General features: G+C 69.2%; 46 protein-coding genes and 1 pseudogene (2 of these 47 cut by a window edge). 30 read left to right on the plus strand and 17 right to left on the minus strand.

The features are described from left to right. Nucleotides 1-325 carry the 3' end of a TMEM165/GDT1 family protein gene (locus ACGF7Y_RS09595; protein WP_393231451.1) on the plus strand. It extends 452 nt beyond the left edge of the window, so the window shows 325 of its 777 coding nt (coding positions 453-777); the start codon falls outside the window, past its left edge; its stop codon occupies nucleotides 323-325. 313 nt (nucleotides 326-638) lie between these two features. Here ACGF7Y_RS09595 and ACGF7Y_RS09600 read toward each other — a convergent pair. Then, nucleotides 639-1,067 (minus strand): annotated as a pseudogene (locus ACGF7Y_RS09600) (TetR/AcrR family transcriptional regulator); the annotation flags it as partial. Here ACGF7Y_RS09600 and ACGF7Y_RS09605 point away from each other — a divergent pair. Continuing rightward, entirely contained in the window at nucleotides 1,042-1,809 is a 768-nt protein-coding gene (locus tag ACGF7Y_RS09605; protein WP_040864299.1) for an SDR family NAD(P)-dependent oxidoreductase, read from the plus strand. The pseudogene ACGF7Y_RS09600 and the gene ACGF7Y_RS09605 sit on opposite strands and share 26 nt — an antisense overlap. Nucleotides 1,810-1,870: 61 nt before the next feature. Here the strand turns inward: ACGF7Y_RS09605 and ACGF7Y_RS09610 are convergent, their stop codons facing one another. The 3 genes from ACGF7Y_RS09610 to ACGF7Y_RS09620 form a co-directional block, all read right to left on the minus strand. After that, nucleotides 1,871-2,689 carry a class I SAM-dependent methyltransferase gene (locus ACGF7Y_RS09610; protein WP_393231454.1) on the minus strand — a complete coding sequence of 273 codons (819 nt, stop codon included), beginning with the start codon at nucleotides 2,687-2,689 and terminating at the stop codon, nucleotides 1,871-1,873. A gap of 175 nt (nucleotides 2,690-2,864) precedes the next feature. After that, nucleotides 2,865-4,823, minus strand: a complete 1,959-nt coding sequence (htpG, locus tag ACGF7Y_RS09615) for a molecular chaperone HtpG (protein ID WP_393231457.1) — start codon at nucleotides 4,821-4,823, stop codon at nucleotides 2,865-2,867. Between the two features lie 27 nt (nucleotides 4,824-4,850). Next, nucleotides 4,851-6,500 (minus strand): TM0106 family RecB-like putative nuclease, encoded by a 1,650-nt coding sequence (locus tag ACGF7Y_RS09620; RefSeq protein WP_393233090.1) that lies wholly within the window; start codon nucleotides 6,498-6,500, stop codon nucleotides 4,851-4,853. Nucleotides 6,501-6,758: 258 nt separating this feature from the next. Between ACGF7Y_RS09620 and ACGF7Y_RS09625 the strand changes: the two genes are divergently transcribed. The 9 genes from ACGF7Y_RS09625 to rraA all read left to right on the plus strand — a co-directional run bounded on the left by ACGF7Y_RS09625 (nucleotide 6,759) and on the right by rraA (nucleotide 12,760). Beyond that, the gene (locus ACGF7Y_RS09625; RefSeq protein ID WP_040864172.1) at nucleotides 6,759-7,403 is read left to right on the plus strand and encodes a DUF6474 family protein; all 645 of its coding nucleotides are present in this window, start codon (nucleotides 6,759-6,761) and stop codon (nucleotides 7,401-7,403) included. A 14-nt stretch (nucleotides 7,404-7,417) separates the two neighbouring features. Then, nucleotides 7,418-7,954, plus strand: a complete 537-nt coding sequence (locus tag ACGF7Y_RS09630) for a hypothetical protein (protein WP_393231460.1) — start codon at nucleotides 7,418-7,420, stop codon at nucleotides 7,952-7,954. Between the two features lie 37 nt (nucleotides 7,955-7,991). Continuing rightward, entirely contained in the window at nucleotides 7,992-8,651 is a 660-nt protein-coding gene (locus ACGF7Y_RS09635) for a YcnI family protein (RefSeq protein WP_393231463.1), read from the plus strand. Continuing rightward, nucleotides 8,648-9,187, plus strand: a complete 540-nt coding sequence (locus tag ACGF7Y_RS09640; RefSeq protein WP_357040794.1) for a copper resistance CopC family protein — start codon at nucleotides 8,648-8,650, stop codon at nucleotides 9,185-9,187. Before ACGF7Y_RS09635 ends, ACGF7Y_RS09640 begins: the two co-directional genes overlap by 4 nt. A gap of 50 nt (nucleotides 9,188-9,237) precedes the next feature. Continuing rightward, nucleotides 9,238-10,146, plus strand: coding sequence for a CopD family protein (locus tag ACGF7Y_RS09645; protein ID WP_393233093.1), 909 nt, complete (start codon nucleotides 9,238-9,240; stop codon nucleotides 10,144-10,146). Between the two features lie 101 nt (nucleotides 10,147-10,247). Beyond that, nucleotides 10,248-10,703: an SRPBCC family protein gene (locus ACGF7Y_RS09650; protein ID WP_393231466.1), complete on the plus strand. Its 456-nt coding sequence runs from the start codon at nucleotides 10,248-10,250 to the stop codon at nucleotides 10,701-10,703. Between the two features lie 183 nt (nucleotides 10,704-10,886). Beyond that, nucleotides 10,887-11,261, plus strand: a complete 375-nt coding sequence (locus ACGF7Y_RS09655) for a DUF5313 family protein (RefSeq protein WP_040864169.1) — start codon at nucleotides 10,887-10,889, stop codon at nucleotides 11,259-11,261. A 50-nt stretch (nucleotides 11,262-11,311) separates the two neighbouring features. Then, the gene (locus ACGF7Y_RS09660; RefSeq protein ID WP_393231469.1) at nucleotides 11,312-11,677 is read left to right on the plus strand and encodes a DUF5313 family protein; all 366 of its coding nucleotides are present in this window, start codon (nucleotides 11,312-11,314) and stop codon (nucleotides 11,675-11,677) included. A 543-nt stretch (nucleotides 11,678-12,220) separates the two neighbouring features. Continuing rightward, nucleotides 12,221-12,760, plus strand: a complete 540-nt coding sequence (gene rraA, locus ACGF7Y_RS09665; protein WP_393233096.1) for a ribonuclease E activity regulator RraA — start codon at nucleotides 12,221-12,223, stop codon at nucleotides 12,758-12,760. Nucleotides 12,761-12,810: 50 nt separating this feature from the next. On the opposite strand, the gene ACGF7Y_RS09670 is transcribed toward rraA, so the two are convergent. Beyond that, nucleotides 12,811-13,029, minus strand: a complete 219-nt coding sequence (locus tag ACGF7Y_RS09670; RefSeq protein ID WP_393231471.1) for an RNA-binding S4 domain-containing protein — start codon at nucleotides 13,027-13,029, stop codon at nucleotides 12,811-12,813. A 302-nt stretch (nucleotides 13,030-13,331) separates the two neighbouring features. Between ACGF7Y_RS09670 and lysX the strand changes: the two genes are divergently transcribed. Both lysX and ACGF7Y_RS09680 read left to right on the plus strand, forming a co-directional pair. Next, complete coding sequence (gene lysX / locus ACGF7Y_RS09675; RefSeq protein WP_393231472.1) at nucleotides 13,332-16,655, plus strand: bifunctional lysylphosphatidylglycerol synthetase/lysine--tRNA ligase LysX; 3,324 nt, start codon at nucleotides 13,332-13,334, stop codon at nucleotides 16,653-16,655. Between the two features lie 100 nt (nucleotides 16,656-16,755). Next, nucleotides 16,756-16,968, plus strand: coding sequence for a hypothetical protein (locus ACGF7Y_RS09680; protein ID WP_062967019.1), 213 nt, complete (start codon nucleotides 16,756-16,758; stop codon nucleotides 16,966-16,968). A 72-nt stretch (nucleotides 16,969-17,040) separates the two neighbouring features. Here ACGF7Y_RS09680 and ACGF7Y_RS09685 read toward each other — a convergent pair whose 3' ends face one another. Then, nucleotides 17,041-17,619, minus strand: coding sequence for a Uma2 family endonuclease (locus ACGF7Y_RS09685; RefSeq protein ID WP_393231475.1), 579 nt, complete (start codon nucleotides 17,617-17,619; stop codon nucleotides 17,041-17,043). A gap of 87 nt (nucleotides 17,620-17,706) precedes the next feature. On the opposite strand from ACGF7Y_RS09685, the gene ACGF7Y_RS09690 reads away from it, so the two are divergent. The 3 genes from ACGF7Y_RS09690 to ACGF7Y_RS09700 all read left to right on the plus strand — a co-directional run bounded on the left by ACGF7Y_RS09690 (nucleotide 17,707) and on the right by ACGF7Y_RS09700 (nucleotide 19,380). Beyond that, complete coding sequence (locus tag ACGF7Y_RS09690) at nucleotides 17,707-18,321, plus strand: histidine phosphatase family protein (RefSeq protein WP_393231478.1); 615 nt, start codon at nucleotides 17,707-17,709, stop codon at nucleotides 18,319-18,321. A 113-nt stretch (nucleotides 18,322-18,434) separates the two neighbouring features. Next, entirely contained in the window at nucleotides 18,435-18,800 is a 366-nt protein-coding gene (locus ACGF7Y_RS09695) for a hypothetical protein (protein WP_393231481.1), read from the plus strand. A 247-nt stretch (nucleotides 18,801-19,047) separates the two neighbouring features. Beyond that, nucleotides 19,048-19,380 carry a hypothetical protein gene (locus ACGF7Y_RS09700; RefSeq protein ID WP_393231484.1) on the plus strand — a complete coding sequence of 111 codons (333 nt, stop codon included), beginning with the start codon at nucleotides 19,048-19,050 and terminating at the stop codon, nucleotides 19,378-19,380. 65 nt (nucleotides 19,381-19,445) lie between these two features. Here ACGF7Y_RS09700 and ACGF7Y_RS09705 read toward each other — a convergent pair whose 3' ends face one another. From ACGF7Y_RS09705 to aroQ, 4 genes are all read right to left on the minus strand, one after another. Then, a complete protein-coding gene (locus ACGF7Y_RS09705; RefSeq protein ID WP_393233098.1) occupies nucleotides 19,446-20,345 on the minus strand; it encodes a cutinase family protein in 900 nt (299 codons plus the stop codon). Nucleotides 20,346-20,686: 341 nt separating this feature from the next. Further along, nucleotides 20,687-22,156 carry a glutamate synthase subunit beta gene (locus ACGF7Y_RS09710; RefSeq protein ID WP_357040828.1) on the minus strand — a complete coding sequence of 490 codons (1,470 nt, stop codon included), beginning with the start codon at nucleotides 22,154-22,156 and terminating at the stop codon, nucleotides 20,687-20,689. Further along, a complete protein-coding gene (gene gltB / locus ACGF7Y_RS09715) occupies nucleotides 22,149-26,801 on the minus strand; it encodes a glutamate synthase large subunit (protein ID WP_393231487.1) in 4,653 nt (1,550 codons plus the stop codon). Before gltB ends, ACGF7Y_RS09710 begins: the two co-directional genes overlap by 8 nt. A 741-nt stretch (nucleotides 26,802-27,542) precedes the next feature. Beyond that, the gene (aroQ, locus tag ACGF7Y_RS09720; protein WP_393231489.1) at nucleotides 27,543-28,157 is read right to left on the minus strand and encodes a gamma subclass chorismate mutase AroQ; all 615 of its coding nucleotides are present in this window, start codon (nucleotides 28,155-28,157) and stop codon (nucleotides 27,543-27,545) included. A gap of 184 nt (nucleotides 28,158-28,341) precedes the next feature. On the opposite strand from aroQ, the gene ACGF7Y_RS09725 reads away from it, so the two are divergent. Both ACGF7Y_RS09725 and ACGF7Y_RS09730 read left to right on the plus strand, forming a co-directional pair. Beyond that, entirely contained in the window at nucleotides 28,342-30,018 is a 1,677-nt protein-coding gene (locus ACGF7Y_RS09725; RefSeq protein ID WP_393231491.1) for a DUF4407 domain-containing protein, read from the plus strand. Nucleotides 30,019-30,222: 204 nt separating this feature from the next. Then, nucleotides 30,223-31,773, plus strand: coding sequence for an adenylate/guanylate cyclase domain-containing protein (locus tag ACGF7Y_RS09730; protein ID WP_393231494.1), 1,551 nt, complete (start codon nucleotides 30,223-30,225; stop codon nucleotides 31,771-31,773). Between the two features lie 209 nt (nucleotides 31,774-31,982). Here the strand turns inward: ACGF7Y_RS09730 and ACGF7Y_RS09735 are convergent, their stop codons facing one another. After that, nucleotides 31,983-33,521 (minus strand): MFS transporter, encoded by a 1,539-nt coding sequence (locus ACGF7Y_RS09735; RefSeq protein ID WP_393231497.1) that lies wholly within the window; start codon nucleotides 33,519-33,521, stop codon nucleotides 31,983-31,985. Between the two features lie 85 nt (nucleotides 33,522-33,606). Here ACGF7Y_RS09735 and ACGF7Y_RS09740 point away from each other — a divergent pair, with 85 nt between their 5' ends. The 6 genes from ACGF7Y_RS09740 to add all read left to right on the plus strand — a co-directional run bounded on the left by ACGF7Y_RS09740 (nucleotide 33,607) and on the right by add (nucleotide 39,509). After that, nucleotides 33,607-34,146 (plus strand): TetR/AcrR family transcriptional regulator, encoded by a 540-nt coding sequence (locus ACGF7Y_RS09740; protein ID WP_391461017.1) that lies wholly within the window; start codon nucleotides 33,607-33,609, stop codon nucleotides 34,144-34,146. A gap of 16 nt (nucleotides 34,147-34,162) precedes the next feature. Next, entirely contained in the window at nucleotides 34,163-35,035 is an 873-nt protein-coding gene (locus ACGF7Y_RS09745) for a hypothetical protein (RefSeq protein WP_393231499.1), read from the plus strand. Next, a complete protein-coding gene (locus tag ACGF7Y_RS09750; RefSeq protein ID WP_393231502.1) occupies nucleotides 35,032-36,129 on the plus strand; it encodes a DUF4129 domain-containing protein in 1,098 nt (365 codons plus the stop codon). Before ACGF7Y_RS09745 ends, ACGF7Y_RS09750 begins: the two co-directional genes overlap by 4 nt. A gap of 67 nt (nucleotides 36,130-36,196) precedes the next feature. Then, on the plus strand, nucleotides 36,197-37,174 hold the full coding sequence (locus tag ACGF7Y_RS09755) for a MoxR family ATPase (protein WP_062966988.1): 978 nt from the start codon (nucleotides 36,197-36,199) through the stop codon (nucleotides 37,172-37,174). A gap of 3 nt (nucleotides 37,175-37,177) precedes the next feature. Further along, nucleotides 37,178-38,473: a DUF58 domain-containing protein gene (locus ACGF7Y_RS09760; protein ID WP_393231505.1), complete on the plus strand. Its 1,296-nt coding sequence runs from the start codon at nucleotides 37,178-37,180 to the stop codon at nucleotides 38,471-38,473. A gap of 16 nt (nucleotides 38,474-38,489) precedes the next feature. Beyond that, nucleotides 38,490-39,509: an adenosine deaminase gene (gene add / locus ACGF7Y_RS09765; RefSeq protein ID WP_393231508.1), complete on the plus strand. Its 1,020-nt coding sequence runs from the start codon at nucleotides 38,490-38,492 to the stop codon at nucleotides 39,507-39,509. Here add and ACGF7Y_RS09770 read toward each other — a convergent pair. After that, entirely contained in the window at nucleotides 39,488-40,288 is an 801-nt protein-coding gene (locus tag ACGF7Y_RS09770; protein ID WP_393231510.1) for an RDD family protein, read from the minus strand. The two genes, add and ACGF7Y_RS09770, sit on opposite strands and share 22 nt — an antisense overlap. 43 nt (nucleotides 40,289-40,331) lie before the next feature. Here ACGF7Y_RS09770 and ACGF7Y_RS09775 point away from each other — a divergent pair, with 43 nt between their 5' ends. Beyond that, entirely contained in the window at nucleotides 40,332-41,348 is a 1,017-nt protein-coding gene (locus tag ACGF7Y_RS09775; protein WP_393231513.1) for a stage II sporulation protein M, read from the plus strand. Between the two features lie 862 nt (nucleotides 41,349-42,210). On the opposite strand, the gene ACGF7Y_RS09780 is transcribed toward ACGF7Y_RS09775, so the two are convergent. After that, nucleotides 42,211-43,623 carry a hypothetical protein gene (locus ACGF7Y_RS09780; RefSeq protein WP_393231516.1) on the minus strand — a complete coding sequence of 471 codons (1,413 nt, stop codon included), beginning with the start codon at nucleotides 43,621-43,623 and terminating at the stop codon, nucleotides 42,211-42,213. 103 nt (nucleotides 43,624-43,726) lie between these two features. On the opposite strand from ACGF7Y_RS09780, the gene ACGF7Y_RS09785 reads away from it, so the two are divergent. After that, a complete protein-coding gene (locus ACGF7Y_RS09785) occupies nucleotides 43,727-44,365 on the plus strand; it encodes a methyltransferase domain-containing protein (protein ID WP_393231519.1) in 639 nt (212 codons plus the stop codon). 1 nt (nucleotide 44,366) lies between these two features. Here the strand turns inward: ACGF7Y_RS09785 and ACGF7Y_RS09790 are convergent, their stop codons facing one another. The 4 genes from ACGF7Y_RS09790 to ACGF7Y_RS09805 are packed head-to-tail and all read right to left on the minus strand — an operon-like array spanning nucleotide 44,367 to nucleotide 48,620. Next, complete coding sequence (locus tag ACGF7Y_RS09790) at nucleotides 44,367-45,134, minus strand: SDR family NAD(P)-dependent oxidoreductase (RefSeq protein WP_393231521.1); 768 nt, start codon at nucleotides 45,132-45,134, stop codon at nucleotides 44,367-44,369. An 8-nt stretch (nucleotides 45,135-45,142) separates the two neighbouring features. Next, nucleotides 45,143-46,138 (minus strand): hypothetical protein, encoded by a 996-nt coding sequence (locus ACGF7Y_RS09795; protein ID WP_393231524.1) that lies wholly within the window; start codon nucleotides 46,136-46,138, stop codon nucleotides 45,143-45,145. Further along, nucleotides 46,135-47,574, minus strand: coding sequence for a pyridoxal phosphate-dependent aminotransferase (locus ACGF7Y_RS09800; protein ID WP_393231526.1), 1,440 nt, complete (start codon nucleotides 47,572-47,574; stop codon nucleotides 46,135-46,137). Before ACGF7Y_RS09800 ends, ACGF7Y_RS09795 begins: the two co-directional genes overlap by 4 nt. Next, nucleotides 47,571-48,620 (minus strand): helix-turn-helix domain-containing protein, encoded by a 1,050-nt coding sequence (locus ACGF7Y_RS09805; protein WP_393231528.1) that lies wholly within the window; start codon nucleotides 48,618-48,620, stop codon nucleotides 47,571-47,573. Before ACGF7Y_RS09805 ends, ACGF7Y_RS09800 begins: the two co-directional genes overlap by 4 nt. A 612-nt stretch (nucleotides 48,621-49,232) precedes the next feature. Here ACGF7Y_RS09805 and ACGF7Y_RS09810 point away from each other — a divergent pair. The 4 genes from ACGF7Y_RS09810 to ACGF7Y_RS09825 form a co-directional block, all read left to right on the plus strand. Beyond that, complete coding sequence (locus tag ACGF7Y_RS09810; protein ID WP_393231530.1) at nucleotides 49,233-49,565, plus strand: hypothetical protein; 333 nt, start codon at nucleotides 49,233-49,235, stop codon at nucleotides 49,563-49,565. A gap of 180 nt (nucleotides 49,566-49,745) precedes the next feature. After that, a complete protein-coding gene (locus tag ACGF7Y_RS09815) occupies nucleotides 49,746-50,354 on the plus strand; it encodes a hypothetical protein (protein WP_357040892.1) in 609 nt (202 codons plus the stop codon). Between the two features lie 178 nt (nucleotides 50,355-50,532). Continuing rightward, on the plus strand, nucleotides 50,533-52,260 hold the full coding sequence (locus tag ACGF7Y_RS09820) for a hypothetical protein (protein ID WP_393231533.1): 1,728 nt from the start codon (nucleotides 50,533-50,535) through the stop codon (nucleotides 52,258-52,260). Further along, nucleotides 52,260-57,671, plus strand: the 5' portion of a protein-coding gene (locus tag ACGF7Y_RS09825; RefSeq protein ID WP_393231535.1) for an alpha/beta fold hydrolase. 19,971 nt of this gene lie beyond the right edge of the window; the window shows 5,412 of its 25,383 coding nt (coding positions 1-5,412); it begins with the start codon at nucleotides 52,260-52,262; its stop codon lies beyond the right edge, outside the window. The genes ACGF7Y_RS09820 and ACGF7Y_RS09825 overlap by 1 nt, the downstream gene beginning before the upstream one ends.

The following is a 57,671-nucleotide window of genomic DNA, read 5'->3' on the forward strand; positions in this document are numbered from 1 at the left end:
CGCGCTCGCCATCGCGGTGGGTATTTTGGTCGGCAAGCATCTGCCGGAACACGCCATCGGCATCGGCTCGGGCCTGCTTTTCCTCTACTTCGGCTCGGCGACCCTGCTCGGCGCGACCGCACCGGCCCTCGGCGGCGCCGCCGTCGCCGGACTCGCGGCGCTGACTCCCGCGCTGGCCGGTGCGGCGCTGCTGCTCACGCGGATTGCTCGCCGCACGAGTCCAGCGCGGCTCCATATAGTCCGCCACCCCGGCGCAGCAGATCCAGCAGCGGTTCTCGCAGCGCGGGCAGACCGCCCACGTCCCCTGCCGCGATCCGAGCGGTGACCATCGAACCGATGGCCGCGGCCACGGCCCGACAAGCGAAGCGCTGCGGCTCGGTCCGAGCGTCCAGCACGTCGGCGATCAACTCGACGAACCGCTCCAGCAGCCGGGCCCGGCGCGCGATCGCCGCCGAGCCCACCGCGAAGACCTCGACCAGGAACAGCCGCGCGCTGGCCGGGTCGTCCACCAGATACTGGAGATAGGCGCGAAGGATCCGGTCCATGCGAGTGATGGCGTCCGCCTCGTCTTCCGTCCCGGTGGCCTCGGCGATCCGGTCGAGCAACAGCTGCACCGCACGCTCGTAGGCCGCCTCGAAGCAGTCCTCTTTGGACCGGAACTGCTCGTAGAAGGTCTCCCGCGACACGCCCGCCCGTTTCAGGATCGCCGCGACGGAGGTTCCGATATACCCGTTCTCGGCCATGGCCTCCGCCGTCGCGACGAGGATCCGCTCGCGCTGCGAGGCGATCACCTGCTCCCGCGTAAGGCCGTGCCTGCCTCGGGGCAGACGTGCGCTGAGGGCCGATTCGGTCATGCGGTGACTCCGGTGTTCGGTCGAGCTGAACTGGGCTGCTTCATTCTGCGCGGTCGGGTCCGCAGGCCGGTCGAAGAGGGTGCGCGGCGGGAACGAGTCGCGGGAGCCGTGCAGGGCCGCGCGCCGCGCACCGGTTAGGGTGCAATTGACGAAAGGCCAACTGGCTGTCACGAACGAGAGGACCATCGTGGAGATTTCGGGTTCCGCCGCCATTGTCACCGGAGGCGCATCGGGCCTCGGCGCCGCCACCGCCAAGCGCTTCGCCGAACTGGGCGCCACCGTCTTCGGGCTCGATGTACCGCAGTCGATCGAGCGCGCGGGCGACAACGTGCCCGCCGGGGTCACCCTCATTCCCGCCGATGTCACCAGCAACGACGAGGTCGCCGCAGCCGTCGCGCAGGTCGTCGAGTCCGGCGCGCCGCTGCGCATCGTGGTCAACTGCGCCGGCGTCGGCTGGGCGGGCCGCATCCTGTCCAAGAACGGCCCGCACGACTTGGAGCTGTTCCGCACGGTCATCACGGTGAACCTGCTCGGCACCTTCAACGTCATGCGACTGGCCGCCGACGCGATCGCCAAGACCGACGCCGTGGACGAGTACGGCCAGCGCGGCGTCGTCATCAACACCGCCTCCGTCGCGGCGTTCGAGGGCCAGATCGGTCAGATCGCCTACTCGGCCTCCAAGGGCGGCGTGCACGGCATGACCGTTCCGGCCGCGCGTGACCTGGCCCAGTTCGGCATCCGGGTCAACACCATCGCCCCCGGCATCATCGACACCCCGATGCTGGCCGGCGTCACCGAGGAATACCGCAAGGGTCTCGAGGCGGGGGTGCCCTTCCCGTCCCGCCTGGGCCGTCCGGACGAGTACGCGCAGCTGTCGCAGTACATCGTCGAGCACGACTACCTGAACGGCGAGACCATCCGCATGGACGGCGCGCTGCGCATGGCGCCGCGCTGATTACGCTGCGCTACTCCGGCAGCGCGCGGCCCTCCCTGGAAGGGCCGCGCGCTGCCGTCTTTCACGCCTGCGGCTTGTGCCCGATGCCGAGATAGGCCGTGGTGGACAACGGATAGTTCGGCCGGTACTTCTCGGCGAGAAACGCTTTCATGACGGCGGCGCGCCGACCCCAGACCTCCGCGCTCACACTGTGGCGCATGAGCTCCAACGGGGCGCTGCTGCGCACCATGGCCTCCCACATCTCCTCGGGGCTGCCGAAGGTGAGGGCGATCGAATGCCGCTGGATGGACACCGCCTCGAAACCCGCGCCGCGCATCTCGGATTCGAAGACCTCGGGATTCTCCAGGCTCAAGAAGTTCGGTTGCGGCTCCTGGATGTTCGGGTCGGCGGCGCTCAGGGCGCCGAACATCATCCGCATCAGCGGTGAATCGGCGATCGGCGCCCAGCTCGACACCACCGCGGTGCCGCCCGGTCGCAGCACCCGGAACAGTTCGGCGAAGCCACGAGCGCGGTCAGGGAAGAACATCAGGCCGAACATGGAGAACCCGGCGTCGAACCGGTCGGACTCGTACGGCAGATTCTGTCCGTCGCCCACCCGCGCGCGGACATTCGTCCACCCGGCGGCAGCGGCGTCCTTCGCCAAGCGCGCGATCATCGGCTCGGAGAAATCGATCGCCTCGACCTCGGCCACATGGCCTGCGGCAAGCAAACTGAGGGTGCCCGGCCCCGCAGCGACATCCACAATGCGCGACTCCGGCGACAGCGAGGCGAACTCGAGCGCCCGCGCCGAGAACGGTCGCATGATGCTTGGCGCGAACTCGGCGTACCCGTCGGCGACGAGATCCCATGGCTCGGCGACGGCAAGCGGGTTTGCGGACATGTTGTGACGATCCTTTCAGGCATCCACATCTAACCGCGCCACCCGGGGGCATACTCCCCAGTCCTGCGAATATGCCATCTCGACGGTCACCGTAACCGAGAAATGGCCGAAACGTCGCCGGCCGCACCGGCCGCGACCGGAGAACCTCGACGTGGTCCTCCGGTCGCGGGCGGGTTCACAGCGTCCGGGTCAGCCGATCGGTGAGGATGTGGGCGAAGTGCGCCGGATCCTTCAACTCACCGCCCTCGGCGAGCACCGCCGTGCCGAACAGCAGTTCGGCGGTTTCCGACAGCTCGGTCGCCGTGCCGGCCTCGGCCTCCTCCTTTTTGGCGGCGTACGCGTCGCGCAGGCCGGTGACCAGCGGGTGGGTCGGGTTGAGCTCCAGAATCCGCTTGCTCTCCGGCAGCGCCTGACCCGAGGCGCGGTACATCCGCTCCAGCATCGGCGTGAAGTCGAACACGTCACCGACCAGGCAGGCCGGGGAGGTGGTGAGCCGGTTGGTCAGGCGCACCTCCTTGACGTTCTGTTCGAGCGTCTTGCCCAGCCACGTCAGCACCTCGGCGAAGTCCTTGTCCTGCTGCTCACGCAGCGCCTCGGAGGCCTTCTTCTCCTCCTCGGTCTCCAGGTCGACCTCGCCCTTGGCGATGGACTGGAACGCCTTGCCGTCGAACTCCGGCACCGAGCCGACCCACATCTCGTCGACCGGGTCGGTCAGGATCAGCACCTCGCGGCCCTTGGCCTTGAACGCCTCCAGATGCGGGGAGCTCTCGACCTGGTGGCGGGTCTCGCCGGTCATGTAGTAGATCGTGTCCTGCCCCTCGGGCATCCGCTCCACGTACTGGGCCAGCGTGGTCAGCTCGGTCTCGGAGTTCGTCGAGGCGAACGAGGAGACCTGCAGGATGGTCTCGCGGTTGTCGAAGTCCGAGAGCAGGCCCTCCTTCAGGACGCGGCCGAATTCCTTCCAGAACGTCTGGTAGCTGGTCTGGTCCTCGGCGCCCTGCAAATCCTTGACCGTGGACAGCACCTTCTTCACCAAGCGCTTGCGGATCATCTGGATCTGCCGGTCCTGCTGCAGGATCTCGCGTGAGACGTTGAGCGACAGGTCCTGCGCGTCAACCACACCCTTGACGAAGCGCAGGTACTCCGGCATCAGCTCTTCGCAGTTGTCCATGATGAACACCCGCTTGACGTAGAGCTGCACACCGCGCTTGTGCTCGCGGGTGAACAGGTCGAACGGCGCGTGCGAGGGGATGAACAGCAGCGCCTGGTACTCGAAGGTGCCCTCGGCCTTCAACGGGATGATCTCCAGCGGATCGTCCCAGCCGTGGCTGACGTGCTTGTAGAACTCCTTGTACTCCTCCTCGGAGACCTCGCTCTTGGGACGCGTCCACAGCGCCTTCATCGAGTTGAGCGTCTGGTCCTCGAGGATGGTCGTCTCCTTGGCGTCCTCACCCTCGCCCTCGGTGACGGTCCGCTCCACCTGCATCCGGATCGGCCACGCGATGAAGTCGGAGTACTTCTTGACGATCTCGCGCAGCTTCCACTCCAGGGTGTAGTCGAAGAGGTGATCCTCCTCGTCCACCGGCTTGAGATGAAGCGCGACCGACGTGCCCTGCGGGGCCTCCTCCAGCTCCTCGATGGTGTAGGTGGAGCTGCCCGCACTCGACTCCCACCGGGTGCCGGTGGTCTCCCCCGCGCGGCGGGTGGTCAGCGTGACCTTGTCGGCCACCATGAATGTCGAGTAGAAACCGATGCCGAACTGGCCGATCAATTCCTCGGCCGCGGCCTCGGACTTCGCCTCGTTCAGCTTCTTGCGCAGCTCGGCGGTACCGGACTTGGCGAGGGTGCCGATCAGGTCGACGACCTCGGCGCGCGACATGCCGATGCCGTTGTCCCGTACGGTCAGGATCCGGTTGTCCCTGTCGACACCCAGCTCGATGTGCAGGTCCGAGGTGTCGACGTGCAGATCCTTGTCCCGGAAGGACTCCAGGCGCAGCTTGTCCAGCGCGTCGGAGGAATTCGAGATCAGCTCCCGCAGGAAGGTGTCCTTGTTGGAGTAGACGGAATGGATCATCAGCTCGAGCAGCTGATGTGTCTCTGCCTGGAACTCGAGTTGTTCGACGTGCTCTGTCACGTCGGCGATGGTACCGCCGCGCTCGGACTACGTGGCCGAAGGTGGCACCGAGGCGTAATCCGGGACGACACCGTGCGATCGCGGATCGGTAACCGGCCGGAAGTCGGCGAGACCGGGAACCTCTTCGTCGGCACGGGTGGTCATCCATTCGCGCAGCACCTGGGTGGCGCGCACGTCGTCCTCGTTGTACTCCAGCAAACGGGTGCGCTGGGTCTGGTCGGGCGCGGCGCCGTCGTAACCGACCGCGAGCCGATACCAGCTCATCGACGCCTCGCCGCTCGCCTCCGGATCACGCCACGAGAACCCGGCGACCGGCGCGATCTTCTTCAGTCCCTTGCCGTTCGGGCAGATGAACTGGTCCGACACGGCTTGGAACATGTCCACCCATTGCGGCCCGTCCACGAACGCGCGCACCTGCTCCACCGTCGGCACGCCCGGGCGTCCCGCGAACCGGCGCGCCGATTCGTACAGCCACTTGTCCTCCGCCGTGCGCGAATAGCAATACGCGGCAAACGTTCTGCCGGTCGCGGCCGCCTCCGCGCGCACCGTCATCAGCCAGGTCCAGAACTCGCCGAAGGAGCGGCCCTCGTCCTCGGTGGGCAACGGATCCCAGGTGACGAACGGGCGGTACACGCCGTCGAGCAGCGTGCCCCACAGGTACGCGCCGTATTCCTGGAAACTCTCCAAGTCGACGTCGACCTCCACGTCCGCCCGTCGCACTCGCACCTGCTCGACCCGCCGCACCAGCGGCGAGCCCGCGATCCACGCCCGCGCCGTCACCACGGCCTCGTCGAACGGGCCGTGCTGCCAGTCCTCGGGTTCCTCGCCCACCCAGGCGGCGAGTTCGTCGATGGTCTCGATGTCGTGCCTGCGCAGTACCTCGGCTCGGGAGCCGGGCGCCACCAGGCTGACGTCGCGATGCTCGATCAGCCAGCCCTCGCAGCTCGGCCCATCGACCCCACGCGTCCACCAGGGGCACTGCCTGCACTCGGGCACTTTGGAGGGGATGGTGGGCAGCTCGCCGCGCACCACCGCGATCCGGTCGGCGTAGCGGCGGTCGTAGTCGGCCAGCAGCGGAGCCAGATCGTGCACCAGGATGCGATCGAAGTCGAAGCCGATCACGCCGCCGACCAGCGCGGGGCTGGCCAGGCCGTGCCGTTGCAGCATCCGGTGCAGATGGGCGAGCCGCTGCTGGTCGCGCGGCTGCTGACGGAGTTTGCGGTGCGGATCCGGTTGCGGATTCCAGCGATAGGGGTCCGAGGTGACGGGGTGGAAGTCGGCCCGCTCGGGTTGACGCGGATCGGTCACCTTGTGGTTCACCACGATGATCGGGATGTACCCGCCGCGATCGGCGTCGCGCAGCAGGATCTCCGCACCTCCGCGCCTGCCGGTGTCCGGCTCCTGCGGTAGCAGGCCGCCCCAGATGTGCTGTGCGCCGATCTCGCACGCGCGCATCGTCGCTTCGGCGCGCTCGGCGGCGCGCAGTCCGGGATCGATCACCACCCAGGCGTCCGGGTCGGCGCCGACCAGCGCGTCGCGCACCCGGGCGCGGTGCGCGACCGCGGCATCCCGGCGCTGGCGTACACCCGCGTCCTCGGAAATGCCCACCAGTGCGTCGGGGTGCGTAGCGTCCAGACGCAGGCGATGGCGGCAGCCGATCAGCGCCCTGGCATCGATGAAGGCGGTCGGCGCGCCGGTGGCCCGATCGACGGCCGTTCCGTCGCGCTTGAGACCGTCTTGGTCACCGATGTCCGAATCCACGCTAAGCAGTATGGTCCCTACCCCCGACAGTGTTGAATTCCAGCGCCTGGGCCGCACTACCCTCGCAGCGGACGCGGCGGACCCGATAGGGTGGCGGCAAAGCGTGTGACATGGGCGGACGGGCTTCCCCGGCGTCGTACTGCCATGGCGAACCAGCATGACGGAGGGCCTTCGATGGGGTTGTTCACGAAGCGCAAGCGGCGGCCGAGCCGCAGGGCCGAGGCGAAAGCCCTCAAGCACAAGGCCGCGATCGAGGCCAGGCTCGCCGCGAAGAACGACCGCAAAGCGCGCCGCGCCGAGGCCCGCACCCAGCGCAAGGTCGCCAAGGCGCAGATCGCGGCGTTCCAGGCGGAGGAGAAAGCCGCGCTGAAGGCGGCCGCCAAGGCCGAGCGCGATCCGTTCAGCGCAGGCCAGGTGAAGAAGTACCTCGGCGTGGCGCGTGTGCTCATCCCGGTGCTCGCTCCGCTCGCCTACCGTGGCGCGACCTTCCTGCGCGGGCAGCTCGACACCCGCCGCGCCCAGCAACTCGGCGTTGGCGTCGACCAGCTCGGCGACTTCACCGGACACGGCGCCAAGCTGCAGGCGCGTATCACGAATGCCGAAGCGGCACTGCTGAAGATCGGCGCGCAGAACGGCAAGGACAAAGGCGAGACGCAGAAGTTCGTCGCCGCCACCAAGGATCGCCTCGGCAGCCTGACAGCCGCCGTGCACACCGCCGACCAGATGCCCGCCAACCGCCGCCGTTCGGTGCACACGTCGATCTCGCACGAGCTGTCCGGGATCGAGTCCGACATCTTGGCCCGGCTCGGCGTGCGCTGACCCTCCCTGTCTCGATGCCCCCGCACCCGATCACCGGCCACCTGCGTGGTGGCCTGGTCGGCGTGCTGGTCGGCGTGCTGGCCGTGGCGGCGCACGGGGCGGCGGGTGGCGGTGCGCCGGGCTCCACCGAGCTGACGTTGCTGTTGCTGATCGCCGCCGTGGCCGGCTCGGCCGCGGGAGCCGTGCGGGCGTGCACGCGCCCGTCCGTCATGGCCGCGCTGCTGGGCGCCGGCCAGCTGCTGAGCCACGCCGCGCTGTCGGTTCTGCTCGGTCACGACCACCCCGGGACCGGCTCGCCCACAACGGCTTTCCCGCTGCCGGCCGGATGGATGCTGCTCGCGCACACCGCCGCGACGGTCGGCTGCGCGGCATTGATCGTGCTCACCGAGCGGCTCTACACCGCAGCCTCCGCCGCCCTGCGCGCGATATTCGCTCCGCCGCGCCCCGCGCGGATCGCCGGTTCACCGCCCTGGTCGGATCCCGGTCTCCTGCCCCATCGCTGTGCTCCGCTCGGTGCGCTCGGTCCGCGCGCGCCGCCGGTGTCGGTCTGATCCCCGACACCTTTCCCTTCGCACAAGAGGCTTCAGCATGCACAGCTCGATCTCGCGCGCCGTCGCGACGACGGTCACCACAACGGCACTCGCCCTGTTCGCAGGCGGTACCGCCGCGGCCCACGTCACGGTGGACGCTCCCGGCGCGACCCAAGGCGGATACACCGTCGCCACCTTCCGAGTGCCCACCGAATCCGACACCGCGAGCACCACGGCGCTCACCATCACTCTGCCCAACCTGAAATCGGCTCGGACCGAATCGATTCCCGGATGGTCGGCAAAGGTCGAACGCAACGACAAGAAGGAGGTCACCGCGATCACCTGGACCGCCGACCCTGGCGCACCGGGCATTCCGCCCGGTCAGTTCCAGCGTTTCGCGGTCTCCGTCGGCCCGCTGCCCGCCCTGGATTCGGTCGGTTTCCCCGCCAAGCAGACCTACTCCGACGGCAAGGTGGTCAGCTGGGATCAGCCGGTCGGCAAGGACGGCGACGAACCCGAACATCCGGCTCCCTCGGTGAGCTTGACCGCGGGCAAATCCCACGCGCCGGACGGGCACAAGGTGAGCAGCGAAGCCGAGGCGGACGACGACGACCACGACGACGAGACGGCCCGCTGGCTGGGCGGGATCGGTCTCGCGCTCGGTCTACTCGGTGTCGCGCTCGGCCTCGGCAACGTGATCCGCGGGCGGCGCGCATGACCCGCCGTCTCCTCGCCGCCGTGGTGGCGGGACTGTTCCTGCTCGGATTCGGTATCGCCGCAACGGGAGTCGCCGCCGCACACTCCGCGGCGACGGGAAGCGTCCCGGAGGACAACGCGACCGTCGACGCAGGACCGGAGCGCGCGAGCGTCACGTTCAACGAGGAACTGCAGCCCAGCTTCCCGTCGCTCACCGTCGTCGGGCCGGACGGCAATCTGTGGTCGAAGGGTGATCCGGTGGTCGACGGCAAGACGGTCAGCGTGGCCCTGGGCGAGCTGGGGCCGGTCGGCGAGTACACCATCGCCTACCGGGTGACCTCGGCCGACGGGCACCCGGTCAGCGGCAAGCGGCACTTCACGCTCGGCAAGCCGGGCAACGGCACGCCGGGACCGAAACCCCATGCGAAGGCCAAGGACGGCTCGGACGGCTCGGACGGCATCCCGCTGTGGGTGTTCATCGTCGGCGCGGTCGTACTGTTCGGCGGCGGGCTCGCGTTCGCGTTGTTCGGCGGCAGGAACCGCGACTCCAAGCGGTGAACGGCGTGAAGATCGGCGGCCGGGGTGGCGCTCGGCGCGCTCCCGGCCGAATGCCATGGCCCGTGCTGCTGCTGACCGTCCCCGCCGGACTGCTGGGCGTCGCGCTGGCCTGGGTTCTGATCCGGCCGGTCCCGTTGCCAGGGGAAGCCGTGGTCCGGGTGGTGGCCGACGGCGTCGGGGCGACCGCGCTCGGCTTGGCCGCGCTGCCCAGGGTCGCGCCGCGCATGCTCACACCCTGGCGGCTGCTGGCGGTGCTCGCCGGTGTCTGGGCGGTAGCCGAGTTCGCCGTGCTGGTCTTCGAGGCCGCCGACGTGGTCGGCGTTCCGGTGCGCGAACTCGGCGCCGAGGAGTTCGGCACCTATCTGGTCGACGTCAGCGGTGGGCAGGTCGGGATCGCGATCCTGATCGGCGTCGCCACGGTGGCCGGTGGCTCGGCGCTGGCCTTCCGGCGGCCCGGGTCCGCCTCCGCCGACCTCGTCCTGGTGTTCGCGGCGGTCGCGCTGGCATTGCGGCCGATCACCGGGCACATGTCGCAGCAGGCGTTCGGCTCCGTGCTCGCGGCGGTGCACGCCCTGGCGGCGGGCGCCTGGTTCGGGTTGCTGATCGCGCTGGCGCTGGTCGTGCGCACCCGCGGTGAGTGGGCGGTCGTGCTGCCGAAGTACTCGGCGGTGGCGCTGCCCCTGGTCGCGGTCGTGGCGGTGACGGGGCTGCTCAACGGACTGATCCGGGTCGGAGGGGTGACCCCGTTCTTCAGCACCGGTTACGGCCGGATCCTGCTCGCCAAGACCGTGGTGCTGCTCGGTTTGCTCGCCCTCGGCTGGTGGTGGCGGCGCAGTTGGGTGCCGAAGGCGGCGGATCACCGGATGGACGCGAAGGACTCGCTGCGCCGCGCGGTAGCCGAGGTGGTCGTGATGGCGCTGGCCTTCGGGCTCGCCGCGACCCTGGCGGTGACAGCCTGAGCCGTACCGCCGGGGCCCGGTTATGCGTACCTCCGCCTTCGCTCCGGCCATGCGCGGGCTGAGGACGGACTACGTCCGACCGCACCCGTTATGGTCTGCGCATGACCGAAGTGAAGATCGTCGAGGATTGCTCGGCCTCGGCGGAGTCCGCGTTCGCCTACGTGAACGACTATCGGAACCTGTCGCGATTCCTGTACGGCATCCAGTCCTTCACCCCGGTCGGTGAGCAGACCGAAGGTGTCGGGGCCGTGTTCGACGGGCACATGAAGCTGGGGCCCGCCTCGCTGAAGTCGCGGATCCGAGTGGTTCGCTGGGAGAAGGACTTCGCGATCGGCGTCGAGTCCATCAAGGGTTTCGACGTCGAGTCCACGTTCCTGTTCCACGACAAGGGTGAGGGCTTGTGCACCGTCGACGCGATCGTGGACTACCGGGTGCCCGGCGGCCTGGCGGGCCGCGCCCTCGGTAAGACCATCGAGCCGTTCGTCAAGATCGCCGTGCAGCACACCGCGCACAACTTGGTGACCCAGATCGCCGCATTCCACGCGGGCTCGGTCTGATCCGTTGTTCGATTTGCCGCGCCTGCGGCGCAACACCGTGTTTGTCCGGAGGGCCGCCCCCAGACCCGATGGTCGCGGTCGGTCGAGGCCAATGGCGCCGGCCGAGCGCCTCGGGATGCCATGTCGCTCGCGGCGCGGTGGGATCGGTTGCGCCGGTGGTGGCGGGGTCGGGATGCTGGAGTCGTGAGCGCAACACCTTCGTTCGGACAGCGGATCGGCTACGTCTTCGGCCGCACGCTGCCGGAATCGATGTCCGAATGGGTGCGGGAGGATCTGGTCGGGCCCGGCGCTACGCGGCGTTATCTGCTGCGGTTCCTGGTGCCCGTGCTCCCGGTGCTCATGCTGTTCCTGTTGCTGCCCGGCCCGCTGTGGATGGGTCTGGCGATGATGGCGCTGCTGTACATCCCGCTGATCTACTTCACGGTGGCGCTGCTGTACGTCTACCGGCGCCACCGGTTGATCAAGCATGGTCTCGACCCCGCGCTCGCCGACGCCGACGCCCGACGCCGCGATGAGCGCGACCGCCTCGATTACGAGCGCAGGCACGGACGCGCCTGAGGCCCGCCGACATCTAGCGGTGACTTATACCACAGGCATAGCCTAGAAGCATGAAAACCCCCACATTTGGGCAGCGAATCGCCTACGACCTGGGCCGAGAGCTCCCCGAGGAGCTGCACGAGTGGGTCACCCACGACCTCGTCGGCCACGGGGCCATGGAGCGCTATCTCGTCCGTTTCATCGGGCCGATCATCCCGTTCTTCGCGTTGGTGCTGCTGTTCCCCGGACCGCTGCCCCTGAAGATCGGCTTGATCGTGATGATGATCGTCCCGCTGATCGTCTTCACGGTCGCGCTCAGCTACGTCTGGCGCCGCTACCGCTTGATCCAGCACGGCCTGAGCCCCGACCTGGTCGACCACGGCAAGTGCACCGATCACGACCGCGAACTGTACGAACTGCGCTACGGCCACCGATAGCTCCGCCCCCTCCCTCCGCGCGCCGAGAAACCACGCGCGAGGGCGAAGCACGTGCACCTGGCCGCCTACCCGCGTCCCTGACCGCTTGATCGTCGACAGTCGCCTCCGCCGCCCCCGGGCCAGTCACCACGACTTATGCACTGGCTGTGGCAGCAACCCCGCGAGCCCCAGACCTGAACCCCGACTTCGAGCGCTCACCGAATCCCTCCGGGACCACGGCGCTCGTGCTGAAGAAGCAAACGCCCGAGACAGCTCTGAGCCCCAGCTAGTGCGATTTCCGGCCCCACGCCACCCAACCGGCTCAACTCCCGGTTCCGAGCGAAGCGAGACCGAGGCATGCCCCGTTCGCGGCCCGGCTCGCGTCCGAGTGGCCGCCGCGTAGGCGACGAAGGAGCAAGTGGTGGTCGCTTGGACGCGAGCCAAGAGGGGGCCGCGAACACCCAGCGCCGCAGGCGCTGGAAAAACCAACACGGCCCGGCTCGCGTCCGAGTGGCCGCCGCGTAGGCGACGAAGGAGCAAGTGGTGGTCGCTCGGACGCGAGCCATGAAGGGGCCGCGAACACCCAGCGCCGCAGGCGCTGGAAAAATAGACACCGTGACCGAATCGCAGAATGTAATCGCCACCGCCGACCTGGCCGACGAGATCGGCCCGGAGATCCGCAGCTGCGACACGCAGTTCATCCAGTTCGGCGGACGTGCGGCGTTCTCCGGACGCATCACCACCATCCGCTGCTTCCAGGACAATCTGCTGGTGAAGCAGACGCTCGGCGAGCCGGGCGAGGGCAAGGTGCTGGTGGTCGACGGCGGCGCGAGCGTGCACACGGCGCTGGTCGGTGACATCATCGCCGGGCGCGGCGTCGAGAACGGCTGGGCAGGCGTCATCGTCAACGGCGCGGTCCGCGACTCCGCCATCCTGCGCACCCTGGACATCGGCATCAAGGCGCTGGGCACCAACCCGCGTAAGAGCACGCAGACCGGTAGCGGCGAGCGCGATGTGCCGGTCGAGTTCGGTGGGGTCACCTTCGTGCCCGGCGAGGTGCTCTACAGCGACCACGACGGCATCGTCGTGCGCGCCGAGGACTGAGCGGCTCGGCGGCGCGCACGGATCGCTCCGGCCGCCGCACGATCCCGCGATCAGGCCGAAACGATCGCCTTGTGACCGGCGATCGCGACCACATCGCCGGGGTGCAGTTGCCGCCCGCGCCGCAGTTCCACCTCGTCGTTCACCCGCACCAATCCGGCGGCGATCACCGTCTTCGCCTCCGAACCGGATTCGATCAGGTTGGCCAGCTTCAGAAACTGGCCGAGCCGAATAACGTCGTCATCGATCGGCACTTCGACTGGTTCCGACATGAAGTAAATACTTACTCCCCCATCCGAACTCGCCGGACACCGCCCCATCCCCTCCGCGATCTCCGGGCAACTCGAGCGGGACCTTCCGCACCGCGCGGAAATCCCACCGTCGAACCGTATGCGTCGAATTCCCGCCGATTTGATCGGCTACTCCGCCCAGGTCAGCGCGGAATCGGGAAAGTCGGCGTTCGGCTCCGCCCGGCGAGGAACACGCCGCGAAGAAGTCCGCCCGCGCAAACACCGCACAAACACGCGCGCCGCAGGCTTGGCAAATCCGACACACTCACGTACACACTGGTTCCGTGACCTCCACGCAAGCCCAGCAACACCTCGACACCGCACCACGCGCGGATAAACCGACTCCGCCGGTTCCCCACCGGGGTCACGGACGACTTTCGGAAGTGCCGCATATCGCGGGGTTGACGCTCGGTGTATTCGCGGCGCTGTGCTTCCTTTGGAGCCTCTCGCCGGGACTGCGTTTCCTGACCCAGGTGCCGCGCCGCTATATCGATACCTATTACTTCGACGCGCCGGACACGAACCTGATGTGGGCGCTGGTGGTCGGTCTGACGGCGGGCGCGATATCCAGCCGCAAACGGATCGCCTGGTGGTTGCTGACCGGTTACCTCGCGATCTACACGATCGTCAACGGCGTCACCTTCGCCGACCGGGGCAGTATCCACGCGCTGGTGGCGATGGTGCTGCATCTCGCCGTGATCGGTGTGCTCATCGCGGCATGGCCGGAGTTCTACACCAAGGTGCGCCGCGGCGCGGGGTGGAAGGCGCTCGGTGTGCTGGCGGGTGGCCTCGCGATCGGCGCGCTGCTCGGCTGGGGCCTGGTGGAATTGTTCCCGGGCAGTCTCCCGCGGGGTGTGCAGCGCCCGGGCTGGGCGATCTACCGCGTGACCGCGGCGGTGCTGGCGGACAACGAGCACTTCGACGGGCATCCGCCGCCGTTCGTGAATTTCCTGCTCGGCCTGTTCGGCGCCGTCGCGCTGCTGGCCGCGGTGGTGATCCTGCTGCGCTCGCAGCGGGCGGCGAACGCGATGACCGGCACCGACGAGTCGGCCATCCGCGGGTTGCTGGAGCGTTCGGACGTGGAGGATTCCCTCGGCTACTTCGCCACCCGCCGGGACAAGGCGGTGGTGTTCGCGCCCAGCGGCAAGGCGGCGGTGACCTACCGGGTGGAACTGGGTGTCTGCCTCGCCAGTGGGGATCCGATCGGGATCCGCGAGGCATGGCCGCAGGCGATCGATGCCTGGCTGCGCCAGGCCGATCAATTCGGGTGGGCTCCGGCGGTGATGGGCGCGAGCGAACTCGGTGCGACGGCGTACCGGCGGGCGGGACTTTCCGCGTTGCGCCTCGGCGACGAAGCCATCCTGGACACCAGGAACTTCTCACTGGCCGGGCCCGAGATGAAGCCGGTGCGGCAGGCCGCGAACCGGCTGCGCAAGCACGGCGTGGCGGTCCGTATCCGCAGGCACCGCGATATCCCCACCGAGGAATTCGCCCGGATCATCGCCCGCGCCGATGCCTGGCGCGACACCGAGACCGAGCGTGGGTTCTCCATGGCGCTGGGTCGGCTGGGCGATTCGCTGGACGGCGACTGCTTGCTGGTGGAGGCGGTCAACCCGCAGGAGCGGGTGCTCGGCATGCTGTCGCTGGTTCCGTGGGGCCGCACCGGTGTCTCGCTGGAGCTGATGCGCCGCGACCCCGGTGGCCCCAACGGTGTGATGGAGCTGATGATCTCGCAGCTCGCGCTGAATTCCGAGCAGCACGGCATCACCAAGGTGTCGCTGAACTTCGCGGTCTTCCGCTCGGTGTTCGAGGAGGGCGGCCGGATCGGGGCCGGTCCCGTACTGCGCTTGTGGCGCGGCGTGCTGCTGTTCTTCTCCCGCTGGTGGCAGCTCGAGGCGCTGTATCGCTCGAATGTGAAGTATCAGCCGTACTGGGTGCCCCGGTTCTTCCTGTTCGAGGAGCGCAGGCAGCTTCCGCGCGTCGCGATGGCCAGCGCGCTGGCGGAGGGCTTCCTGCCGCGGTTCGGCAAGGAGCCCGACACCGCGACGCACACCGGCGAGCACACGGCGGTTCCCGCCACGGTGACGGGCCTGCACGCGGACGGCAGCCCGCCGGACATCGCCGAGGTCGACGGTGCGGAGCAGCTTCCGCGCAGGCCCGAACAGGTCCGCGTGCGCATGGACAAGCTGGCGCGCCTGGCCGAATCCGGCATCGATCCCTACCCGGTGGCCTACCCGCCGACGCATACCGTCGCCGATGCGCGCCGCTCCCCGCGCGGCACCACGGTCCGGGTGTGCGGCAGGCTGCTGCGCATCCGCGACTACGGTGGCGTGATCTTCGCGGTGGTCCGGGACTGGACCGACGACATCCAGCTGGTCATCGATCGCGACCGGGTCGGCGCCGCACGCAGCGCCGAGTTCGGCGAGTTCTTCGATCTCGGCGATCTGATCGAGGTGAGCGGACAGATCGGTGCGAGCAGGCGCGGTGAGCTCTCGCTGCTCGCGGCGGACTGGCACATGCTCGGCAAGTGCCTGCACCCGTTGCCGGACAAGTGGAAAGGGCTGGCCGATCCCGAGGCCAGGGTGCGGCAGCGCTATGTGGACATGGCGATCAACACCGAGATCCGCGAGGTGCTGGCCAAGCGGAGCGCGGTGGTGCGCTCGCTGCGGGACTCCCTGAATTCCCTGGGTTACCTGGAAGTGGAGACGCCGATCCTGCAACAGGTGCACGGCGGCGCGAACGCCACGCCGTTCGTCACGCACATCAATGCCTACGACCTCGATCTGTACCTGCGGATCGCACCCGAGCTGTATCTGAAGCGGCTGTGCGTCGGCGGTATGGAGAAGGTGTTCGAGATCGGGCGGACCTTCCGCAACGAGGGCGTCGATTTCAGCCACAACCCCGAGTTCACCATTCTCGAGGCCTACGAGGCGCACAGCGACTACGAGCGCATGATGCACACCTGCCGAAGGCTGATCCAGAACGCCGCGATCGCGGCCAACGGCGCCATGGTGGCGTTGCGGCCCAACGGGAACGGGACCTTCGAGGAGGTGGACATCTCCGGCGAGTGGCGGGTGCGGACGGTGCACGGCGCGGTGTCGGAGGCGATCGAAGCCGAGATCACCCCCGAGACCGGGGTCGAGGAGTTGCGCGAACTGTGTGAGAAGGCGGGGGTGCCCTATCAGCACGGCTGGGACGCGGGCCAGGTGGTGCTGGAGATGTACGAGCACCTGGTCGAATCCCGTACCGAGGAGCCGACGTTCTACATCAACTTCCCGACTTCGGTGTCCCCGTTGACCAGGCAGCACCGCAGCATCGCCGGCGTCACCGAACGCTGGGACCTCGTCGCCTGGGGCGTCGAACTCGGCACCGCCTACAGCGAACTCACCGACCCGGTGGAGCAGCGCCGCAGGCTCACCGAGCAGTCGCTGCTCGCGGCCAACGGTGATCCCGAGGCGATGGAGCTGGATGAGGACTTCTTGCAGGCGCTCGAGCACGCCATGCCGCCGACCGGCGGGCTCGGCATGGGCGTGGACCGGATCGTCATGCTGATCACCGGACGCAGCATTCGCGAGACACTGCCGTTCCCCCTGGTGAAACCTCGCTGACCGGGGCTTCGTCGTGGAAGGGTCTCCTCGAGTGAATCGGGCCGCTACCCTTGGAGATTCGGCCCCGGGAGGAGGCCGCTACACCGTAAGGGGTTCGAATATGTACCTTGACCTGCTGACGAACGCGAGTTTGCTGGACCACACCGTATGGGCCAGCCCCGACACGTGGAACTCCGCGCTCGAGCTGGCCGCCAAAAAGAAGAAGAGCAGGGGCGGGGGCGGCCTGATCATCGGCGCGATCTGCTGCCTGCTGGTGGTCGCGCTGATCATCGGCGGCATCTACCTGCTGACCAAGCGCAAGAAGAACACCTAGCGGCAGACATCGACGGCCCGGCTCGCGCGAAGCGAACCGGGCCGTCGTTTCCCGCGCTGTCTACCGACCGGCTCAGAGTCGATCGATCTCGGTCAGATCGATGTCCATATCGAACGGCACGGTCAGCTTCAGGCGATCGTGGTGAATCCCTGTGAGCGCGTAGGTCTTCGTGGCCGGATCCAGTTCGTAGACGTAGACGACCGGGCGGCCGTCCGCGTTCTCGACTCGCCAGAAGTGAGCGATTCCCGCGCGGGCGTACAGCTGCGGTTTGCGCTCCCGATCGCGCGTGCGCGATTCGGCGGAGACGACCTCCACGGCGAGAACGACGTCATCGGCCCCATACGAGGTCAGTTCCGGACCGCCGTCGCGCTCGGCCTGGATGACGATCAGGCCCGGCTCCGGGCGCTGGTCCCGGCCGAGTGTCACGGTCATTTCCCGCCGCACCCGCAGGTGGTCCGGAGCCAGACGGCGCAGTCCGGAGTCGAACAGTGTGATCACCAGCATGTGGAACTTCGCCTGCGGGCTCACGAAGACAAGACTCCCGTCGACCAACTCGGTGTGCGGGGGAAGGTCTGGCAGGCGGTCGAGATCCTCGGCGACAAATCCGCCCGGCGGCGGGCGCAGCCACTGCGGAAACGGCTCGACATTCATGCTTCGAGTATGTCACCCCGAATGTGCCTGTCATCGAGACCACGGGCCGGATGAAGTGAGTCGTGGGCATGCGGCAGAGTGGGGCGGGTGCAGTTGATTCTCGTTCGCCACGCTCAGCCCGTCCGGATGTCGAGTTCGAGTGGGCCCGCCGATCCGGAGTTGGCCCCGGTCGGGGTGGAGCAAGCCGAGCGGGTGCCCGCGGCGCTCGGTCATCACCGGATCTCCCGTGTGGTGAGCAGCCCGCAGCGCCGGGCCAGGGAAACGGCGGCGCCGACCGCCGCGAAGCTGGGTCTCGGCGTCGACGTCATCGATGGACTCGCCGAATACGATCGCGATCTGCCCGCCTACATCCCCATCGAGGACGCCAAGGTCGAATTCCGCGACGCCTATGACCGGATCAAGGCCGGGCATCTTCCGGTGCAGGTCGACGGTGCGGCATTCAAGGCCAGGGTGCACGCCGCCGTCTCCGATGTCGTCGCGGCCACCGATCCGGCGGACACCGTGGTCGTGTTCGCGCACGGCGGTGTGATCAACGTGCTGCTGCAAGAGGTCCTCGGGCTGGAAAGGCCGCTGACCTTCCCCATCGATTACTGCTCGATCACCAGGATCCTGTTCTCCCGGACGGGACGCCGCACGGCCGCAACCGTCAACGAGAACGGGCACGTCTGGGATCTGTTGCCGCGCAATATCGGCCCGCGCTGACCATTCACAGCCGAGTGCCAGGCCGGTCGCATCGCTTTGCCAGTGACAAGATCTGAAATAGGACACGTGAGCCGCTCCGAACAGCGGCCCACGATCCGAAAGGAAGGAACTTCGTGTCGCTCTCCAAAACCGCTACGCCGCTGCGGCGTCTGGCCCGGGTCGCCGTGGCCGGCGCGCTGATCGCCGTCCCGCTCGCGGCCCTCGCGTCGACCGCGTCCGCCGAAACTCCGGCAGCCCCGGGCGTGGTACAGGTGGTGGACGCACCGCAGCAGGTAGCCGACCACGACGACTGGTCGCGCCAGTCCGCACATGACGAACGGCGTAACGACCCGGGCCATGGGCAGAACGACGGTCCGGGGCGCGGACCGGACAACGGGCCCGGCCACGGACCGGACAATGGACCTGGCCGCGGCCCGAACGACGGCCCACGGCAGGACAGCCCGCAGCAGCAGTTCATGCCGCCCACCGGGTCGAGCTAGCCCGACCGCCACATCGAGAAGGGCCCATCTCCGGGTTCGGAGTTGGGCCCTGTTGTGCGAGTGGACGGTGCTGCACACGGCGCTCGCCAGCGCGGCCGAGTTCGGGATCTAGTGCCCCGCAATATCACCCCGGCGCATTCACAGCCGATTGCCAGGCCTGTCGCACCGGTGTCCCAGTGACGGAATCTTCGATAGGACCGGTGAGCCGCTCCCGACAGTGGTTCACGGCTCGAGAGAAAGGAATTCCGTGTCGCTCTCCAAAACCGCTACGCCGCTGCGGCGTCTGGCCCGGGTCGCCGTGGCCGGTGCGCTGATCGCCGTCCCGCTCGCGGCCCTCGCGTCGACCGCGTCCGCCGAAACCCCCGCCGACCAGGGCCAGGTACAGCTGGTGGACGCGCCGCAGCAGGGCGCCGACGTCGATGGCGGGCCCCGTCGTTTCGAACGTCACGAACGGCATGACGGGCCGGGTCGTGGGCCGGACGACCGCCCCGGCTGTGGGCCGGACGGCGGCCCCGGGCCGGATGGCCCACGGCACTTCTACAAGTTCGAGCATGTCCTGCCGCCGACCGGCTCGAGCTAGTCGTTCCGCCCAACGAAAAGGCCCACCTCCGAGTTCGGAGGTGGGCCTTGGGTTTCAGCGGGGGCTCAGGCCATGCCCGCGATCCAGTTGTGCATCCAGGAGATGGCCGTCTGACCGCCGCCAACGGGGTAGCTGCCGTACAGGGTGTGGGACTGCGACTTGTAGAAGCGTTCCAGGTCCTTGGCCCGCTGCTGGGTGGCCGAGTCGGTCAGCTGCGCCTGCAGGACCGGGACACCGCCCGAGGACATCAGGTCGCCGAGGATGTTGCCCGCCTCGATCTGGTAGCGCCACATGTTGGCGGGGTTGGCGTCCGACGCCTGGGCGAGGAAACCGGCGAACCGCGTGACGAAGTCGTCGGTCGCGGTCGCGCAGTAGAGGTCGTCGAGCGCGCAGATGGTGCGGGTGCGATCGCTGACCCAGCCGAAGCCGCCGACCCGGGGGCCGCCCGCGCCCGCGCCAGGAGCGACGGGGCCGACCTGGACGTCGGTGGGCGACCGGCGCGGATCGGAGATCAGGCCGACACCGGCGACGCGATCGGCGGGCACGACGCTGAGGCCGGTGCCGATCTCGGCGGCAAGATCACCGGCGGCGTCCGCACCCTGGCTGTAGCCGACCAGCGCGATCTTGGTCGCGCCGCACCGCTGCGCCATGTTCGCGATCAGACCGCGCGCGTTGTCGACCGCCTCCTTCTTGGAGTTGCCGTAGATCTCACCTTCCCAAGGGAAGGCGGTCGCGGCGTAGGTCACGTAGTCGACTTCCGCGGAACCGGGCAGCCCCCGAGTGACGCCGGCGAGCATGCCGGGCTGCGGGGTCTTGTCCCGCCCGGTCTCCCAGGTACCCGGGATCGCCACCACGTACAGGCTCGGGCAACCGGGAGCGGCGCTCGCCGACCCACTGCCGAAAACCAAGCCGGACATCACGGTCGCGGACGCGCCCAGAGCCGCGACGACCTTCTTCCACTGCATACCGCTCCAAACCTCGCCCTCGTCGAACTTCCCGCCGAGTTGCCGCGTCAATGCTGACCTCACCGGATGTCGTTTCAGTGCACGCCGGGTGAACAACGATCACCCGACCGGTATGACGTGCACCCATATACCGCATCCCAAGATCAGCAGCACGCCGGAGATCACAATAAAGCCACGAACGCCGCAATGCCATTCGAACCTCGTAGTGTGTCGGATTTCCGATGCCTGCTCGGGCAGGAGCACAGGTGAGGCGTGGGCCGAAAGCGCATCGATCGCGAAAAGGCGCCTGTGGACGAGTTGTCCACAGGCGCCTTTGTTTCCGCTCCGGTAAGAGAGGGGTTCTAGCGCTGCGCCACCATGGTGGGGGTGATCGGCGCCGGGAGGGCGGTCTCGCCTTCCAGGTACCGGTCCACACCCGCGGCCGCGGCGCGGCCTTCGGCGATGGCCCAGACGATCAGCGACTGACCGCGGCCCATGTCACCGGCGACGAAGACGCCGGGAACATTGGTGGCCCAGTTCTTGTCGCGTTGCACGTTGCCGCGCTGGTCGTAGCCCACGCCGAGATCGGTGAGCAGGCCCGGCTTCTCGGGACCGACGAAGCCCATGGCCAGTAGCACCAGATCGGCCTCGAGGGTGAAGTCGGTGCCCTCCACCTTCTCGAAGCGACCGTTGACCATCTTGACCTCGTGGGCATCCAAGCCGGTCACCTTGCCGTCCGCGCCGACGAAGCGCTCGGTGTTCACCGAGAACACCCGCTCGCCGCCCTCCTCGTGCGCCGAGGAAACCCGGTACATCAGCGGATAGGTCGGCCACGGGGTCGACGCGGCCCGCTCCTCCGGCGGGCGCGGCATGATCTCGAACTGGTGCACGCTGGCCGCGCCCTGCCGGTGCGAGGTGCCGAGGCAGTCGGCGCCGGTGTCGCCACCGCCGATGATGACGACCTTCTTGCCCTTCGCGTGGATGGGCGGCAGGCCCTCGTCATCGGTGACGTCGTCGCCGTGCTGCACCCGGTTGGCCCACGGCAGGAACTCCATGGCCTGGTGGATGCCGTCCAGGTCGCGGCCCGGGATCGGCAGGTCGCGGGCCAGGGTGGCGCCACCGGCCAGCACGATCGCGTCGAACTTCTCACGCAGCTGCTCGGCCGTGATGTCGACGCCCACGTTCACGCCGGTCTTGAAGATGGTGCCCTCGGCCTCCATCTGCGCCATGCGGCGGTCGATGAAGCGCTTCTCCATCTTGAATTCCGGGATCCCGTAGCGCAGCAGACCACCGATGCGGTCGGCCCGCTCGAACACCGTCACGGTGTGTCCGGCGCGCGTCAGCTGCTGCGCGGCGGCCAGACCGGCCGGACCGGAACCGACGACGGCGACCTTCTTGCCGGTGAGGCGGGTCGGGTAGACCGGGGTCACCCAGCCCTCGTCGAAGGCGTTCTCGATGATCTCGACCTCGACCTGCTTGATCGTGACCGGATCCTGGTTGATGCCGAGCACGCAGGACGCCTCGCACGGCGCGGGGCACAACCGCCCGGTGAACTCCGGGAAGTTGTTGGTCGCGTGCAGCCGGTCGATGCCTTCCCGCCAACGGTCCTTGTAGACCAGGTCGTTCCACTCGGGGATCAGGTTTCCCAGCGGGCAACCGTTGTGGCAGAACGGGATACCGCAGTCCATGCACCGGCTGGCCTGGGTGCGCAGGGTCTCGTGGGAGAACTTCTCCTCGTAGACCTCTTTCCAGTCCATCAGGCGCAGCGGCACCGGCCGCCGCTTGGGCAGTTCGCGTGCGGTGTGCTTCAGAAAACCCTGGGGGTCAGCCACGTGCGGCCTCCATAATCGCCTCGTCCACGTCCTTGCCGCTCTTCTCAGCTTCGGAGATGGCGAGCAAAACCTTCTTGTATTCGCGCGGCATGACCTTCACGAAGTGGTTCACCTGCTGCGACCAATCGCTGAGAACGCGCTCGGCCACCGCGGAACCGGTCTGGTCACGGTGCTGGGTGATGATGTCGTGCAGCCAGGTGAAGTCGTCACCGGACAACTGCTCGACGGCGTCGGCCTGCTCGGGATTGAGCTTGGACGCGAAGGTGCCGTTCGGGTCGAACACGAACGCCACGCCGCCGGACATACCGGCGCCGAAGTTGCGTCCGGTCTCGCCCAGGATGACCACCCGGCCACCGGTCATGTACTCGCAGCCGTGGTCGCCCACGCCCTCGACCACCGCGGTGGCGCCGGAGTTGCGCACGGCGAACCGTTCGCCGACCACGCCGCGGAGGAACACCTGACCGCTGGTGGCGCCGAACAGGATCACGTTGCCCGCGATGATGTTCTGCTCCGAGACGAACTCGCCGGGCGCGTTCAGCGACGGGCGCACCACCAGGCGACCGCCGGAAAGGCCCTTGCCGACATAGTCGTTCGCGTCACCCTGCACGCGCAGCGTGATGCCCGCGGGCACGAAGGCGCCGAAGCTGTTGCCCGCCGACCCGGTGAACGTGATGTCGATGGTGTCGTCGGGCAGGCCCGCGCCGCCGTAGAGCTTGGTCACCTCGTGACCGAGCATGGTGCCGACGGTGCGGTTGACGTTCGTGATCTTGGTCTCGAACTTCACCGCCTGACCCCGCTCCAGCGCGTCGCGGCTCTGCACGATCAGCTGCTGGTCCAGCGCCTTGTCCAGGCCGTGGTCCTGGGACTTGGTGCAGCGGCGGTCCTGGTACATGAACGCCGTCTCGACGTCGTCGAGGATCGGCGACAGGTCCAGCTTGCTGGCCTTCCAGTGCTGCTTGGCCCGCGAGGTGTCGAGCAGGTCGACCCGGCCGATGGCTTCGTCCAGCGTGCGGAAGCCCAGCTGCGCCAGCAGCTCCCTGACCTCTTCGGCGATGAACAGGAAGAAGTTCTCGACGAACTCCGGCTTGCCGGTGAACCGCTCGCGCAGCACCGGGTTCTGCGTCGCGACGCCGACCGGGCAGGTGTCCAGGTGGCAGACGCGCATCATGATGCAGCCCGAGACCACCAGCGGCGCGGTGGCGAAGCCGTACTCCTCGGCGCCGAGCAGCGCGGCGATCATCACGTCGCGGCCGGTCTTCATCTGGCCGTCGACCTGTACGACGATGCGGTCGCGCAAGCCGTTGAGCAGCAGCGTCTGCTGGGTCTCCGCGAGGCCGAGCTCCCAGGGACCGCCCGCGTGCTTGAGCGAGGTCAGCGGGGACGCGCCGGTGCCGCCGTCGTGGCCGGAGATCAGCACGACGTCGGCGTGCGCCTTGGAGACGCCCGCCGCGACGGTGCCGACGCCCGGTTCGGCGACCAGCTTCACGTGGATGCGCGCCTGCGGGTTGGCGTTCTTCAAGTCGTGGATCAGCTGCGCCAGATCCTCGATCGAGTAGATGTCGTGGTGCGGCGGCGGCGAGATCAGGCCGACGCCCGGCGTCGAGTGCCGCACCTCGGCGACCCACGGGTACACCTTGTGCGCCGGGAGCTGGCCGCCCTCGCCCGGCTTCGCGCCCTGCGCCATCTTGATCTGGATGTCGGTGCAGTTGGTCAGGTAGTGCGCGGTCACGCCGAAGCGGCCGGAGGCCACCTGCTTGATCGCGCTGCGCCGCCAGTCGCCGTTCTCCTCCGGCTCGAAGCGCGACGGCGACTCGCCGCCCTCACCCGAGTTCGACCGGCCGCCGAGGCGGTTCATCGCGATCGCCAGGGTCTCGTGCGCCTCGGCCGAGATGGAGCCGTAGCTCATCGCGCCGGTGGAGAACCGCTTCACGATCTCCGAGGCGGGCTCGACCTCGTCGATCGAGATCGGGCTGCGCGCCTTGTGCTTGAACTTGAACAGACCGCGCAGCGACGCCAGCCGCTCGGACTGGTCGTCGACCAGCTTGGTGTACTCCTTGAAGATCGGGTACTGGCCGGACCGGGTGGCGTGCTGCAGCTTGAACACCGTGTCCGGGTTGAACAGGTGGTATTCGCCCTCACGCCGCCACTGGTACTCACCGCCGACCTCGAGCTCGCGGTGGGCGCGCTCGTTGCGGTTCTCCAGGAACGCGATCCGGTGCCGCTGCGCGACGTCCTCGGCGATCTCGTCGAGGCCGATGCCGTCCAGGTGCGAGCGCAGGCCGGTGAAGTACTCGTCCACCAGGTCCTGCGACAGGCCGATCACCTGGAAGAGCTGGGCGCCGTTGTAGGAGGCCAGCGTGGAGATGCCCATCTTGGACATCACCTTGAGCACACCCTTGCCCGCGGCCTTGTTGTAGTTCGCGACCGCCTTGCGGTAGTCGGCGGCCAGGTCGCCGGTGCTGCCCGGCAGCTCGAGGGCGCCGCGCTCGAGCATGTCCTCGATGGTCTCGAAGGCCATGTAGGGGTTGATCGCGGCCGCGCCGAAGCCGACCAGGGTGGCCATGTGGTGCACCTCGCGGGCGTCACCGGCCTCCACGACGAGGCCGACCTTGGTGCGGGTGCGCTCGCGCACCAGGTGGTGGTGCACCGAGGAGGTCAGCAGCAGCGACGGAATCGGCGCCAGCTTCTCGTTGGACTCGCGGTCGGACAGCACGATGATCCGGGCACCGCCATCGATGGCGGCCGACACCTGGGTGTTGATCGCCTCCAGCGCCTTGCGCAGGCCCTTGCCGCCCTTCTTGACGGGGTAGAGGCCGCGCACGACCACCGAGCGCAGTTCGGGGTGCGATCCGTCGTCGTTGATGTGCACGAGCTTGGCCAGCTCGTCGTTGTCCAGGATCGGCTGCTCGAGCGCGATCATGTTGCACGACTCCGGCCCCGGGTGCAGCAGGTCGGCCTCCGGGCCGATGTTGCGCTTGAGGCTGGTGACCACCTCTTCCCGGATCGCGTCGAGCGGCGGGTTGGTGACCTGCGCGAACAGCTGGGAGAAGTAGTCGAACAGCAGGCGCGGGCGGGCCGAAAGCACCGCGATCGGGGTGTCGGTGCCCATCGAGCCGAGCGCTTCGCCGCCGGTCTTGGCCATCGGCGAGATCAGCAGGTTGAGCTCCTCGGTGGTGTATCCGAAGATCTGCTGACGGATCAGCACGCGGTCGTGCGACATGTGCACGTGCGGGCGGTCGGGCAGGTCGGCGAGGCGGGACACGCCCGCGTCCAGCCACTCCTGGTACGGGTGCTCGGCGGCGAGCTGGGACTTGACCTCTTCGTCGCCGACGATGCGGCCCTGGGCGGTGTCGACCAGGAACATGCGGCCCGGCTGCAGGCGCGCCTTCCTGACCACCTTGGACGGGTCGATGTCCAGCACGCCGACCTCGGAGGCCATCACGACCAAGCCGTCGTCGGTCACCCAGATACGGCTCGGCCGCAGGCCGTTGCGGTCGAGCACGGCGCCGACGACGGTGCCGTCGGTGAAGCACACCGACGCGGGGCCGTCCCACGGCTCCATCAGCATCGAGTGGTACTCGTAGAAGGCCCGCTGCCGCGGGTCCATGGTGTCGTTGCGTTCCCAGGCCTCGGGAATCATCATCAGCACGGCGTGGGGCAAGCTGCGGCCGCCGAGATGCAGCAGTTCCAGCACCTCGTCGAACCGGGCGGTGTCGCTCGCCCCCGGGGTACAGATGGGGAAGATCTTCTCCAGCCGGTTCTTGCCCGCGGAGTCGACGCCGAAGACGTCGCTGCGCAGCAGCGCCTCCCGGGCGCGCATCCAGTTCTCGTTGCCGGTGACGGTGTTGATCTCACCGTTGTGCGCCACCCGGCGGAACGGGTGCGCCAGCGGCCAGGAGGGGAAGGTGTTGGTGGAGAACCGGGAGTGCACGATGCCCAGGGCGCTCTCCACCCGGGAGTCCTGCAGGTCCAGGTAGAACGCGCGCAGCTGCGGCGTGGTGAACATGCCCTTGTAGACGAAGGTCTGCCCGGACAGGCTCGGGAAGTAGACCGACTCCCTGCCGACCGCGCCCTCACCCGCACCGGCCGACCCCAGCTCACGCTCGACCCGCTTGCGCACCACGTAGGCGCGACGCTCCAGATCCATCTCCGACAGCGGATCGGAAGCGTTCTTCGGGGAGGCGATGAAGATCTGCCGGAAGCTCGGCATGGCGTCGCGGGCCAGCGCGCCGAGCGACGACTCGTCGATCGGCACCTCGCGCCAGCCGAGGACCTCGAGGCCCTCTTCCTTGACGATCTTCTCCACGCCGTAGGCGGCGCGCGCGGCTTCGCGGCGGGCCTGCGGCAGGAAGGCGATACCGGTGGCGTAGGAGCCCTCCGGCGGCAACTCGAAGTCCACGATGGCGCGGAAGAAGCGGTCCGGGACCTGGATCAGGATGCCCGCGCCGTCACCGCTGTTGGGCTCGGCGCCCGCGGCGCCACGGTGCTCCAGGTTCAACAGAGCCGTAATAGCCTTGTCGACGATGTCGCGGCTGCGGCGGCCGTGCATGTCGACGACGAATGCGACGCCGCAGGCGTCGTGCTCGTTCGCCGGGTCGTAGAGCCCGATGGGTCCAGGTGACCTGTGGCCAGGAAGTTGCGTCATGCCTCTGCCTTCAAGAAAGTCGGCCTTCGAAGAAAACGGCCTTTCGCCGAACGCCTCCGTACAAGACTGCGCCCGTACGTTCCGAAGCCAGCCGCGCTGATGGTCTTCGGCGTGCAGTCAGGTCTGCAGTTGTCTCTCCACCCGCTTCTGTGACGTAGTGGGTGCCCTTCGGTAACGGATCCCTAACAAGATCCTTACCTCCGAGCGGGTGCTCGCCCGCTACGCTGAGCACCTGGCTAGGGCTGCCCGAGCGGGCGAGGTAGCCGAACGTTCTGTGTTCGGCGTAAGAGCAAACGATAAGTCAGGTCCAGGGACCAACCAACTTAGGTTGTGCTAATAACCATGTTTAGCTGGGCTTCTGCATTTGGTCCTCCACGTGTGCGCGTCGTCCAGTGTAAAGCAGCGAGTGCCGTGCGATCGATCCCCATGGCACCCGGTGCCAGCTGGGGAAACCGGCGCGCGACACCGACCCGAGACTTTCCTCACAAAGCCCGGAAACCGCCCTCACCTGCGTCGAAGTGGATTTCCCCGCCGGGCGGCGCGGCAAACCAAGCGGCAGCGGCTAACTCGACGATCGGCCCGTTGAGATATTTCCGACACCGGCGTGACAAGCCATGAATGTGATCCGACCGTCCGGCCTCTTTTGTCCGCTGTGTCATTCAGCACATAACCAGCAAATGTCGGGAAGTGGTGTTGGACACATCTTTCCGCTGACGCGCCACAGAACCTGTGCGGCCCGGCCTACGACCGGCAGAGCGAGACGGCGGCCCGCACCAGCGCCGCGCGGTGCAGGGCGTCCCCGTTGCCCGTGGTGAACACCCCGAAGACGCTGCGCGCCAACCGTTCCGCGCAGTCCGGCGCGGTCAGCTCGGCGCGGTGCGTGTCGAGCTGGTCGAGGATCTCGACATTCACGCGGTCGATGACCGGGCGCACCGAGGAGAGCCCCGCGGGCGCGATGGGCGCGGCGGCCGGGTCGAAGCGCCACCGCAGCATCAGCCCGCGCTGCACCGTCTTGTTGGCCTCGATCTGGCCGAGGAAAACCTGCCGCACCCAGTCCTCCGGCAGGTCGCGACCATCGCCCAGGCGGGCCATCGCGTCGTAGACCTCCGCCTCCCTGGCCGGATCGTCGATCGCGGGCTCGATGCCGAGCTCGCCCGCGGCCACCCACTTCGCGGCGGCCACCGCGTCGGCGGTGTCCAAGCGCTCGACCACCAGGGCGACCAGCCGGTCCAAGGATCCGTCGGCCGAAGCGGCGCCCGCGCCGGCCGGCCACATCAGCAGTACCGCCGCCAGCAGCGTCCAACCGACTCGCGCACGTCGTGACCTCCTGGGATCGCCCGCATGGAAACGAATCACCGCGTCAGCGTAGGCGAGGTCACCCGGCCCGCCCGGCCCGCCGCGGACCTGGCTGTGAGCCTGGCCACATCCGGCCTCCCCTGCTCGCTGGGCACCCGCGGGGCCTGTCACGCTGTCACAACGAATCCGTGACAGTTTCGTCGCGCCCGCGAAAGCGCCTGGGACGTAGAGGATGTGCCTTCCGATGACCGTCACCGGCTTGTTCACCTGGCTCGGCGGGGGCCGGACCAGCGCGATCACCGATCGTCACGAGCGTGCCGGATACGCCGTCACCGGTGCTGTCGTGTTGTTGTTCGCCGGTATCTCCGGCGTGGTCGCCGCCCTGGCCGCGGCGTCCGCCTGGCCCTGGTGGGCAGCGACGGCGGTGGGCATCGTGGTCGGCGTGCTGACCGGCGCGCCGGCGCGTGCTCTGGCCACGGCGCGGCCGAGCGGAGGACCGGATCGGCTCGGATTGCTCGCGCGCATCGCGGTCGCCGTGCTGGCCGGTGGATTGCTCGCGGAACTGGCCGCGATCGTGCTGTTCAGCGGATCCGTCGACCGGGTGCTGGATGAGAAGGCGCAGCGCTCGCTCGATTCGGCGCCTCGGGTCGTCGCGGCGCAGGCGGAATTGGACCGGGCGAAGGCCGACCGGGCCGCGCTCGAACAGGCGATCGGCATGGCCCAGAACGATATCGATCACGCCCTCGTGATCGCCCGCTGCGAATTCAACCCGGCCCCCGAGTGCCCACGCACCAGGATCACCGGCGTGCCCGGTCGCGGGCCGGAGGCGCGGACGGCCGACGCCATGCTCGACGACGCCCGCAAGCAACTCGCCACCGCGCAGGCCCGGGTGGATGCCGCGGACCGCCGGATCGACGCCGACCGGGACGCCTTGGCGGCTGCGCGGACCGCCGCCTTCGACGACACCGACCGCGGACTCGGCGCGCGCTGGCAGGCGATGAACGACTACACCGTGCACAACGCGCTGCCGCTGCGCATTCTCACCATCGTGGCGTTCGTCGCACTCGCCCTGCTGCCACTTGTGCTGCGGTGGTGGCGTGGCGAGACTTCGTTCGACCGGCACAACGCCGCCCGCACGGTGCACGATCGCGCCGAGCGCGACGCCGACGCGGCGATCGCGGTCAAGCAGGCCGAAATGCGCACCGAGGCGGAGATCCTGCGTGCCGAGCAGCAGCTCACCGCCGCCCGTCTCGCCGTCGAGGCGGACACGGCCATCGACCGGGAGCGGCAGCGCACCCGCATCATCGCGGCCATCGGCGGCATCGAGATCGGCATCACGGAGCCGCCGCGCCACCCCGAACTTCCCGCCGCGGCGGAACACCGAAAGGACAGCGCCATGCCCGACGAGGTGACGCCGAACCTACCTGCGCCGGTGACCGTGCATTCGCCCGCCATCGCTGCCCCGCAGGCGGCGCCGCAGAGCGGCGGACTCGAACTGCCCCTGATCGGCACGGTGCCGTTCACCGATACCGCGGCGCGTCTCATCCGTCCGCTGGTCCCGTCGTTCGTCGCCAACGCGATCGACACGGCGACGCATCCGCTGCGCACCGCTCGGCAGGCGTTCGAGGAGGTCGAGGAGATCACGTTCACGCTGCGGCGCACCCGCAAGGTGACCATCGACGGCCAAGCCACGCATCCGCAGGCCGTCGGCTATCAGCCGCAGCCCGGCTCCCCCGAGATCGCGCACGCCCAGCATGTCGCCTCCACCGTCGTCGACGCGGTGCCCCGCTACTCCTCGCTTCCGCCGACCGGCGCCGCGGGCTACGGCCTGCCCACCGGCGCCCGGCGAGACGAACTGCCCGGTCGCCAATACCCCGAACTGCCGGAATCCGAACGGCGCGAACTGCCGCCCGGGCACTGACCGGTCCCGCCACCTGTGCCACGTCCTCGCCGCAAACAGCGGCGGGGTAGCCCGCGTCGGCACCGACACCTCTGACTACGCGTACCTCGGTGATCGTCGCCGTCTCGGCGCAGAGCTGTGCGGGTACGAGTTCGGTCGGACCGCATGCCCGGATGCCGGGTCGGCCCTGCGGCACGGCGCAACGCCTCGGCCTACGCTGCACCCATGCAACACAGGGAGGTGACGCTCGCCGCGGCGCCGTGGGGCTCGCCATTGCTCGGGTCCGCCGAGGAGTCGTCGGGGCTGCAGCGCATTCGCATTCAGTTGTTGCTCACCGTGCCCACCCTGTTGGGAAACCTGACGGGCATGGTGGTGTCGATCGTGCTGGTGGGCTTCGTCCTGCCGGGGCCGTCGGTGTTCACCCGGGATCTCCTGCTGCTGGACGTGCTCGCCGCACCGCTGTACGCGAGCTGCGCGCTGCTGCTCGGGCTGTGGTGGGGCACGACCCGGGGGCTGCGCGCGCTGCGGTGGGCCACCGATCCGCTGCACGTGCCCACCGAGGAGGAGCAGGCCGCGGCCACGGTGGTACCGCGCAGGCTGGTGCGTAACCAAGCGCTGCTGTGGTTCGGCGGCCTCGTCCTGCTGACCACCCTGTACGGCCTGGCCGAACCGCGGCTGATTCCGAAGGTGGCCTTCGGCATCGCGATCAGCGCCATCGTGGTGTGCGCGAACAGCTATCTGATCATCGAGTTCGCGCTGCGACCCGTCACCGCGCGGGTGCTGGAAGCCGCGGCTTCCGGTCGACGCCGCGGCATCGGCGTCTTCGGACGCTCACTGGTGGTGTGGGTGGTCGGATCGGGCGTTCCGGTGGCCGGGATGATGGTGCTCGCGGTGTCGGCGCTCGTGATGGACGACGTGTCCAAGGCTCGGCTGGCGGTCTGCGTGCTGTCCCTCGGCGGAGCGACCTTGATCTTCGGCCTGCTGCTGATGACGCAGACACTGGCCGCGACCGTCGCCCCGATCCTCGGGGTGCGCCGCGCGATGCGCCAGGTGGAGGACGGCGATCTCGCTGTCGCGCTGGCGGTCTACGACGGCACCGAGCTCGGCGAGCTGCAGAGCGGTTTCAACCACATGGTGGAGGGCCTGCGGGAACGCGAGCAGATCAGGGACCTGTTCGGCAGGCATGTCGGGCGAGAGGTCGCCGCGGCCGCGCTGGCGGGCGATCCGACGCTCGGTGGCGTGGAGACCGACGCCGCGGCCCTGTTCATCGATATCGTCGGCTCCACGACGATGGCCGCGACCATCCCAGCGCCGGAGATGGTCGCCCTGCTCAACCGGTTCTTCGCCATCGTGGTGGACGAGGTGGAGCGCCACGGCGGGCTGGTCAACAAGTTCGAGGGAGACGCCGCGCTCGCCGTCTTCGGCACGCCCGCGCCGCTGGCCGATGCCGCGGGCGCGGCGCTGGCCACCGCCCGCGCGATCCGAGCCCGGCTCGACGCCGACGCGGCCGATTTCGTCGCCGCCATCGGCGTGGCCGCGGGCCGGGTGGTGGCGGGCAATGTCGGCGCTCATCAGCGCTACGAGTTCACCGTCATCGGCGACGCGGTCAACGAGGCCGCGCGCCTGTGCGAGCTGGCCAAGCAGCAGGGTCTGCTGCTCGCCTCCGGTGCCACCGTCGCGGCGGCTGCCGAGGCCGAGACCGGGCAGTGGCAGCTCGGCGAATCCGTCACTCTCCGCGGCCGCCTCACACCGACCCGGCTCGCGCGTCCCGCCTGAAGTCGGCGGGACGCCCGCTCGACCTTCGCTGCGGCGCTCGCGCACGGGTGGACGTCCGCTGCGCCGAGCCCGCGGAACGGTGCGACCGGATCGGCCGGTCCCGATCGCGTGCGACCGGCGCGAATCGCAACGTCGACCGGCCCGGCGCCGGAGGAACGAGCCCCGGCCCGCGCTTGACCGCCCCCGCTCGGAAGCGCCCTGACCGGCGATCACATCCGCGCACCGCGCAACCGGAACGCCACCAGCGCGGCTGCCAGCAGGATCGAGGTGGTGCCGATCGCCGCGAAGTGGATGCCGGAGACGAACGAATCGTGCACCGAGGCGAGGAACGCGTTTCCGGCGGCCTCCGGCAGCTCACGGGCGAAAGCCGTGGCCGCGCCGAGGGATTCCGAGGCGGCGTCCGCCTGATCATCCGGCACGTGGCTCAGGTCGAGGCCGTCGCGGAAGATCGCCATGACCACGCTGCCGAGTATCGCGACGCCCAGCGCGATACCGGTCTCGTAGGCGGTCTCCGACACCGCGGCGGCCGCGCCCGCGCGCTCCGCGGGCGCCGAGCCGACCACCAGGTCCGACGACACGGTCAGCGCGACGCCGACACCTGCCCCCACGAACAGGAAGCCGAGCACGAACGGCGTCGTGCTGGTGGCCGCCTCGGAGCCCAGCCCTCCGAACAGCGCCGCGCCCACCGCCGCGGTGATCAGCGCGCCGCCCAGCACGGTGCCCGGCCGCAGCCGCCGCACCAACCAGGCCGCGGCGAGCGAGGCGACCATCCCGGCCAGCAGGCCCGGCAACAGCAGCAAGCCCGCCTGCATCGGCGAGCGTCCGAGCACCAACTGGAGGTACTGCGAGCCGAAGAACAGCACACCGGCCAGCGCGAACACCGCGAGCAGGTTGGTCACCACCGCCGTACGGAAGGTGGGCAGCGCGAACAGCGCCAGGTCGAGCATCGGCCGCGCGAGCCGTCGCTGCCTGCGCACGAACCCCGCACCCGCGAGCACACCGAGCGCGCCGACCAGGACCGGGCGCATACCCGGACCGTGCGCCGCGACCTCCTTGACCGCGTACACCACGGGCACCAGGGTGAGCATCGACAGCACGGCGCTGGGCAGGTCGAAGCGGCCGGGCTTCGGATCGCGCGACTCCGGGATCAGCACCGGCCCCAGCCCGATCAGGACCAGCATGACCGGCAGGTTCACCAGGAACACCGAACCCCACCAGTAGTGCTCGAGCAGCCAGCCGCCCAGCAGCGGTCCCGCCGCGGCGCCACCGCCCGCCATCGCGCTCCACACCGCGATCGCGACCGTGCGCTGCCGCGGATCGAGGAACATCGACCTGATCAGCGCCAGCGTCGCGGGCATCAGCGTCGCACCGGCGACGCCTTGCAGCACCCGCGCCGCGATGAGCATCTCCGGCGTCGGCGCCCACGCCGCGAGCACGGAGGCGATCCCGAACCCGGCCGCGCCGAGCAGCAGCAGCCTGCGCCGCCCGATCCGGTCCCCCAGGTTCCCCATGACGACGAGCAACCCGGCCAACACGAACGAGTACACGTCGATGATCCACAGCAGCTGCGGCGTGGTCGGGGCGAGATCGGCGCTGATCGCGGGTACGGCCAGGTCCAGCACGGTCGCGTCGACGGCGAGCAGTAGCAGGGCGAGCGCGAGCACGGACAATCCGGCCCACTCGCGCGCTCCGGCGCGAGGTGGCGTGGTGGCCGATCGTCCGGTGGGCCGCGCGGTCTGGGTGTTCATGACTTTCTCGACTTCCGTCGTCCATTTTCTAACCGTCCAGACGGTATAGTAACCGATCAACCGTCCGGACGGTATAGTCGAGCCCGTGACCGCTGACACCCGCGACCGCATCCTGGACGCGCTCGAGACCTTGTTGCTGGAAAAGGGCATGTCGCAAGTGACATTGGAGAACGTGGCGGCCACCGCGGGCGTCTCCAAAGGCGGCTTGCTCTATCACTTCAAGAGCAAGGACGCGCTGCTCGCGGGCCTGGTCCGCAGGCTGGCCGACCGTGCGGGCAAGCAGCTGGACGGCGCGGTCGCCAGAGGCGGCTCGGTAGCCGAGTGGTACCTACAGACACCGAACCCGGACGACGCGGCGGAAGCGGTGGAACTGGAGCTCTATCGGTCCATGCTCGCGACCATGCGCACGATCGACGCCACACCGGAGCCCGACGAGGTGCAGCAGGCGCTGGTCGAGATGATGAACGCCTGGTCGGACGGTCTGGACGCGGAGGTCGCCGACCCGGTACAGGCCGACCTCATCCGGCTCGTGGGCGACGGCGTGTACCTGCGCGCGCTGCTCGGCCTTCCGCCCATCGATCCGGTTCGCTACCGGCACGTGGTGGACCGCTTACTGCGCCGCTGACGGCTAGACTCGGCCCGTGCTGCCAGCCGCCGAACCGGCCGGCGCCGTCGGGGCGGGAACAGATCCGGTACCGGGGTCTCCTGGAACGACGGTGCCGATCCGACCGCTGAGTTTCCGTGAACTGCTCGATGCGCCGTTCGCGCTGATCCAGGCGAACATCCGCGCCATCGCCGGTTTGAGTGTGCCGGGCTTGCTCCTGGCCGAGGCCGTAGTCGTCGCGGTGACCGCGGGCGTCTCCGGGCTGACCGGCGGTTCCGACGCGGGCACCGCCTGGGCGGCGATCGGGTCCACCGCGGCCTGTGCCTGGTTGCTGCGGTTCGGGTTACGCGGCACGACCGTGGCCCTTGGGCTCGCGACCGTCGGTGGCGCGCCGATCGGCCGCAGGGCCGCGTTGCGCCGATTCGGTGCGACACTCGGCCCACTGCTGGTGTTCCAGCTGTTGTTCACGCTGGTGGGCGTCGGCGTGCTCGCGGTGAGTGGCTTGCCCATCGTGACGCTGCCCCTCGCGGTGCTCTGGCTGGGCTGGCTGCGCGCCCGCCGCTGGGTCGCGGTGCCGGTGCTGTTCGTGGAGCGCACCTCGCACCGCGACGGAATCGCCCGCGCCAAGCTGCTCGCCGAAGGCGCCGAGTGGCCGACCGTCGGGCTCTGGATCGCGCAACGCGTCCTGTTCGGGCTGCTGGCGATCCCGTTGCTGGCCATTCCCCTGTACGTCTCGGACTTCTCCGGCACGCACCGGTGGCCGGTGATCGTGCTGACCACGTCGGCGGTGCTGCTGCTGACGGCCTTCGGCGAAGTGGTCGAGGCGTCGTCGCGGGTGGTGTGCTACCTCGATCGCCGGTGCCGCAGGGAGGGATTGGACATTCGCATTCCTCGGCAGGAGACGCGATGAGCGATCCGACACCGCCGGAGATCCCGTCGGCTCGGCATCCGGGTGAGGTCCGGCTGACCAAAGGTGCCCACGCGACCAACGACCCGGCGCCCGGCGCGCCACGGCTCGGGGCCGCCGCCGATCATCGGGCCGCCGCCGAATCCGCCGCGCAGCACCGCGATTTCGACCGTGCTTTGCGGGAACGTTTCCGTGCCGTGCTGCGCGGCCTGGAACAGGGCGGTGTGCTGGAGGTCCGGCGCTCGCGCACCGCGCGGGAAACCGCCGACGACGTGACGACCGCGTTGCCGCTCGAGGTCGCCACCGAGATCCGGCCCGCCGCACACAGTTTCGACGAGGTGGTCTACGGCGGACGCCGCGCCACCGAAGACGAATACCGCAGGCTGGAATACGCCGACCGGTTCTCCGCCGCCGCGCCGCCACCCGCGCCGGAACCGGTCGAGATCGAGGCGGTCGAGAAGGCGCCGCGCACCAGGCGCAGGCTTCCCCCGCTGCCCGATCTTCTGCGCGACCCGCGGTTCTGGGCGGCGCTCGCCGCGACGGCCGCGTTACTGCTGCTGGTCTACGGCGCGCTGCAGTCCTGCGGTGCGCCCACCGCGCCCACCCCGCCGCCGCCGCAGCCACCACCGGATCTGCCCGATGTCCCTCCGCCCAGCCGCCCCGGCTTCGGGGCGGGCGACGACCCGATCTGGGACCGGCTGCCCGCACCGGTCTTCTACGGCGGCGTGCAGTTCCTGATCGCCGCCGCACTGGTGGTGTGGTGGCGGGCCCGCAGGCGGGGCGCACTGGTGCGCGAGCCCCGTCCGGTCGAGGTGGCGGCGAACGAACTGCTCGCCGGCCACGCCGCCCTCTACCGCCGCTCGAAAGACCACGACCACGTCGCCGGGAAGCTGCGGGCGGCCACGCTGCGCCGCATCCGCGCCCCGCTCGGCATCGCGGCCGACACCCCGCCGGACCGCGTCGTCGCCGTGGTCGCCGCGCGCGTCGGAGCCCACCCCGCCCAGATCGGGGCCGCCTTGTTCGGCCCGGTGCCCGACCCGGGGACCCTGCGGGTGGTCGCCGCTCAGCTCGAATGGATCGAATCGGAGGTCGGATGAGACGCCTTCGTCCAATCCTCGCCCGGCCCACGGCATCCGGGAACGCCCGCGAACCACAGGAGATCGAATGACCAGCACCGAGACCACCCCGACGGCCGAGCAAGCGGGCGCCGCGTTCCACGCCCTGCGCGCCGAGATCGGCAAAGCGGTGGTCGGCAACGACAGCGCGGTCATGTACCTGGTGCTCGCGCTGCTGTGCCGCGGCCACGTGCTGCTCGAAGGTGTCCCGGGGGTGGCCAAGACGCTGTTGGTGCGGGCGCTGGCCACGGCGCTGGACCTGGACCACGCGCGGGTGCAGTTCACCCCGGACCTGATGCCCGGCGACGTCACCGGCTCGCAGATCTACGATCCGCACTCCGCGGAGTTCACCTTCCGGCACGGTCCGGTGTTCACCAACCTGCTGCTGGCCGACGAGATCAACCGCACGCCTCCGAAAACCCAGTCGTCGCTGCTGGAATCGATGGAGGAACGGCAGGTCTCGGTGGACGGGAAGCCGCAGCCGCTGCCCGATCCGTTCGTCGTCGTCGCCACCCAGAACCCGATCGAGCAGGAGGGCACCTACCCGCTGCCGGAGGCGCAGCTGGACCGGTTCCTGTTCAAGGTGGACATCCACCTGCCCGGCCGCGACGACGAGTTCCGCATCCTGCAACGCCACGCCGCAGGCTTCGATCCGCGTGACCTGACCGCCGCGGGCTTGCGTCCCGTCGCCGGCCCCGAACACATCACCGCCGCCCGCGCCGCGATCGCGCAGACGACGATCAGCCCCGAGGTGCTCGCCTACACCGTCGACGTGTGCCGGGCCACCCGCACTTCGCCCGCCGTGCAGCACGGGGCCTCGACCCGCGGCGCGACCGCACTGATGGCGGCCTCGCGCGCGTTCGCCTGGCTCACCGGTCGCGGGTTCGTCACACCCGACGACGTGAAAGCCGTCGCCGTCGCCGTGCTGCGCCACCGCCTGCAATTGCGTCCGGAGGCCGAACTGGACGGCGTGACCACCGAGGGTGTGCTGTCGTCGCTGCTGCTGTCGGTTCCGGTTCCGGTGTAGCGCATGGTCGTCACCGGTCGGCTGGCCGCCGCGGCAGGCGTGGCGGCCCTGTTCGTCACCCTGGTCCTGCCGTCCGTGCTCGGCGTGGTCGTGGGGACATGTGCCCTGGCGGCCGGGTTGCTCATCGATCTCGGCGCGGTGGGACGGGCGCGCGACCTGGCGCTGTCTCGCGAGGCACTCACCACGGTGCGACTCGGGCGCTCCGTCGAGGTGGAGCTCGTCGCGGTCAACACCGGAGCCCGCACGCTGCGCGGCACCGTATGGGACGACTGGCCCGGCAGCGCACGCGCCGGAAACCGCACGCACGAACTGGATCTCGCGCCGGGCACCAAGGTCCGCTTCCGCACCGCGCTCACGCCCACCTATCGCGGCGATCGGGTCGCGGGCCAGGTCACCGTGCGCCTGCTCGGCCCGCTCGGGCTGGCGGGCAGGCAGACGAGGCACGACGTGCCCGCCCGGGTACGCGCGCTGCCCGCGTTCCGCGCCGAACGGCTGTTGCGCTCGAAGGTCAAGCGGTTGCAACACCTGGAAGGCCGCAATGTAGCCAACCTGCGCGGACAGGGCACCGAATTCGACTCCTTCCGCGAGTACGTCGCCGGGGACGACGTGCGCGCCATCGACTGGCGCGCCACCGCCCGCGCCACCGACGTCCTGGTCCGCACCTGGCGCCCGGAGCGCAACCGGCACATGCTGATGCTGCTGGACACCGGCCGGGTCAGCGCGGGCCGGGTGGGCGACGGCACCCGCTTGGACGCCAGCATCGAGGCGGCCCTGCTGCTCGGTGGCCTGGCCGCCGCCGCGGGAGACTCGGTCGACCTGCTCGCCTTCGACCGGAGAGCCCGCGCCGAAGTCCGGGGTATCGGCGGGAAAGGTCTGCAGCTGAAGTTGATGCACGCGATGGCGGGCATCACCCCCGCGCTCGTCGACACCGACAGCGCCGGGCTGGTGCGGGCGGCCATCCAGCGCACCCGCCGACGCAGTCTGGTCGTCTGGTTCACCAGCCTGGACGGCGCCGCGGTCGAGGAGAACCTGCTGCCCGTGCTGCCGGTGCTGGCGCAGCGGCACCGAGTCCTCATCGTCTCGGTGACCGATCCCGATGTCGCCGCGGCCGCCACCCGCCGCGACAATCTCGCCGACCTCTACGCCGCCGCCGCGGCGGAATCCGTCATCGCCGAACGCGCGCTGGTCCAGGAATCGCTGCGCCGCACCGGAATCGCGGTCGTCGCCGCGTCACCGGAACGACTGCCGGAGGCCTTGGCGGACGAATACCTGGAACTGAAGCAATCCGGCGCACTCTGAGGAGGATCATGGCCGCATGGCCTCAGATCTCGCCGCCTTCGTCCGTGGACTGCCGAAAGCGGAGCTGCACCTGCATCTGGAAGGGACGCTCGAGCCGGAGCTGAAGTTCCGCCTCGCCCGGCGAAACGGCATCGAGCTGCCAGAGAAGACCGTGGACGAGGTGAAGCAGACCTATCGCTTCCACGACCTGACGTCGTTCCTGCGGGTCTACTACCCCGCGATGCGCGTTCTCCAGCGCCCCGAGGACTTCCACGACCTCGCATTCGACTATCTGCGCCGGGCGCACGCCCAAGGCGTGCGCCATGCCGAGCTGTTCTTCGATCCGCAGGCGCACACCGGGCGCGGGATCCCGTTTCCCACGGTGATCAGCGGATACCGGTCGGCGATCGCGCGAGCGCGGCGGGAACTGGGGATATCCGCCGAGCTGATCCTGTGCTTCCTGCGCGATCACTCCGCCGAGTACGCCATGGCGACGCTGCTGGAGGCGCTGCCGTACAAGAGCTGGATTCTCGGGGTCGGGCTGGATTCCGACGAGCGCGGAAACCCGCCGAGCAAGTTCGCCGCCGTCTTCGAGCGCGCCCGCGCGGAAGGGTTCCTGCTGACGATGCACTGCGACATCGACCAGCCGGATTCGGTCGAGCACATCCGCCAGGCGTTGGAGGACATCGCCGTCGACCGCCTCGACCACGGCACGAACATCGTCGAGGACGACCGTTTGGTCGAACTGGCCGCAGCCAAGGGAATCGCGCTCACCTGCTGTCCGGTGTCGAACTCCTTCGTCACCGCCGAGATGAAGTCCGCGCAGATCGTCGGCCTGCTCGATCGCGGGCTGACGGTGACGGTCAACAGCGACGACCCCGCCTACTTCGGGGCGTACGTGGCCGACAACTACCTCGAACTCGCCGAGCAGGCCGGCCTCGGCATCGATCGGCTGGCCGAGCTGGCCAGGAATTCGTTCCGCGCTTCCTGGCTGACGCCCGCCCGGCAGGACGCGTTCCTTCGCGAGGTGGACGACTACGTCGCGGCGAACGGCTGACCCACGCGCGGCGGGAACATCGGGTACATCGGCGCGGGCAGCACCCGGCGCTGTCGTTCGGCGATGACCGCGCCGAGGATCTGCGGCGGCGGGTAACCGGACGGCGGCGCCACGCGCAGCCGCCCGCACACCTCACCCACTAGCGCCGTGCCCAGTTGGTGCCGCGCCGCGGGCGTCAGGGTGCGCAACCGCGTGAGGTACTGCCGCACCGCCAACGCGAGCTCCTCCGGCAGTCCGGACAGATCGAGCTGCGCGCTCCAGCCGGTCAGCCAGGGCGGCGCGATCGCGAGCGCGGGCGGTGGCAGCGGGCGCTGCGCGTGCACGACCACGGTGCCCGCGAGCACGTCACCGATCCGCCGCGCTTGCGGCGAGCACATCGAGGTGAGTACCGCGATGGCGCCGAACCCGCCGAGCATCCAGAAATCGACGATCGCGCCCGCCAGGCCGCGGGTGAGCGCGTGCCGGAAGTCGATCGGCCCGCCGTCGGCGCGCACCACGCGCAGCCCGAGCATCAGTTTGCCCAGTGTCCGCCCCCGCCAAGCGGTCTCGCAGGCCACCGGATACCCGACCAGCACGGTCACGATGGTGACCAGCATCACCACATCCAGCCAGGCCGAGTCGACGCCCGCGGGCAGCAGCAGCGTGACGATCGCGAACAGCAGCACGAAAGCGAGCGTGCACTGGGCCAGCACGTCGATCAGGAACGCGCTCGCCCTGGTGGGGATCCGGGCGATCGGCAGCTCCAGGGCCACTGCTTCGCCGGTGGTGAACTCAGCCATGTCGATAGCATTCTTGCGACCGGCGGGAGTGGGAGGCAACCGAATGGACGTGGACGCATACAGCGTGGCGCACCGCAGGGCGTGGGACCGGCTCGACTACTTGTCCAAACGGAGCAAGCTGACCGGCGCGGAGGCGGACGAACTCGTCACGCTCTACCGCCGCACCTCCCAGCAGCTGGCACGGTTGCAGTCGCACAGCCCCGACCCGGAGCTGATCGCCGGGCTGAGCGCACTGCTGGCGCGTGCGCGCGGCCGGGTACTCGGGACCCGAACCGACACCTGGCAGGAGATCGGCCGGTTCTTCGGCCACCGCTTCCCCGCGGCGCTCTACCGGGCCTGGCCGTGGTGGGTCGGCGTGGCCGCGGTGTTCTTGTGCGTATCGGCCGGCTTGGCCGTCTGGGTGGACCGATTCGAGTCGGCGCGCGAAGTACTCGGAATCCCGGCGGATACCGGAAGTCTCACCGCACCGGGCGGCGCGTTCGAGACGTACTACTCGGAGCATCCGCAGGGCGCCTTCGCCGCCCAGGTATGGACCAACAACGCGTGGGTGACCGCCATCGCCTTGTTCACCGGCGTACTGATCCTGCCCGCGGTCTATCTGTTGTTCATGAACGCGCTCAATCTGGGCGTCAGCGCCGGGCTGATGGCCGACGCGGGGCGGCTGGACTCGTTCTTCGGGTTCATCCTTCCGCACGGCACGCTGGAACTCACCGCCGTGTTCGTCGCGGGGGGCGTGGGCCTGAAACTCGGTTGGACGCTGATCGATCCGGGACGGCTCAGCCGGGTGGAGGCGGTGGCCAGGCAGGGACGGACGACCGCCACCGTCGCGCTCGGCCTGGTCGGAGTGTTGCTGGTGTGCGGCTTCATCGAAGGATTCGTGACGCCGAGCCCGCTGCCCACGCCGATTCGCCTCGCGATCGGCTTCACCGCCGAGGCGTTGTTCCTGGTGTACGTGTTCGGGGTGGGTCGCCGTGCGGTCACGGAGCAGGCGGGCGCGGATTCCGAGGCATCCAGCGATCAGCCGTCCACTGTGACGCAGCCAACATTCAGCACACCCTGAGCGACGCAGCTGGGACAATCGGCAGCTACGCGGTGTGAGATCGGTTCGGAAGTCCCCCATTTGAGTTCCGCTGGCCGCAGCGAGTCCGGCTCGAGCTGCGGCCAGCGTTACCGTCAACTCTACACAATCGTTATCCCTACGCAACCCTCCCCGTCGAGGTCAAGCGTATAAAGCAGCGCCCCAGCAAACCCTGGTGGCCGCGCACTTTCACCCCCCGCCAGCTAATCGCATGCGACACGCGCGATCACTGTTTCGACGGCCCGGCACCGCCTCGGTGACACTCCCGAAACACGCGATGGGAATCGTCTCCGCAATAGCTCGGGAACTCCTCCGAGGCGTTAGCCGGGGCGGAAGATAGACCTCTCCATGGTTGCTGACATGGGCTCCTACCTGCACGTTCATTTGCAAGAATTGCCGGTTGCTGATCAGCACTCGAAAAAAAGAGACCACAGGTTTGTTTACGCGGTAATAAACCGGGTAAGGACGTAGTGGCGCGCGGGGAAGACCGGCCAGTTCCCCGACAGGCTCCGTATTAACCGGTTGGGGAAAGAGCGGTCGCTCACCCCGCCCAGTCGCCCGATTCAGCACCTCGGCCGCAACCGTAACGGGTTATGTGATCTTCGCCTCACCTGCCGCAACGAGGGCTGGAGCCGCGCGAAATCGACGCCACCACAGCCGAGTTCGAGAGACGCACGTCACAGTCCAGTGCTCGACCGGTCCCCGATCCCTTGCCGAGGCGATTCGTCTGTGCGCGGCTGGACGCACCACCGAGTTCGTCGATGCGCGGACCGAACGGTACGCCCCGGTCGGAGGCGGAAATGGCTCGAGTGGGGCGAGTCACTTGCTCGCTGCCCCCGCCTGCTCAGCCGACGCGCAGGATCCCGGTGACCGTTCCTTGGAGCAGGTGGCCGTCCTGCGTGATCAGCGGCGCGGTTTGCAGAGGATCGTCGACGACGGTGCCGGGAAGGTGCTGTGCGGCGGTGACCGCACCGGTTTCCGGGTCGAGCACGGTGAACGCGTACCCGTCGAGGGGCGTGGTGTGGTTCGCGCCGACGCGGGCGACCGTGTACAGCAGGCCGTCGGCGGTGGACAGGCGCGGTACGGCCGCGCTGCGCACCGTGTTCTCCCACACCACGCGGCATCCGTCGCCGTCCACATCAACGCGCGTCATGCCGCCGGTGAACGGCGCGCTCGGGGGCACCGCCGGTCCAGCACCCTCGGGCAGCGCCGGGTAGGGGTATCCGTATGTGCTCGCCACGAAGACCGAGCGGCCGACCCCGACCGGCGAATTCTCGCTGCCCGCACCGCCTTCCCCGAGCACCGGTGCCGCGCATACCAGTTCGCCGGTCCCCGAACGGAATATCAGGACGTGCACCTGCCCGTCGGCGTTGTCGACGATGGTCAGGTAGTCCGCACCGGTGCGCGGCCCGAAATAGGTGGGGGTAGAGCCGGTGCCCCAACTGAGCTGTCCCGGCTTGCGCGCCGATCCCCGGTCGTACGGCGCGCGCCACACGATCTCAGGAACGCCGGACGCGGCGGCGCGCAGTTCGTACAGCGCGTGCGTCGTGGCCACCGCCACCTGTCCGCTCGGCGCCGACGAGATGCTGTTGGCCACGCGCTCTCCCGCGGGCAGCGCGAGCGCCGTGACCTGCCCGGTAGCCGTGACGAACCCGGCCACGCCCTGACCGGACGCGAACCACACATTGCCCGACCAGTCCGGCACGAGTCCGGTCACCGCGTCTCCGGGCGGGAGCACCGGACCGAGATCGGCCAGGTCTTCGCCGATCAGCCGCCACGCCCCCGCCGCGTCGCGCTCGTGCCGGATGCGCAGCAGCCGGTCGGTGCCGTCCACGACCACCAACCGGTCGTCCTGGTCGAGGTAGGCGTACACGCCGCCGAGCAGGCTTCCCCTGGTCAACGGCAGTGCGGCGAGCGAACCCGCCAGCGGGCCCGGCGCAGCGGGATCGAGCAGGTGCACCGTCGGGGTCTGTCCCGCGATCGCGGTGCACAGGGCGACCACGAGGCGGTCCGATCCTTCCAGCAGCGTGGGGCACGCGGAGGCCAGCGGATAGGCCGCGACCGCGCCCGCGGCGGCGGGCCCGGCGAGCGCCGTCACGTCCGAGGATCCCGCGTCGCCGTGCATGGTCGCGGCGCCGGGCGGCCCGAGGAACGGGTTCGGCGGCGCGAGCGGCCCCCATGGCGCGGCGGCCGAGGCGGGCTGACCGGGCAGCAGAGCCAGCGCGCAGGCGGCGAGAACGATCATCGGTCGGCGCATCGAGGTCGTCCTTCACAACGCGGTAGTCGAACGGATACCAACAGAACAGTATTCGGACATTCACCGCACCGTCCGGTACGGGCGGGCCGATACGATGGCGCCCATGAACTCCGTTCGGGCCCGCTTGTTGTCCACCCTCGCCGGTCAGCTCGGAAATCCCCACGGCGTGCTCGGCAAAGGTGTCGCCTTCCTGCTCAATCGCGGCAACAAGGCCGCCATCGCCGGTGCGGTGGAGGCGGCCGCCGTCGCGCCCGGCGGCACGGCGGCCGACGTCGGATTCGGCGGCGGCGCAGGGCTTTCGCTGCTGCTCGATCGGGTCGGCGCGGACGGTGTGGTGCACGGCGTCGAGATCTCCGCGGACATGCTGGCACGCGCCCGCTCCGGTCACGGAAGCGACATCGAGTCCGGTCGCCTGCGGCTGCTCGAGGGTTCGCTCACCGCGCTGCCCTTGCCCGACGACAGTCTCGATGCCGCGATCACCGTCAACACCGTCTACTTCGTGCCGGACCTGCAAGCGGCCTGCGCCGAACTCGCGCGCGTGGTCCGGCCGGGTGGCCGTCTGGTGGTCGGCATCGGAGATCCGGACGCGATGGCGAAGCTGCCGTTCACCCCGTACGGCTTCACCCTGCGCCCGGTGCCGCAGGTGATCGCGGCACTGGAACAGGCGGGCTGCCAGGTCGAGCATCGGCGGCTCGCGAATACGCCGATTCCGCACCACCTTCTGGTGGCGACGCCCCGCTGACTCACATCAGCGCGCCGCCGTCGACCCGGATCTCGGTGCCGGTCATGTACCGGCCGTCATCGGAGGCGACCATGGCGACCACCCCGGCGATGTCCTCCGGAGAGCCGAGCGCGCCGCCATTGAGCCACCCGGTCATCCGGGAGAACAACTGCGGATCGAAACCCTCGGGCTGAGCCAGGATGGACTTCGTCGTGATACCGCTGGTGATGCCGGCCGGAACGATGTTCACCGCCCGCAAGCCCTGTTTGGCGTACTCCAGAGCGATGGCGTGCGTGAAAGCGTTCACGCCGCCCTTGGACGCCGCGTAGGAGGCCAGATAGGGCGCCGCGCTGAACGCCGCGGTGGAGGAGATGTTGACCACCACGCCGCGCCCGGTGTCCAGCAGAGCGGGCAGCGCGGCCTGGGTCATCAGGAAGGTGCCGGTGAGATTCACCCCGATCACCTGGTTCCACACCTCGAGCGGCATCTCGTGGGTGCGCGCGGGGCGGAGGATGCCCGCCGCGTTGACCAGCACGTCCAGTCCGCCGAGGAACTCGAGCGCCGTTTCGGTGGCGGTGCGCACCGACGCCGGATCGGCGGTGTCGACCTCGACCGTTCGCAGTCGTTCGGCGCCGTCACCCGCCTTCTCCGCGGTGGTGGCCAAGCCGGCCGCATCGATGTCGGCGGCGACCAGCTGCGCCCCTTCGTCCAGCAGTCGCAGGGCGATGCCCTGACCGATGCCGGACCCCGCTCCCGTCACCACCACGCGGCGGCCGTCAAATCTGCGCATGCCAAAAATTAGAACACGTTCTCATCGACCGTCAAGGGACTTCCGCGCTCTCCGGCGATCCGCAGCACCATGGCGGCCGTCGCCGCGGCGTACGCACGACTGGCCGCTACCGGACGGCTCGCCGGGTAATTGGAGCGATGGGTGACGACGACGCCGTTGGGCAGGGTGACCGTCCGGTCCGCAACGGTCGCGACGCAGTTGCCGCCCGCCTTGGCCACGAGATCCACGATCACCGTCCCTGGGCCGAGCAGGTCCAACTCCGCCTGCCCGAGCAGGCGGGGCGCCGGGGATCCGCGGTGCACGGCGGTGCAGACGACGAGGTCGGGCGGCGTCGCGGCGAGCGATTCCAGCAGCGCCGCGTTGTCGTCCCGGTTCGGCACGAACTGCCCGGCGCCCGCCGCCGACGCGGCCGCCCGTTGGGCGAGGCGGTTACCGACCGCTGTCGGCTTCTCGTCGCCGAACGTGCGCGCGGCCGCGATCGCGGCGAGCCCGGCCGCCCCGCACCCCAGCACCAGACCACGGACCGGACGGGTGAGCCGCGCGGGGGCGAGCAGCCGCCTGCCTTCGGCGTAACCCTCCGCGCCCGCGATCCGGCTCATCCCGGACAGCGCGTCGATCTCGGCGGTCGAGTCGTCGCGCGGCACCAGGTCGAAGGCGACCGATTCGATGCCGAGGCCGCGCAACCGATCGATCTCGCCGCGGCGGTAGTGCGGATCTTGGAAGCCGACCAGCGTGGTCCCCGCGCGCAACGGCATCGAATCCAGGTCGAACGCGGGCGGTTTCACCCAGACGACGATGCCCGCGCCCTCGAACACCGCCGCGCGATCCCCGACGACGTCCGCCCCGGCCGCGCGGTAGGCCGCGTCGGCGAAACCCGCACCTCGCCCCGCGCTTTCCTCCACGAGCACTCGAAGTCCCGCTGTCGAAAGCGTGCGGACCGCGTCGGGTGTGAGCGCCACACGAGTCTCCCGTCGCGCGGTCTCGCGAAGCACCCCGACGATCACCGCGCGGCTCCGGGCTCCGCTACCAAGGCGGTCAGGCCGCGATCGGCGAGCGCGGCGCGATAGGTGAGCCCGCCGGCGATATCGCGGATCAATTGCTCCAGCCGGTCGAAGAGTTCCTCGAGCAAAGCGGGCGATTCGTGTCGCGGCGCTTTGCGGGGAGCGAGAACGTTCAACCGGACGCCGGGTCGCAGCGAGCCGGTGCGGTCCAGCGCGACGCTGTCGACGCCGGCCACGGCGAGCAGCAGGTCTTCCACCTGCGCACTCGTGTGTACACCCGCCGCGTCGAGGAGGGCGCGATCGAACACCACCGAGACGAACATTCCTTCCGGATTGCCCAGCGGTCGCAGGACCTCGGCCCCGAGCCGGGCGTTGATCTCGGCGATGTGGCCGCACGCCCGCTCGATCTGCGCGCGCATAAGCGTGTGGTTACGGGCGAAGTATTCCTCGGAAGTGTGCTCGAGGATCGCGCGAGCCAGGTGGGTGGTCTCGCGCTGGAACGAGATGGTGAGCCGTTCCCGGATCCGCTCCAGCCACGCGCTGTCGCCCGTGCATGCCGCACCCATCTTGCAGGGGCCGAAGGCGTTGTAGCCCTTGGAGTTGCCCGTGATGGTCAGCACCACGTCGTACAGCCGCCGGATGCCCTGCTCGGTCGGCACGTGCAGCGCGGCGACCGGGATGTGCGAGGCCACCAGCAGGTCGAAGGCCATGTCGCAGATGACGGGGACGCCGCAGTCGAGCAGCACTCGTCCGATCTGCGCCAGCTCGGCGGCCGTGTAGTCGGCGACGACCGGGTTGCCCGGCAGCGTGAGCAGCACGCCGCACAGCTCGCCCGTCGCCCGCAGCCCGTCGAGGCAGCGGGCCAGCCGGGCGGGGTCGATCTTGAAGCCGTCGTCCGGGGCCACCGGGCACGACACGATCCGCAAGCCGAATTTCTCCACGTGGATGCTGGAGCTCTTGTAGAAGCCCTCCGGGCACACGATCACCCCGCCGGGCCTGGCCAGGCTCGCGACGGCCTCCTCGAGCAGCATCGTGCTCGAGTACGGGCAGACGATCACCTCTTCCGCACGTACCCGGACGCCGGGGACCCCTTCCACCGGATGTGACAGGCGCCCGAACAGCCTGCGGGCCGCCAGCTCCCGCAGGATCAACGGCTGCCGCTTGTCGTAGAGCCTGCCGTCGAGATACTCCGCGGCGGGCGCGATGTGCAGGCTCTCTCGCCATGCCCGGTCCAGCGCCGCGACGGCGTGCGCGTCGGGGGCACGGCCGGTCTCGCCGTGGTAGGCGTCGATGACGCCCGAGTGGCGCAGGCCGCCGGTCCCCGCGAACCAGGCGTCCCGCGAAACGTGCCCGCGCACTTGCCGTTTCCTGGCCTCGGAGCGATTGGTCAGCATCGCCAGGTCGGCGAGCGGATCGGTGAGCACGTGGCTCTGAGTCACGGAACCTCGCCTTCTGAAGAGTCTCCCGGTGCGGGCATGGTGTTCCATTTCTCCTGGAGCGCGGCGCGGAACAGGCTGCGGCAGTTGCCCTCGGCGAGTCGTTCGAATTCCGCCAGTGGCGGTTGCGCGACGATCTGGTCGACAACGACGGCCGAACCGGCGCGCCGGAGGTCGTAGAGTTTCTCGAACCGCCGGACCGCGAACGCGACGTCGTGCTTCAGCGCGGAGAAGCGCGTCGCCACCCGGGCCTGGCGCGAGTAGTCGTACTCGCCCACCGCGACGTAGCGGTCGTCGACCACGAGCATGCTCTGCGCGTTGCGGGCGTATTCGCGCTTGACCAGCACGCTCTCCACGCCCGAGCGCGCCTGCTTCCACAGTTTGTCGTCATAGGGCCAGACGTCCGAGATGTCGTCGAGCACGTACATCCGCCGCACATCGATCTTCGGCGGATGGGCCTTGTCGGCCAGGCGCAGGATCGCCGCGTGATAGTCGTCGCCGACATCGCCGCCGATCGTGCCCAGGTCGGCGGTGTGGATCGCGCGCACCGACGTGGTGGCCTGTTCCAGGATCGTCAGCCAGTCGGTGACAGTGTTCCATTCCCATACCGTGGCGCTGCGCGAGGGAATCTGCGCGAGGATCTCCTCGGCGCGTTCCAACTGCCGGTCGGCGACAAGGCGCAGCGGTTCGATCTCCGCTCGCGCGCCGGATGCGTCGATCAGACTCTGCGCGATACCCAGTGCGCGCGAGACCAATTCGGGGTCCTTGCCGAGCAGGACGTTGAATCGCATCCGCAGGTCGTAATAGTTGCTGCTGGTCGGATCGGTCGCGGGATCGGCGCTGCCGTCGGTCGGCAGTTCCGCGCCCAGGGCGAGGCTCAGGCGTTCCCGCAGCGCGAGCGGCGGAATCCGGCTGCCGTTCTCGATCTGCTGAATCAGACTGCGGGAACAGCCCGCTCGGGTGGCGAGTGCCGCCTGCGTGTAGCCGCGTTCCAGTCGTAGCCTGCGGACCAGATCGCCGACCTGCTCATCCGAGCCGGAGCCAGCCATCCCGTGCCTCCCATCCTGCACCTTGCATACGCATGCTCACGGCATGTCACGATGCATCATTCTAATCATCGAGTGGCAAAAGGCATCCGACGAATCGCGCTCGCCGAATTTCGTTGTCGAGCAGAGACCGACACCCCCTGCGAAAAGGGCTGCCACATGAGCCCAGGAACGTACCGCACCGGCTTTATCCCACAGTGAAAACCGAAATCTGCCCGGATTCCCGATGAGTATTGAGCTACGTGACTATCTAAAGTCATTGAAGCTTATCTAGTATCATCACAAAGCGCTAAAGCTTCGTTGACAGCAAGATGTGGCCGCACCTAGCCTTGATCTCGAAGTCACCGCAATTCGGTCTCCGCACAACGGTTTCCGGTCTACCGATCGTGGTGGCCCGATAACTCTAGGAGGTGCCGGATGCGGATACCTCGTCATGGCGCAGCCCGGCACCATCTGCGGCCAGGTGTGACCACCCGCCTTCCCGCTCGCGCCGATCCCCCGACGCATTCGGACACCGATACGGCCGAAGCGCGGACGAATCCACCGCGTTCGGGCACGGTAAACCGCCGAGCGGCGGGTCCACGTCATCCCGAACAGCGTGAATGAGAGCGGATCATGGCACTCGACATCACCGATTCGATCATCACCAGCGACATCAGCCCGGAAACCGCCCGGCTGCTTCCCTCGTCCTCCGGCACAGCGTGGGAACTCAGCTGGCTGCCCTCCGTCGCCCTGACCCGCGATCAGGCGGTGAGCGGGATGGTGCTGGACGAAATGCTCAGCGATCCCGGCACGCTCACCAGCGACCTCGAGCTGGAACTGGCCGCCCTGCACGCCGCTGAGCTCGGCGTCACCCTGCGCGAGGTGCTGATCCGGCTGTACGTCCGCATCACCGAACGCGACAACGAAGCATCCCGCCGCACCCACACGCCGCTCCCCGCCGCCTGACCGCGACAGGGCCCGGCGTCGGTCCACGGGCGTCCGGCACTTGCGCGCGGCATCCGAGCGGCGAACGATTGACTGTGCGCCGGCCGCGATCGCGGGCCGTGCGGTGTCCCGCCCTCGGTGGACCACGACGCGACGGCCCGGCGACACCGCGGAGTGATCGCTCCGCCCGAGGAGGAACCGATGTTCATCCAAGTCATTCAAGGCAAGGCCGCCGACCCCGCCCGACTGAATCGGTGCATGGATCGCTGGAACGAGGAACTGAAGCCGGGAGCCGTCGGCTATCTCGGCACGACCAGCGGACTGTGCGACGACGGCACCTTCATCGCGCTCGCCCGATTCGAATCCGAGGAAGCCGCCCGCCGCAACAGCGAGCGCCCGGAGCAGGGCGCCTGGTGGCGGGAGACCGAGCAGTGCTTCGACGGGCCGGTCACCTTCATGGACTGCGCCGAAGTCACGCAGTGGATGGGTGGCGGCTCCGACCGCGCCGGATTCGTGCAGGTCATGGAGGGTCACACCCGCGACGCCGGACGGATGCGCGAGATACTGGCCCAGTCGGGCGATCGGTTGCACGAGGTACGCCCGGAGATTCTCGGCGGCACGCTGGCGACCTACGGCGACGACGGATTCGTCGAGACGGTGTACTTCACCTCCGAAGCCGAAGCCCGCGAACACGAGAAGATCGAGATACCGGACGATCTGCGGTCGCTGTTCGAGGAGGAGAACGCCCTCATGGGTGACGTCGCCTACTTCGACCTGCACCAACCGTCGCTGAGTTCGCCACAGAAGTAACAGGCCCGCGACCGGCAACCGCCCGATCCGATCGGCGACTGCGCACACACAATCGAGCTGGTCCCACCCTTCGGCCGTTCCCAGCTTCGGGAAGAGACGCCACGGGTGCCGGAGCTGCTCCCGGAGGACAATGTCTTCTCTCGGTGTCGTTGACGCAGGGTGAAGGGTTTGCCGGGATATGGGTCGGTCGTTGCGGGTGGATACCGACCTGCTGCGAGCGCTGACCCCGGAACTCGCCGCGATCGCCGACGTGGCGCAGGAGGAACTCGCGCGCCTGAAGCAAAGGCTCGCCGCCGAGGGAAAGTGCTGGGGCGACGACGAGCCGGGCCGGATCTTCGGCGACAGCTACGAGCCCGCGGCCGACAAGGGAATCACCGGCTTCGAGAACCTCGTCCACAATCTGCGCGGAATGAGCGGCAGCGTCGCGGATGCCGGCAACGTGCTGGAGGACCAGGACCAGAACATCGGCTCCCAACTTCGCGATCGGGATCCGTTCCGCTCCGATCCGGCCTACAACGTTCCCTTCGAGCAGCCGCAATGGCAGAGCCCGGCGCCCGATCGGCTCGTCTCCACGCCGGATGCCGCCGTGCCGAACTCCGCTCGCGACGCCATCACGCCCACCCCGGCGTCCAACCCCACCACCCCGGCGTACGACTCCGCCGCTCCGGCATCCGACCCCACGGCCGTGCAGGCAACCCCGCAGTCCGGCTACCAACCGACCGCGAATCCGATCGCGCCCGGCCGGACGAACCCCGGCGACTACGGCCCGCTCGACAGTTCCGGCTCACCTGGACAAGAGCCGTTGCCCAACTCGTCCCCGACGCCTTCGGTTCCGGATCGGCCGACGCCGACCGCGCGAGGAGCCGCGCCGACCGCGCGAACCCCGGTGTCTCCCGCCACTGCCACGCCGCCCGCCACCGGCTCACCCCCTGCGGCGGCGACACCCAAACCCGGCGTACCGCAACCGGGAGCCGTCCAGCGAACACCAGAAGGCCGATGGACGAGGCCGCCCACCGATTCGCCGTGGATGCGAAACGCACCCGGCACGCCGTGGTCGCGAAACGCTGGTGGGCCGTCACCGGGCCAGGTCTACCCGCCGCGCCGCAAAGGTCCCCGGCCCGACGCGGCACAACCCGGGAACCCCGGCAAGGACACGAAACGGCGCAAGCCGAAGACGGTCCCGGCGGAAGCGAAGCGCTCCCGGGTACGGACGGATCCGGACGCGGTGGCCGCCGCGCAGGCGCTCGCCGCTCGCCATGGCCTCCGGATAGCCGGATTCGACACGTCCGGTGTGTCCAGGCCTACGGTCGACGAAATCGCGGCGGCCGTCGACGACATCCTCGGCAAACATCCCTACATCGAGCTGTCCGGGATAGAGATCACCGACCTACCGGACGGTGCGGTGTCGCGTGTGACGTCGGCTCACGTGGCGCAAGAGGCGGAGGGTCCGGTCACCGGTGAGCGGATCCTGCTCGACCGTGTCACGGCGGCCAGCCCAGCGCTGCTCGAAGAGAAAGTCCAGACCGCGATTCGGTCGGGCGAGCGGGTAGCCGGATCCGCTGAGCGGCCGATGTATTCGACCATCGTGCACGACCTCGGCCGGATTCTCGAAGCGGGTGCAGGGTCCCGGGTCCGGCAGTCGGCGCATCGGTCATTGCTGATGGAGTACCAGCGCGTCAGCGGGCCGTGGGGCGGCCGTGACACGCTGGCCGCGATCGTCCGCGGCTACCGGAAGTGGCGCGCACAACTGATCCGAGCCTGCTTCTCCGGTGACCTTTTCGATCCCCGAGCGGCGGTGGTCGAAGGGTTCACCGAGGTCGAACTGCGCGGCGAGGACGCCTGCGGACCGGCGAAGGTACTGCACCGACTGGTCGTCGAGCACGCGCGCGGACGATCGAGCGCCTGATGGTGCAGATTCCGGACTATTTCCCCGGCTGGCTGACCGAGTTGGTGCTGGGGCACTTCCCGGAGGGGGATCCGGAGGCGATGCGGCGCAGCGCCGACACCTGGTCGGACGCGGCGAACGGGCTCGTCCTGGTGCTGCACCGGCTCCAGCCGAGGGTGGAGCAGCTGGAGCGGGCGGTCGAGGGCGAGACCGGTGTCGAAATACAGAAGCGGTACCGCGAGATCATCGCCCACACCCAGGCGCAGATCGAGTTCAACAACGCTATGGCGAAGCAGTTGTACGACAACGCCACGGCCATCGAGTACCAGCAGTACGTCATCATCGGCATCGCGGGAGCGCTGCTCGCCCAGGTGATCATCGACATGGCGATGCCTCCGCCCGGCAGCATCGTGAAGGCGATCGCCGACCGGGCCGAGGCGAGAGTGGGGATGGAACTCGCCAAGCGCGACTTGGTGCTGACCATGCTGGGAAAGGCCGCGCGGTTCGTCGCCGAGCACCCACGCCTGGTGCTTGCCTCGAAAGGCGTGTTCTTCGGGACGGCGATCGGCGGCGGGGTTCCCTATGTCGCGCAACGCGTCCAGATGGCGCAAGGCCACCTGGAGAAGATGGATTGGAAGAAGGTCCGGATCGGAGCGGCGGCCGGCGCCGTCGGTGGGCTGGTCGGTGTCGAGGTCGGTCGTCGTGTCGCGCCCGTGGCGATCCGAACGGGCGGACGCGTGCTCGGCACCGTGGCCGCGGGCGGCGTGGGCGGCATGGCCGGTGGCTTGGCGGGTGGGCTGACCGCGTACGGATTGACCGGCGGCGAACTGCGCGGCAAGGACCTGGCCGCGATGGTGTGGACCGGCGCCGCCTCCGGTCTCGTCGGCGCCTCCGGGGCAGCGGTGCGGGCCACGCGGGCCGGAGCTTACACAGGAGTACCCGAACGGGTGGCTTCCTCGGATGGGGGCCTACCCCCCGATGCCGCGCCGATGGCGAAGATTTCCGCGCCCGGGGACGGTCAGCCGCCCGAAACGCAAACGGCGAGTCCTGAACGCGTGTCCACCACCAGTGAGGTGGACGCGCCACGGGCGGGTGGGCCCGAACCCGGGTTCGGGGATGGTTCCATGGACCGGCCGGGCGGCCTGACCCCGGAGATGATGGCCGAAGGCGAGCAGATCTTCCGCGATCTGTTCGACAATGCGGAGGGAGCGGACCGCCAAGCCCTCACGGCGTTCATGAGAGGCGACGGCCCCGGGCAGTTGCCGGACGGGAGCGGCGGAACCACCCCCGGGAACGCGCCCGACTACCCGTCGGGCGGCCCATCACACCCCTACTCACCGTCATCCCCCGGACGCGGCGGCTCCTGGCCTGCGTGGGGCAGCACCGAGGTCGCGCGGGCGGGCAGCTCGGTCGCCGTGGCCACACCGCCCGAAGGCGGTTCGGCCACACCGATGCCCACCCGTCAGGCCCAGATCAGCGATCCTCAGGTGCGTCCGGACCAGAGCGCACAACCGGTCACCCCCGGGCTCGCCACCGAAGTCCTCGTCGACGGCAGCAGTTCTTACCCGGATCCTTTGCTGGTCGCGCACGGACCTGGCGGGGACATGTACTTGGTGGCGCCGGAGCAGACGGCCGGTAACACGCCCCAGGCGATGACAGGACCCCGGCCTGCGGGCGAGACCCTGGAAAAGGGCGCCACCGCCGCCGAGGAACAAATCCTTCTCGACCTCGATTTCGATCCGGCGCTCCCGCGGCTCGACACCGCGACTCCGGAACAATCGACTGCGATCGAACCCCCTGCCTCGGCGACCGCGCCGACACATGCCACACCGCAGCTGTCGCCGACAGCCGACGCGAACACTCCGCTCGCACCGCCGAGCCCACCGAAACAAGAGGTCGCCTCACCCACGGCGTCCGCGCGCCCCACCGCTGACGCGAACAACCCGGTCGCGTCGGCCAACCCGCCGCGACCTGCTCCGGATGCCACGGCGTCGCCGACGCGCACCGGGACCGACACGAACACTCCTGGCCTACACCGAAGACCACCGGAAGAACCTCGCACCCCCTTTTCACACGGTACGTCGGACCACACACCCTCTGCCGCACAACCGCACCCGCCGAACCCGATCCCCTTCGCCACACCGCCAGCGCTGTCGGGCCACACCCCGGGTGGCCACCACGATCCGGCCGCCTCCGCGAGCATGCCGACAGCACCGGCTGCGACTCCGGGATTCCTGTCAACCGATCCCGGGGAAACCCCACAGTCCGCCGCGACACCACCGGCCCCCACCGCCGCGACCAGCCCGCCGGGCGACGACGACGAACCCTCCGCCGATCCCGAGGAGTTCCCCACCCCACCGGGCACCGTCGTGGACGACCCCCGGGAACACAACGTCCAGAAAGACCCGCGCGAGCACAGCGTCTGGCAAGACCCACGGGACCACAGCGTCCAGAAGAAGCCGGCGGGGGATTACGTCACCATCCCCGGCGTCTCCTACCCGCTGGAGGACGAACCACCCGCCGACGCCATACCCGTAATCCCGCGCACACCCGCCCTGACTCCGCTGCCTGTCGATTCCGTCGGCTTGGGCCGCGCCTTCCAGAACCCCGACGACCCCGACTCCGCGTCGCCACGCCCTCCGGATATCGCTAATCCCCTGTCGGATCGCCACGTCGCCGCACCGGAAACAGGTCTGGACGCCGGGCTCGACAAACCGCCCGCCTCATTCACCATGCCTTCGCGGTATGCCACCGAACCGAACCCCGGGACCCCCGGTGCGCCGCAGACACCCGCGGGGCCGCACCTGAACCCGCATTCCCTCGAATATCACCAGGACCCCAGCCGTCTACCCGCCATAGGCGGAGTTCCGCACCTCCAACCTGTCCCCCAACCGAGTGGGAAGACGGAGCATAAGCGCCTCATCGCCCAGATGGGTGGCGGCGACAAACCCCGACGACGCAAGAAGCAACCCTCGCCCGAACCGGAGCCGACGCCCACACCACCACAGCCAACGCCCGACCCCCCGGCACCCACACCGGAACCGGAACCGGAACCGCGGCCGAAGCCTCGCAAGCGCGGCCGGCCCTCCACACCGCCGGTCCCCGAGCGGCTGGTGGAGCGCGAGGGCGCCGAAACGACCGGAGCGATCGGTGAGGAAGGTCAGCGCGGCTCCACAACCGCGCGTGACGGCTCTGACCGTAAACGTCCGCAGTCGGGTGTCAGGTCGGAAAAGTCTGCCGGACAACCGGATCCGCGTTCGCTCCTGCAACGGGCACAACAAGGTGATCCGGCGGCGTTCGACGAGCTGCGCGAGCAGTACGGACTCGACACCCTCCACCACGTGCGCCGGGCACTCGGAGTGTCCGAGTCGCAGTCGACCGACCAGGACGAGCAATTAGCGCTGGCGGCGGGGGCGATCAACGGCACCGTGTTCCGGTTCGCGGAACAACAGCGGTGGCCTGTCCCCGCGGGGGAGGATGTGGGCAGCTGGTTGCGCCGCGTCGCGGATGATGCGGTCATCCGGTCCGGCGTCCTCGAGGCAATGCCGGACACAGCGGCGGCCGAATCGACCGCGCCCGCCGACCTGCACGAGGTCTCCACCGGAAGACCCATTGCCATCGAGTCCGGTAACCCGGTGGACGCCACTACGGACGTGGGGCGTCCTGCCGCTCCGGTCGCCCGAGCCGTTGCCGCCGCGAGCGAAAGCGCGATCGGCGCGCACGCGCCGGAGGTCGACAACGCCACCCTGGCAACTCCCGACGAGCAGGTCGGCGATGCCGCGAATGATCAGCTCCCGGTCGACAACTCCCCGCCGCTCGAACAGGGCGCCGACCAGGTGGTCGATGCGATGCGGCAGGCCGCGGAAGCGGTGCTCGCGGACTACTACGCCCGATCCGGACCCGATATTCCAGAGGCCGACCGGCTGAACAACCTTCCGGCAGCCACCCTTACGCAGATGCTCCGCAGCGAGGACTCCGCCGACGCCACGGCAGCGGTGATCGAGGTGATTCGCCGTGGCGAAGACAAGATCTTGCGCTGGACCCAGGTCGCCGCCGTGACGGCGATGCGTCGAGTCCCGGTGAACATGGACGCCGGAGAGGGCAAATCCCTGGTCTTCCTCGCCCATGCCATCCGCGAGGCCATCGAACACGGTGCCGTACAAGTCATCACCACCCGTGACAACCTCGCCAACCGCGAAGTTGCCAGATACGTCGCGGTCCTGGCCGAGTACGGCATCGATGTCGTCCGCATGAACCCCGACCACGCCCCTCGGCCCCCCGAACCCGGCCGGCCCACCATCTACATCGGCACCCAGCAGGACGTCGGCTTCGCCGCGCTACGCGACAACTGGGTTCCCGGCCGCAGTGCGGCGATCGACGAGATCGACGAAGCCCTCGTCCACGCCGACACCCAGTACATCCTCTCCGATGGCGCCGACCAGTTCGCCGACGCCCCCATCGCCGCCCAGGTCACCCAAGCCCGCGATTTGCTCACCACGGCACTGCGCGACAATCAACTCACCGAAGCCGATTTCGGACGCACCCCCGGCCAACGCGGCGGACCGGCGCGGCTGACCGAGGACGGTAGGCAAAAGCTGGAGCAACTGCTCGGTCGTGCGCCCACCGAGACCGAATCGACCCGTATCGCCATGGCCGCCGCAGCACGGTGGGAATACGTGGAGAACGTGCACTACGTTGTGCACAACGACAGGGTGTTCATCATCGACCAGACCACCCACAAGGTCCTCTTCGATCCTCAGACCTCCTCCGAGAGCCGCTGGAACGGCGGCCTCGCGCAAGCCATCGAGGCCGAACACGGCTTGCGAATCCGCAACGACCCCGCCAGCTCGAAATCCATCACGGCGCAGCAACTGTTCAGCCAGGACAACTACGACCGCGTGACCGGCGCTTCCGGCACCGCCGAGGGTTCCGCCACTCAGCTACAGCAGCGCTACGGTATGGACGAGGTCGCCAAGATCGACCGTTTCCACGAATCCCAGCTCATCGTCCACGCCGACAGCATCTCCCCGGACGAGGCCTCGAAGCTGAAGACTGCCGCCGCCGATATCAAAGCAATGCAGGAAACCGGCCGTCCGCAACTGATCCTGGCCGACCGCAACGACCTCGTCGATCCGCTGTCCGCCCTCCTCGACGGCCTCGACGTCGCACACACCGCCGTCGACGCGAAATGGTTCCTCGATCACGGCACCGATGCGGAGGCCGATCTGCAAGCGATCTTCGATCACGCCGGCGAGCACGGCAAAGTCCTCGTCATCAACATGCAAGGCGCTCGCGGCGTCGACATCCCGATCTCCGACGACATCCGCGAACTCGGCGGCCTGCACGTCATCGTCACGGGCCGCTCCGCCCGCTCCCGCGACATCGACATCCAGGCCGAGAACCGCTCGGCCCGCAACGGCGACCCGGGTAGC

Source organism: Nocardia sp. NPDC047654 (assembly GCF_043205035.1).
GTDB lineage: Bacteria > Actinomycetota > Actinomycetes > Mycobacteriales > Mycobacteriaceae > Nocardia.

Excerpts from the sequence above, each read along its gene's own strand:
- ACGF7Y_RS09610 (WP_393231454.1), bottom strand. The coding sequence starts at position 2,689 with ATGTCCGCAAACCCGCTTGCCGTCGCCGAGCCATGGGATCTCGTCGCC.
- ACGF7Y_RS09625 (WP_040864172.1), top strand. The coding sequence starts at position 6,759 with ATGGGGTTGTTCACGAAGCGCAAGCGGCGGCCGAGCCGCAGGGCCGAG.
- ACGF7Y_RS09630 (WP_393231460.1), top strand. The coding sequence starts at position 7,418 with ATGCCCCCGCACCCGATCACCGGCCACCTGCGTGGTGGCCTGGTCGGC.
- ACGF7Y_RS09635 (WP_393231463.1), top strand. The coding sequence starts at position 7,992 with ATGCACAGCTCGATCTCGCGCGCCGTCGCGACGACGGTCACCACAACG.
- ACGF7Y_RS09640 (WP_357040794.1), top strand. The coding sequence starts at position 8,648 with ATGACCCGCCGTCTCCTCGCCGCCGTGGTGGCGGGACTGTTCCTGCTC.
- ACGF7Y_RS09645 (WP_393233093.1), top strand. The coding sequence starts at position 9,238 with ATGCCATGGCCCGTGCTGCTGCTGACCGTCCCCGCCGGACTGCTGGGC.
- ACGF7Y_RS09650 (WP_393231466.1), top strand. The coding sequence starts at position 10,248 with ATGACCGAAGTGAAGATCGTCGAGGATTGCTCGGCCTCGGCGGAGTCC.
- ACGF7Y_RS09660 (WP_393231469.1), top strand. The coding sequence starts at position 11,312 with ATGAAAACCCCCACATTTGGGCAGCGAATCGCCTACGACCTGGGCCGA.
- rraA (WP_393233096.1), top strand. The coding sequence starts at position 12,221 with ATGAAGGGGCCGCGAACACCCAGCGCCGCAGGCGCTGGAAAAATAGAC.
- ACGF7Y_RS09670 (WP_393231471.1), bottom strand. The coding sequence starts at position 13,029 with ATGTCGGAACCAGTCGAAGTGCCGATCGATGACGACGTTATTCGGCTC.
- ACGF7Y_RS09680 (WP_062967019.1), top strand. The coding sequence starts at position 16,756 with ATGTACCTTGACCTGCTGACGAACGCGAGTTTGCTGGACCACACCGTA.
- ACGF7Y_RS09685 (WP_393231475.1), bottom strand. The coding sequence starts at position 17,619 with ATGAATGTCGAGCCGTTTCCGCAGTGGCTGCGCCCGCCGCCGGGCGGA.
- ACGF7Y_RS09705 (WP_393233098.1), bottom strand. The coding sequence starts at position 20,345 with ATGCAGTGGAAGAAGGTCGTCGCGGCTCTGGGCGCGTCCGCGACCGTG.
- gltB (WP_393231487.1), bottom strand. The coding sequence starts at position 26,801 with ATGACGCAACTTCCTGGCCACAGGTCACCTGGACCCATCGGGCTCTAC.
- ACGF7Y_RS09725 (WP_393231491.1), top strand. The coding sequence starts at position 28,342 with ATGACCGTCACCGGCTTGTTCACCTGGCTCGGCGGGGGCCGGACCAGC.
- ACGF7Y_RS09730 (WP_393231494.1), top strand. The coding sequence starts at position 30,223 with ATGCAACACAGGGAGGTGACGCTCGCCGCGGCGCCGTGGGGCTCGCCA.
- ACGF7Y_RS09735 (WP_393231497.1), bottom strand. The coding sequence starts at position 33,521 with ATGAACACCCAGACCGCGCGGCCCACCGGACGATCGGCCACCACGCCA.
- ACGF7Y_RS09750 (WP_393231502.1), top strand. The coding sequence starts at position 35,032 with ATGAGCGATCCGACACCGCCGGAGATCCCGTCGGCTCGGCATCCGGGT.
- ACGF7Y_RS09755 (WP_062966988.1), top strand. The coding sequence starts at position 36,197 with ATGACCAGCACCGAGACCACCCCGACGGCCGAGCAAGCGGGCGCCGCG.
- ACGF7Y_RS09760 (WP_393231505.1), top strand. The coding sequence starts at position 37,178 with ATGGTCGTCACCGGTCGGCTGGCCGCCGCGGCAGGCGTGGCGGCCCTG.
- add (WP_393231508.1), top strand. The coding sequence starts at position 38,490 with ATGGCCTCAGATCTCGCCGCCTTCGTCCGTGGACTGCCGAAAGCGGAG.
- ACGF7Y_RS09770 (WP_393231510.1), bottom strand. The coding sequence starts at position 40,288 with ATGGCTGAGTTCACCACCGGCGAAGCAGTGGCCCTGGAGCTGCCGATC.
- ACGF7Y_RS09775 (WP_393231513.1), top strand. The coding sequence starts at position 40,332 with ATGGACGTGGACGCATACAGCGTGGCGCACCGCAGGGCGTGGGACCGG.
- ACGF7Y_RS09780 (WP_393231516.1), bottom strand. The coding sequence starts at position 43,623 with ATGCGCCGACCGATGATCGTTCTCGCCGCCTGCGCGCTGGCTCTGCTG.
- ACGF7Y_RS09785 (WP_393231519.1), top strand. The coding sequence starts at position 43,727 with ATGAACTCCGTTCGGGCCCGCTTGTTGTCCACCCTCGCCGGTCAGCTC.
- ACGF7Y_RS09790 (WP_393231521.1), bottom strand. The coding sequence starts at position 45,134 with ATGCGCAGATTTGACGGCCGCCGCGTGGTGGTGACGGGAGCGGGGTCC.
- ACGF7Y_RS09805 (WP_393231528.1), bottom strand. The coding sequence starts at position 48,620 with ATGGCTGGCTCCGGCTCGGATGAGCAGGTCGGCGATCTGGTCCGCAGG.
- ACGF7Y_RS09810 (WP_393231530.1), top strand. The coding sequence starts at position 49,233 with ATGGCACTCGACATCACCGATTCGATCATCACCAGCGACATCAGCCCG.
- ACGF7Y_RS09815 (WP_357040892.1), top strand. The coding sequence starts at position 49,746 with ATGTTCATCCAAGTCATTCAAGGCAAGGCCGCCGACCCCGCCCGACTG.
- ACGF7Y_RS09820 (WP_393231533.1), top strand. The coding sequence starts at position 50,533 with ATGGGTCGGTCGTTGCGGGTGGATACCGACCTGCTGCGAGCGCTGACC.